Below are 57,671 nucleotides of genomic sequence, written 5' to 3'. Positions count from 1 at the left end.
CGGACGCTGGGCACAATCGCTGCTGGCGGCAACCCATCCTATATCGAAGGCTTTGGCCCGGCGGCTCCAGGCTTTGTCCATACCGCCCCCGGCGATCTCGATGCTGTGCGCGCACTCGTGGGCCCCGCAACGGCTGCTATTCTTATTGAGCCAGTACAGGGCGAAGGCGGCGTAACGGCCATGACTTCGGAGTTCCTGCAGGGGCTGCGTCAAATCTGTGACGAAAACGGCCTGATGCTGATCTTTGACGAGGTCCAGTGTGGCTTCGGCCGTACAGGTCGCTTCTTTGCGCATGAATGGGCTGGCATTTCGCCCGACATTGTGGCGGTTGCTAAGGCAATCGGTGGTGGTTTCCCACTGGGCGCATGTTTGGCAACCGAGAAGGCTGCGGCCTCGATGGTGCCGGGCACGCACGGCTCGACCTATGGTGGCAATCCTTTGGCTTGTGCCATCGGTAACGCCGTTTTGGACCGTGTGACGGCTCCGGGCTTTATGGAAAATGTTGCGCAGATGGGCCAGCGCCTCGCTTGGCACTTGCAGCAGTTGGCTCAGAAATACCCAGAGTATGTTCTGGAACTGCGCGGCAAGGGCCTACTTGCTGGTATCAAAATTACCCCGCCAGTCCGTGACTTCGTGGCGCGTCTGCGTGACGACCATCAGATGCTGACCATTGGTGCGGGTGATAATGTTTTGCGCTTGTTGCCACCATTGATCCTCACCGAAGAGGATATTGTGGAAGCTATCGGCAAGCTGAGCGCGGCATTTGATGCCATTGAAGCAGAGAATGCTGCCAACGTAGCATCTGGGTCATGAATTATCTGACTTTCTATCATTTTGGGCGACGGCGAGGACGCTGACAAGCATCTGTTAGCTGCCATGACTTATCATGGCAGCGCTTCGCTCACGTACGCCTATAAGTGATATAAAGGACTCCGGCCTCATGACGACCGGCACCCAGAACCATTTTCTCTCGATCGATGATTTCGAATACTCCGAGCTGCGCAACATGCTCGATCAGGCGCATGCTCTTAAGGCGCGCATGAAAGATGGCGATCGCCCGCAATTGCTCAAGGACAAAGTCCTGGCAATGATCTTTGAACGCCAGTCGACCCGCACGCGCGTCAGCTTTGACGTTGGCATGCGCCAGCTTGGCGGCGAGACACTCATGCTGTCTGGCCAGGAAATGCAGCTTTCGCGGGAAGAAACCTTGGCCGACACGGCACGCGTGATGAGCCGCTATGTCGACGCGATCATGATCCGCATCCTCTCGCATGCTGATCTGCTCGAACTTGCCGAAAATGCTACCGTTCCGGTGATCAACGGTCTGACGCGTCGCGCGCATCCATGCCAGATCATGGCTGATTTGATGACCTTTGAAGAACATCGCGGTGACATCAGTGGCGCGAAAGTGGCTTGGGTTGGTGACAGCAACAACGTGCTTCACTCGTGGGTGAACGCGGCTGAAGTGTTTGGCTGCGAGTTGACCATTGCCGTTCCGGATGAATACAGCCCGGAAAAGGACCTGATGCACGACATTAAGCGTGCCGGGAGCAAGGTGCGCTTGATCGAAGATCCGCGCGAAGCTGTTGAAGGCGCTGACCTGATCATCACCGACACATGGGTGTCGATGGGCGATACCGATGCCGCCGAGCGTCGCCGGGTCTTGAAACCTTACCAGGTGAACACCAATCTAATGTCACTGGCGAATAAAGACGCCTTGTTCATGCACTGTCTTCCGGCTCACCGCGGCGATGAAGTTACCGATGAGGTAATCGATGGCCCGCAGTCGGTGGTGTTTGATGAGGCCGAAAACCGTCTCCATGCTCAGAAGGCAGTGCTTTGCTGGGCATTCGGTGTGACAACCAACTAATCTGACGCAAGTCTGAAAAGCCAATTATTGTCCCCCGCGCGGTGCGGGCTTATCGCGATGTTTCGCGAGGGCTCAGCAGTGCGCGGGGCGATTGTTTCAAGGGCCGTCGGGACGAAAATCCTAAAAGTCCTAGCCTTAGGAAAGACCAAGATCATGACGAACGACCCCAAGCAGAACGAGAACCTTCTGGCCGCCATGGGCCTGGATCGCCCTGAAACTGGCGATGATGCTGTTGTGCCGTTCACTCTGGAAAATCTGGATACGCGCGGCCGTGTCGTGCGTCTGGGCGAGGCGATCGATATGATCTTGTCGCGCCATAACTATCCGCTGCCAGTGGCGCGCCTTCTCGGCGAAGCGGTGGTTTTGTCCGCCCTCATCGGCTCGTCTTTGAAGTTTGAAGGTCGCTTTATTTTGCAGACCCAGACCGATGGCCCGGTCAATCTGATCGTCGTCGACTTTGATGCGCCTGATGGCATGCGTGGCTATGCGCGCTTTGACCAGGAGATGCTGGTGAAGGCGGCTGAAGAAGGCAAGACCAGCGCCGCGGAGCTTTTGGGCAAGGGTCATTTGGCGATGACTATTGATCAGGGGCAGCACACCGAGCGCTATCAGGGCATTGTTGCCCTCGACGGCAGCTCGCTCGAAGAGGTGGCGCACACCTATTTCATGCAGTCCGAACAGATCCCGACCCGCGTTCGTTTGGCGGTTTCCCAGATCACCACTAAGGGCGATGTGCGCACGCGTTGGCGCGCTGGTGGCATGCTGATCCAGCACCTTCCCGAGCATGGCCTTGGCGTCAAGGATCTGCCCGGCGACGGCGCATTCGACGAAGTTGAAATCGAACGCGAAGCCGGTGATGGCTGGAATGAAGCGCAGGTTATGCTCAAGAGCGTCAGCGATCTGGAGTTGACGGATCCTGACGTATCGCCAGAACGTCTGCTGTTCCGTCTCTATCACGAGACCGGCGTGCGTGTATTTCCGGCGATGCCACTGGTAGAGCGCTGCTCATGCTCGGTGGAGCGGATCGAGGATATGTTGACGACCTCGTTTACCAACGAAGATCGTGAGGAAATGGCGGTCGACGGCGAGATCGAAGTTGTTTGCGAGTTCTGCTCGACGGCCTATCGATTTAACCCTCACCAATTTCAGAACTAAATAAATTTACGGCGTACACAATATTACATCTGTCGTGTACGCCGTGATACTATTGCAAAGCGCTAAAAATACTGACTAAGTGGGTGTGTGTTCAACGGCGGGGGCTGCCGTAGATGACTAAACACGTCTTGGTATCTATAGACGATCTAAAACAGAAAGAGACACTTGAAGAGCTTTCTCTTTCTGTTTCTCAGGCGATAGAACGATTTGAACTGACCAGCTTCATGTTTGCAGGAGTGCCTGCACCCGGACATGATTTTCAGCCGTATGTTCTGATCAGCAACTGGCCCGAGACATGGCTGAGCCGATATGTGTCGGAACGCTATGTTCATATCGATCCTGTGGTCCAACACTGTTTCTCGACAAACCTGCCGTTTGATTGGCGCGAAGCCCCGTTAGACCGTTCGCCTGAGAGCGGACAGGTTCTCTATGATTTCAAGGTGCATGGCATCGCCTACGGCTATTGTGTTCCTATCCAATTGGCCAATGGTGTGCAGGGCTTTGCCAGCTTTGGCGGGCCGAAGGATAGCGTCGATAGCGCCGGGCAGATCCAGCTGCATCTTTTAGCGCTTCATGTTTACGCGCAAATCCGCAAGCTAAATGTGTCGCGTCACCAACTGCCCAAGCGTCGGGCTATCACCCAGCGCGAAGCCGAGGTGCTCAAATGGGCGGCCTTAGGGAAAACAGCGGCAGAAATTGCTGATATTACTGCGCTTTCGGTGCGCACGGTGAACCAGCATTGCGAGAATGCGCAGCGGCGCTTGGGGACGCATAACCGCATTCACACTGTGGTCGAGGCGATACGCCACAAGCTCATTACACTTTAGTCTACTATTTTTGTTGCATTTTGGGAGTTCTCCCAATACCCCAACGGACGCAACGTGATTCACTGAGACCTTCGCGGAGACGGGGGCGTTTTCAGTGGATAGTCACGTTCTAGCCCGAACCACACGCGGCACATGTCGGACCTCAAGTGCGCAGTACTGCCTTGAAGCTTGGCACCAGAATAACGACGACGGACTAGAGGCGCGCTCACTCGGCGCCGACCAAATAGAAATTACAGCGTGGGGCAGCGATGCCCATGCGCATAACGCGAATTCCGTTGGGATCGTTGAGGGCAGCTTTTTGAGCCCGGGCGAGACCAGCACACAGAACTTGCTGCAGACTGGTTTTTACGGTCTGGCTTTGGGAGCAATCCTGATGCGAACCTCGCTTGGGGCCGATTGGGCGCGATTTATCGTGTTTCTGAATCGATGCGAGGGGCTGTATCGCCTGACCGAGTCTGCAGTCCTTTTATTCTTCCCCTTTTGGCGCCGCCGTAGAGGCCGGGCACAAGGGGAGGCGCATGGCGATAGTGGGCTGAGGCAGCGCATGCGGTGCTTTTTGTCCCCATCGCCCCTCGGGCGCAGATCGAGGCTTTCTCGTAGCCTGTGCTCCTCTCTCTACATAGCTAGAGTGTGAACGAGCGCCATGAGTGCAGCACTTGAGCTCATGGCTGCGCTGATCGGAACCAAGCAAACGCATTACACACCCAAAGCGGCACTCGAGGCGGCTCTGATGACAGAGGTCGACCCGATGCATTGGTGCGCGGTCTATCTCGATATTGCGCCAGCGGAAATCATGAGCCGCGCTGCGCAATGGGTTGGCTTAGCCTTCTTTGATGTTGTGCCGCGTGTCGCCCATGTCGTTCACGACCAGCCGCGCGTTGAGATGTTCGCGAACCTGCGCATGGTGAGGTTCACCATGCTCGACAGGGAGATTGCGGTCGCAGCCCCGGACTTTTTCGCCTTTCTTCATCTGGCCCGGGTGGTGGAGGCTGACCCGGGCTTAAGGGGGCAGCTGCTTATTGTCCCCAGTGCAGCCCTAAGGGATGCGCTGGTGGGGATTCATGAAGAGCACTTGCTTGATGACGCGCGGCAAAGGCTGACGCGGAAGTGGCCATATGCGGCGGCGCAACTCGATCTCACCCGGATGGTTCGGGAAGGGGTTGTGATCACGGTCGCAGTGCTCGTGTTGGCGCTGACTATTGCGCCCTGGACAGGGATCGTTTGGGCCCTGCCGGTCTGGCTGTGGTTGATCATCCTGCCCAGTTGCATTCGGCTCGCAGCGATTTTTACGCCAATCCCCCGTGGGGTTACGGCTGAGCCCATTTTGGGGCCGGATGACTTGCCGATCTATACGGTGATGGTGCCGCTGCGCGACGAGGCGGGCATGGTGGATCAACTGTGCGCAAATCTGCTGCGGCTCGATTACCCGCGCGAGAAACTGCAGATCATGTTTCTCGTTGAAAGCCGCTCTCCCGAGACGGTGGATGCGGTGCGCAAATATCTCGGTGATGCGCGGTTTTCGCTGATTGTCGTGCCCGACGCAGCACCGCGCACAAAACCTAAGGCCTTGGATTTCGGATTGCCCTTTTGCACGGGCGAATATGTGGTGGTCTATGATGCCGAGGATCGTCCCGATCCTGACCAATTGCGTCGCGTCGTGGCCCAGTTTCGACGGCAAACGGACGTTGTGTGCATTCAGGCTCGGCTGGTCATCAGCAATGGCAATGGACGGTTTTTGCCGAGCCTCTTTGCGGGGGATTACGCCGGGCTATTTGCCGTGCTTCTGCCGGCATTTGCCAAGTGGAATATGGTGATGCCCTTAGGCGGCACCTCGAACCATTTCCGCATGAAGGAGCTGCGCGAGATTGGCGGGTGGGACCCCTATAATGTCACCGAGGACGCCGATCTGGGCGTGCGGTTGGCACGGCGGGGCTTGCTCACAGCAACCAGCAATAGCCGGACTTTTGAGGATGCGCCAACCAGTTTCAGGCCGTGGCTAGGACAGCGTACGCGTTGGCTCAAAGGCTGGATACAGACCTTTGTGGTGCACAATCGGCGTCCCAACTTGCTCCTGCGCGACTTGGGGCTGGTCCGCATGCTGATCTTTGAAGCCGTGTTGCTCGGCATGCTGATTTCGCCGCTGCTGCATCTCACTTTTGTGGTGGTGGTCATCGCGCTGTTGATTTCAGGACAGGGTGCAGCGCCGCTAGGGGAAGGGTGGTTTTTCGCGTGTGTTGTCGTCTTGGTGCTGGGGCAGGCTGTGGCCGTCGGTACCAATATTTTGGGGCTCTGGCGGACTGGCCAAATGCAGCTCATGCTGCCGCAACTGCTTTTGCCGTTCTATTGGCTGCTGGTTGGGCTCGCGACGATCTTCGCTTTTCTGGAGTTCGCTCAAAAACCATTTCACTGGTTTAAAACACCGCATTTGGCGAGCAAGCGCAGACCGAAGCGCTCGCGTTAGGAGGAGGGGCCAGTATAGGTCCGGCCCCTCAAGCCTAACTCTTAGTTCAAAGCGACCTGACGAGTTTCGCTGTCGATGAGGGAGCCGGCGATCGCGGCCAGCAACAGCAGCGCGGCGAACAGTCCGATGGCAACGCCAAAGCCTTGCGCGATGACAAGCGCGACCGCAGAGGGTGCCAAGAGCCCGCCGAGGCGAGCCATTGCACCAGCTGCACCCATGCCGGTCGCGCGCGAGGCTGTCGGATAAAGCTCGGGGGTGAAGGCGTAAAGCGCACCCCATGTTCCCAAGAGGGAAAAGCTCATGAGCAAAATGGACGCGCCAATAAGCCAAGCTTCTCCGGCAACAACAAACAGCAGACAGCCAAAAGCGGAGAGCAGCAGGAAGCTGATCAGCGTCGGTTTGCGACCATGCGCTTCGACGCCCCATGCGGCCAGTGCGTAGCCAGGAATTTGCGCCAAGGCGACGAGAACAAGGAAGCCATAGCCGCGGACATAGCCAAAGCCTTCTTCAGCAAGGCGCGCTGGCATCCACGTAAAGACGCCGTAATAGGAGACTGAGACCAAGAACCAACAGACGAGGATCATGACGGTGCGGCGGCGGAACTCGGGAGAGAAGAGCCCCGGCGCCTTGGTCTGGGGCGGAAGATGAAGCTGCTCCTCGGCAGCCATGACCGGTTTCCCATTGGCGGTAAGGACTTGGTTCAGAACAGTTTTCGCGCTCTCGCGATCGCCGCTGTTCAGCAAATACATCGGCGAATCCGGAAGCCAGAACCGCAAGCCCAGCCCAACAAGGGCGGGAAGAGCGGTGACGGCGAAAATCCAGCGCCAGGCGTCTTGTGGGAAGTAGATGCTGGTGATCCAGGCGGCGAGGGCAACGACGACAGTGCCGACCGCCCAAAAGCCTTCGAGCATGACAAGCCAACGCCCACGATTTTTAGCCGGCAGAAACTCGGCCATCATTGCGTAGTCGACCGGTAGCGTGCCGCCGACGGCGATGCCGGTGAGAAAGCGCAGGCCCAGCAAGATCGCAAAGTTCGGTGCGAAAACCGACAAGAGCCCGAAGATCGCGTCGCAGGCGACGGTGATGATGAGGATGCGGCGGCGGCCATAGCGGTCCGCAAGCTTACCAAAGACGGCTGCACCAATCAGCATGCCGAGGAAGAACAGCGTGCCGGTTTGCAGGGCTTCTGGAACGGATAGTCCGAAGGTGGCTGCGATGGAGGCAGCGGTGAAGCCCACGGCCATCACTTGCATGGCATCTGCGGCCCAGACGAGCCCGAAAATGCCCAAAAGCTTACGTTGGAAAGGCCCGGTACCAGCCCGGCTCAAAATGTCTTCGACAGTGCGTTCCATGGTGGACCCTCCAAGCGTGCAGATGCGGCCTATTGAACAGCTACTGATCGATAGACAAGCGTGGAAACACAAAATCCGTCCAGTTCTGTCGCCGGTCGGCTGAGGCACGTTCAGCCGAACGGAAATAGAATTCCAATCGTCCGATCCTTGCAACAAATCAGAAAGCATTCCGAGAGTTTTTTATTATTTTCGTGACGCTCGGAGCGCTTTTGGGGCGCAGAGTGTTGGTGCCCGTCGTTCCTTCTTGAGTCTAACCAATGATCAATTGTTGCAACGGCAGATGGTTATGCCGATTGATCTGCGCGTTTGGAAAATCTTTCGAATGCTTGAGCGCTAGAGGCGGGAATAGAGATTGATGCCGCGGTCGGTCGCACTGGGCGTCACTCTGTGATCTGCCGGTGGGTGGGCGCGCTGACCGCAATCCATACGCGGACAAATTCTGCAGCCGGTGCCGACGGGGACCGCCTTGCTCTCATCATGCAGATCCATGCCGTCGGCATAAACCATTTCCTTGGCGTGATGGATTGAGCAGCCAAGGCCAATGGAGAGATAGCTGCGCGGCGCATTATAGCGGAACCCGCCTTTGGCGACGGAGCGTGCAATGCAGAAATAGCGCGCTCCGTCGGGCATTTGGCTGATCTGAACATTGATCCGGTCAGGCGCTAGGAAGGCCGCGTAAATGTTCCAGCGGGGACAGGCGCCAGAGTGGCGTGGAATGTGGATGCCCGAAAGCGAGAAGCGCTTCGAGATATTGCCAGCAATGTCAGTACGGACAAGGTGAAGTGGAATGCCACTTGCGCCACGGCGTTGCAGGCTGGTCATGCGCTGACACACCTGCTCGAAGCTGGCGGAAAACCGGCGGGCGATCCGGTCCACGTCGTAGCGATACATTTTGCAGGCGGCTAGAAAAGGTTCGTACGGCATGATGAGCGCGGCAGCGAAATAGGCCGCAAGGACGTTCCGCGCCAGAGTGGGGGCGTCGCCTTCCGGTAAGTTCGCGCGGGCGATAATGCTTTCGATTTCCGGCGCACCAACGTCTTCGCCCAAGTGATGGGCCGTCAGAAACAGCGACGTTTCAGCGGGAAGGAGGTCGGATAGGAACAGTGTCCGTCCGTCAAAACGGCGTGCCACCCCCGCAGGAAGCGATGAGAGGCGCGTCTCCCGGCCCATAACGTTAAAGAGATAGGCCTTCAATCCGGCGGCGAAATCGTCGTCCATCGCATCAATGTCAGCGCGAACGCGTTCAGCAGCATCCTCCAAATCAGGGAAGTGATTGGCGGCCTCTTGGAGGAAATCTGAGATGGCCTCCGTTGCGGCGTGGAAGGGGATGCCCTCCGCCTGAGGCATGGGGGAGGGATGTTGCCTGAGATCGCGGAAACGGTCGTAGAGCTGCAGCATGGCTCGCGCGGCCGCGGGGTTGGATTGGGCGAAGTCGCGGATTTCGAGATTGGTGACATCACTATCGGCGAAAAACTCGTCGCCAAAGGCCTCCATCAGGTCGCCGACCAAGCGGCCCTCGTCATTGTCGACCAGCTCACCAGGTTCAATGCCAAGATGCCCGGCAATCGAGAACAGCAGCGGGACGGTAATTTTACGGCGATTGTGCTCGATGAGGTTGAGATAGCTTGAGGAAATGCCCAGCGTGTCGGCCAGATCGCTCTGGCTAATTTTCTTGCTGCGCCGGAGGCGTTTTATCCGAGCGCCGACTTGTTGGCCTATATCCATATTCTGCTCCTCGATTTACAGAATTTACAAAACAGACGCCCGGATTTGACAAGGTTTTACAGCTTAACAGCGCTGAATTGCTATATTTCTTGCATACTGATCGATGTTGTCAAATATTTACATCAACACGAGGAGAGATAAATGCAGCCGCAGCAAAATGACCGCGATGAGTATGTCACCATCTTCGCTAACAGCGCCGCAGATGCCATGGCCCAATATTGGGCGCGGGGGATGGACCGGCAGGGATATCTCATCGCCGGACGGATAGGCCCCCACGAAATCCGCTCGTCGGATGGGTGTGAGGTGTTCTCAAGCCAGGGCCTCGTCGCCGCCACTTTTAGCCGGCGCGTCGCCAGCTAACGCCAACCACACCCAACATATGAAATCGGCCGCACCGTTGCTTGAGCAACGCTCGCCCCGTCACGTCTTGAGGAGGACAAACCATGCTCGATAAGCCCCATAAGCCCGAACAATTCCCAGCCCCAGATTATGCGCCAAACCGGTGGGATAATATTGCGCGCAGCTACACTCGTGCCGATGTTGCCCGATTGTCTGGCTCGCTGCCGATCCGGCATACGCTGGCAGAAAATGGGGCCAAGCGCCTTTGGGAACTGCTGCAGAAGGAAGACTATGTGCCAACCCTGGGCACGTTCACCGGCAATCAGGCGGTGCAGCAGGTGAAGGCGGGGATCAAGGCGATCTACCTATCGGGCTGGCAGGTCGCGGCGGACGCCAATTCGTCGGGCAATATGTATCCGGACCAGAGCCTTTATCCCGTCGATAGCGTTCCGAGCGTCGTGCGCCGTATCAACAAGGCTTTGCAGCGCGCCGATCAGATCCAGACCATGGAGCAATCTGACGGCATCTCGACCACCGATTTGGACTTTTTCGTACCGATCATTGCGGACGCAGAAGCCGGGTTTGGCGGCCCACTCAATGTTTTCGAACTGATGAAGGCGATGATCGAGGCGGGTGCTGCAGCGGTTCATTTTGAGGACCAACTGGCCTCCGAAAAGAAGTGCGGGCACTTGGGGGGCAAAGTTTTGGTGCCGACCAGCCAATTTATTCGCACGCTCAACGCGGCGCGCCTCGCGGCTGACGTCATGGACGTGCCCACGCTCATCATGGCTCGCACGGACGCGGAAGCGGCGCGCCTGATCACATCCAACATCGATGACTATGACGCGCCATTCGTGACCGATGAGCGGACCGCAGAAGGCTTCTATGTGCTGAAGGGGGGCATCGACGCGGCGATTGCACGGGGTATCGCTTATGCGCCCTATGCAGATCTGATCTGGTGCGAAACCTCAACGCCGAGCCTTGATGAGGCACGCAAGTTTGCTGAGGCGGTGCGCAAAGTGCATCCCAACCAGATGCTGGCCTATAATTGTTCGCCGAGCTTTAACTGGGCCAAGCACATGGGTGAGAGTGCTATGGCGAGCTTCCAGCGGGAGATCGCGGCCATGGGGTATAAGTATCAATTCATCACGCTGGCCGGTTTCCACAACCTCAGCCTGACGACCTTCAATCTCACACGGGACTATTTGGCCGACGGCATGGCGGGATACTCGCGCTTGCAGCAGGCCGAATTTGCCGCCGAGAAGCATGGGTTTTCCGCCGTGCGGCATCAGCGCGAAGTGGGCACGGGTTACTTTGATGCCGTTTCAATGGCGGTGAGCGGCGGCAAGAGCGCAACCACGGCCATGTCCGCCTCCACAGAGACTGCGCAGTTCCATTAAAGTACTGGCGTCAGAAACACATATTCAAACGCACGGCGGCGACGCTGTGCGTTTTTGTTTGGTCATGCTGCTGGGGAGTTTGGAGCGGGTGAAGGGAATCGAACCCTCGTATTCAGCTTGGGAAGCTGCTGCTCTACCATTGAGCTACACCCGCATAACGGGACTAAATGCGGGAAAACGTGGGCCTCGTCAAGGCACGGATACAGACGATTAACTGAGTTCGTTGCTATTGCTCCCAAATGCATGTGGCATGAAGTATCCCGCACTTGCCCATGCGTTTTTAAGAGTGCAAGAACCCTAACACTGCTTCATGTCCGGCTAACTGCTGCGCAAAACCCTGCGTGGTTTCAGTCTCTTGTGTGTTTCTCGCACAAAGATACCAGTTTGCTTCGAATTGAGCTCCGATTTGTAATGGCGCATGCCTCGCTGCACTGTCTGCGAAGCGTCTGCCACTAGCCAAGGCCGGTCATATGGCAATTGTGGACTTCTTTTTCCATCAGCATGAGCCCGGACTGATCGTCCTAGCGGCCGTGGTATGCCTGATATCGGCCTATACCTGTATGGGGCTGCTCCGGCATGCCAAGCGTGCGGCCGATAAAAAACGTCCGATTTGGATCGCTATCGCTGCGCTCACAGTGGGCTTCGGCATTTGGACCACCCATTTCGTCGCTATGGTCGCGTTCAAGCCGGGCTTTGAGATCGTCTATGACATTGCGCTGACGCTGATCTCGCTGCTGATTGCGATCGTTGTGTGTGGGGCGGGAATTTACGTCACGACTCGTGGCAATACGCGGTGGGATCATGCTCTCGGCGGTGCTGTCGTGGGCTTGGCCATATCCGTCATGCATTACACCGGCATCAGTGCTTCTTTGATGGAAGGAAGCCTGCTCTGGGATCACCAACTGGTCGGATTGTCGATATTAGCGGGCCTCGTGCTGAGCGCGGTGGCGTTTGTGGTGGCAAGCTCCGGGGGCAGTTTATCGGTTCCGCTTGGGGCTATTGTGCTGACGCTGGCCATTTGCGCCGTGCATTTCACGGGCATGGCTGCGGCTGACTTTTCGCTCTGCGGGCCGGTCGAAGGCGCCGGCGAGCTTGATGGCTTTATGCTCTCGCTCATCATTGCCTTGATCTCGGCAGTGTTGGTCGGCGTGGCGGTGGCGAGCATGGTTTTGGAGAACGCTCATTTTCGACGGGTGGCCCGCGAGAACGAGAGGGAGCAGAGGGACGCTAACCGCATCGGCGAAGTGTCTAAGACGCTGCACTTGGCCATGACGAATATGGCGCAAGGTCTGGGTTTCTTTGACGCGAAGGGCGCCTTGCAGCTCTACAATGAGCGGCTCAAGGAAATGCTGATGATCGACCCGCGCTACGATTTGACCGGTGCCGATCTGCGTGAGTTGTGCCGCCTGTCCTTGGTGAGCAATAACGAGCCTGAAGAAAATATTGAGGCCCGGGTCGAGACGTTCCACGCTGAGCATAGCAGATTGGTCAAAGAAGGTGGCCAGATCGAACACCAGCTTGGGGCGGGTCGTGTGCTGCGGGTTTCTCATAGCCCAGTTGGAGATGGATCTTGGGTCAGCACCATTGACGACGTGACCGAGCGCTATAATTCCGAGCGGGCGATAGCACATATGGCCCGTCATGACGTGCTCACGGGTCTGCCCAATCGAAGCCGTTTCGACGAGCAGTTCGAAGCCATGATGGCGACTGCCGACGAGAAGAAAACCAAGCTTGCCGTTGTCGCCATCGATCTCGACCGCTTCAAGGAGGTCAACGATATTCATGGCCATGCCGCGGGCGATATGGTGCTCGAGCAACTGGCCAAGCGGCTGAACGACGTGCTCCGCGACGGAGAAGTGGTCGCCAGAATTGGTGGCGATGAATTCTCGGCCCTCAAACTCTTTAGCACGATGGAAGGGTTGCGCGAGTTCCTCGGGCGTCTGGACGGGGCATTGCATACGCGTATTGAGGCGGATGATCTCAACCTGAGCACAGGCGCGAGTATTGGTGTCGCAATTTACCCCGATGACGGTGAGGATCGCTCAAAACTGCTGAGCAATGCCGATCTTGCCATGTATCGCGCCAAGGGCGAGTTCGATCACCACATTTGCTATTATGAACGTGAGATGGATGAGCTGGCGCGCGAGCGACGCGAGATGGGCCGCGACATCTGGACAGCGCTCGAAACCAACGGTTTTTACCTGGCCTATCAGGTGCAAAAGTCTGTGTTGACGGGCGACGTCACCGGCTATGAGGTTTTGCTGCGTTGGGTTCGACCCGGCTATGGACAGGTGGCGCCAGCCGATTTCATTCCTGTTGCCGAGGAATGCGGCGCCATCAATGGGATCGGGGCGTGGGTGCTGCGCGCTGCCTGCGCTGACGCTGCAGCTTGGCCGCAGCCGCACAAAATTGCCGTCAACGTCTCAGCCATTCAGCTGGGCAGTTTTGATCTCATCGACACGGTAAAACAAGTTCTGGACGACACTGGCCTCGACCCCAAGCGCTTGGAGTTGGAAGTGACCGAAACGGCAATTATCGCCGACAAGTCTCGCGCCCTCCACATCCTGACCGCGATCCGTGCTATGGGCGTTTCGATTGCAATCGATGATTTTGGGACCGGCTATTCGTCCTTGGATACGCTGCGCTCGTTCCCGTTCGATAAGATCAAACTCGATCGGTCGTTCATGAATGAGGTCGAGCAGAACGAGCAGTCCAAGGCAATCGTACGGGCCATTCTCGCATTGGGCCGCAGCCTTTCCGTGCCGGTTTTGGCTGAAGGCGTGGAGACCCCGGCGCAGCTTGAGGTGCTGCGCCTCGAAGGGTGCAATGAAGCGCAAGGCTTCTTCCTTGGCCGCCCCGGCTTTATCGCCTGGGAAGACGCGGTCGGAACGGCAGCTCAATAGTCAGACGTCAGGATAAGGCCGGAAGTGTTTTGACAGTTTGAGGGTCTGGGCTTGGTAATTCGAGCCCAGATCACGGCCATAAAGGCGCTCGGGCTTTTCGGCCAGTTCCTCATAAATCAACCGGCCAATGATTTGGCCGTGGTTGAGAAGGAACGGCACTTCGCGGCTCCGGACTTCCAGAACAGCGCGGCTGCCTGTGCCGCCGGCAATGGAATTGCCAAAGCCGGGATCAAAAAAGCCTGCGTAATGGACGCGGAATTCGCCAACCAGCGGGTCAAACGGCACCATTTCGGCCGCGTGCGTGGGCGGGACATGCACCGCCTCGTGACTGACGAGGATGTAGAACTCTTCAGGATCGAGAATGAGCTCGTCGCGCTGGCGCGAATACAGCGGCTCCCAGAAATCGAGCACGTCGAGCGCGCCCTTCTTATCCACGTCGATCACCGCGGTGTGACGCTTGGAGCGGAAGCCAATCAGCCCGTTTCGGCCTTCACCGAGCAGGTCAATGGACAACGCCACGCCGTCGCCTACTGGCAATTGCTCGTCGATCACCAAAGTGTGCTCGGCGTGTAGTTTGCGGTGTTGTTCTACGTTGAGGCGGCTGTCCCCACAGCGGAACCGCATTTGGCTCAGGCGCGAGCCACTGCGGACCAATACCGGGAAGGTGCGCGGACTGATTTCGAGATAAAGCGGGCCGGTATAGCCAGCGGGCACTTGATCAAAGCCTTGAGCATAATTGGCGATGACGCGTGTGAAGATGTCGAGCCGACCAGTCGAGCTTTTCGGATTGGCCGAGGCGCTGACGGTGTCGGGTAAATCAAGCGTTTCATCGAGCGGCACGAGATAGACGCAGCCGCGCTCCAGCACAGCGCCCTCACTCAAGTCGATCTGGTGAAGTTTTAGCGCTTCGATACGCTCGGCCACAGTGTGCAGCGGACCCGGCAAGAAGCTCGATCGCACGCGATAGGCTGTTTTGCCTAAGCGCAGATCGAGGCTGGCGGGCTGAACCTGATCGGCGTCAAATGGGCTCGAAACACTAATCGCACCTTCGGCGTGCAGCTTTTCGATCAGTCGGGCCGGAAAGACCCCGGTGGGCCAAGGTTCGCTCATTCGCACGCTCATTTTGTTTTCTGTGTTCTCCTAGCAAACCCGAGGAATTGACGCCACAGCGCTGATGCCGTTTAATCTCGGCTGTGGTGATTTGGCCGGTCGCTTGCAGCCACATGAAACAAATCGCTAAGGACCGTTTGGGATCCGGCCGCCCTATGCGAGCCGGTTTTTCTGTTTAAAGGCGCTGAAATGTCTAGAGACCACAATCCCCTCCTCGATCCAAGCAAGCAGTCGGCAGCGACGCGGCTGGTCCATGGTGGCGGTAAGCGCACAGATTTCAATGAAACCAGTGAAGCGCTGTTTCTGAACTCCGGCTATTCCTACCCCAACTCCCAGCACGCCGAAGATTTGTTCCTCAACAAATTCCCTGGCCATAATTACTCGCGTTTCGCTAACCCGACCGTCGACATGTTCCAAGAGCGTATGGCGCTTCTGGAAGGCGCGGAAGCGGGCCGCGCTTTTGCGTCGGGCATGGCCGCTGTGACCAATGCGGTGATGAGCCAAGTACGCGCTGGCGATCATATCGTTGCCGCGCAAGCTCTTTTTGGCGGCTGCCGTTTCGTTGTTGAAGACTACGCCCCACGTTTTGGCGTGGAATCGACGCTGGTCGATGGTCGCGATCCGGAAAACTTTGCGCGTGCGATGCGCCCGAACACCAAGGTGGTGTTTATCGAAACGCCAACCAATCCAACTTTGGAACTGGTTGATATCAAGGCTGTCGCTGAAATCGCTCACGCGCATGGCGCTAAGCTGATTGTGGACAATGTGTTCGCCACAGCGCTTTACCAGAACCCGCTGACCCTTGGCGCAGATCTCGTCACCTATTCGGCGACCAAGCACATCGATGGGCAGGGCCGCGTTCTGGGTGGCATCGTGTTGGGCAGCAAGGAAATCATTGAAGGTGACGTGCACACCTTCTTACGCCAGACAGGCGCAACGCTGAGCGCGTTCAACGCTTGGGTTATGCTCAAAGGTCTTGAAACTTATGCGTTGCGTGTCGAACGCATGACCGACAGTGCGGAAAAGATTGCGGCAGCGCTTGCAGACCATCCTAAGGTCAATCACGTGATCTATCCGCATCACCCAAGCCACCCGCAATATGAGCTGGGCAAGAGCCAGATGAAGCGCGGGTCTTCGCTGCTTGCGATCGACGTCAAGAACGGTCAGGACGGCGCATTTGCCTTCTGCGATAGTCTCGCTGTGGCGCTGATTTCCAACAATCTGGGCGACGCCAAATCGCTCATTACCCACCCGCGCACGACCACCCATGCGCGACTGACCGAAGAGGTTCGCCTCTCGACTGGTGTGACGCCGGGTCTGGTGCGGTTGTCGGTTGGCCTTGAAGATCCTGATGATCTGATTGCCGACCTTATGTATGGCCTCGACCAGGTTTAAGTGATCATGCCGAGGCGGGGGATGCGCAGCAGAGCAGGGCAATGGGTTGGGTGTTTCGCGCTCGGCCTGTTCGCCGCTTTCTTGGTAAGCCCCGCCTCGGCGCAATTATTGCCAAATCACGCCGATGCCGATGCGCGTGAAATCTTGCCCGATTTGCAGCCGGTTCCGGCTATACGGTTTCTAACAACGACAGATTTTCCCCCCTTCAACTTCCGCGACAGCGCGGGGGAGGTCGTTGGGTACAATATTGATCTGGCGCGACGGATCTGTACCGAGATCGACATCGCCTGCACCATACAGGCGTGGCCGTGGGATCAGGTCGTGTCGGCCTTGGAGGACAATCAGGGTGATGCTGTTATCGCTGGTGTCGCGATGACGCCAGAGACCGCGGGCGCGATTGATTTTTCAGCGATCTATCTGGCTTTGCCGGGACGGTTCGTCACGCGTGCCGAAGACGTCGACGGCTTTGACCAAAATGCTTTGGCAGCGCTCAAAGTTGGTGTGCGCGACGGTAGCGCCCATGACGCGTTTTTGAATCAGTATTTTCCAACAGCCGCACGCGTCGCTTTTGCCTCGGAAGGGGAGGCGCTTGCAGCGCTCGCGGCAAGCGAGGTCAAAGCCTATTTCGGCGACGCCATGCGCGCGGCCTTCTGGCTCAACGATAACCCCGCCTGCTGTAATTTTGCCAGCGAGCCGTATTTCCGTCCCAACCAGTTTGGCGAAGGTCTGGCCGTGGGTGTGCGCGCCGGACAGGACAAAATCCGACATGCCATTGATTGGGCGTTGGTGCGCCTCAAGGACAATGGCACGCTTGATGAGCTCTATCTGCGTTGGTTCCCTGTTGGGTTCTACTAATCAGGCAGTCTGCGGTGCCGGGCGCGGGCGGCCACTTCGATTGCGGCGGTGGTGAGGCGATCTAGCGTCAGGCGATCGCGCAGCATTTCCAAGAACCGCAGCTCTTCCTGTTCCAACTGAAGATCGACAGCGGTGACCTCAACGGCGAGTGCGTAAGCCGTGTCCTGCAGTTTTGTCGGGATAGCCAAGAGCGCCTTGTCGAGCGCGAGGTCCAGTCCATCGTCGCTATTGAGCACATCAGCACAGTCATTGGCGACGTCGGTGAGGCGGGTGCGATCAAACCCGGCAAAAACCGGCAAGCGACCGACAAGGGCTTCGATCCGGTTCAATTCCCGCTCAGTGATTGTGGCATCCGAGGATGCAGCAATGATCATAATGTGAATAAGCGCATCCTGAATGGGCGACGGCATAAATGGCCTCCTGAGATCGTTGCGCACAAAACTAGGTGCGGTTCGGTCGATCTGCAACCACCTGCGTCATTGACGCGGCGCAGATAGAGTGCAACACACCAAGCCTTATCGTTCCCCGTGTTTTCGAAAGGCCACAATCCCTGTGTCGCCCGCCGCTTTACCTCCACTTGACCCCGATTTCTTCGAGCCCGCACAGACGGCTCGCGCTTGGCCCTTCGAAGAGGCCCGTAAACTGGTCAAACGGTTGGAAAAATCGGGCAAAGGGGAAGCCCTTTTTGAGACCGGTTATGGCCCCTCGGGCCTGCCGCATATCGGCACCTTTGGCGAAGTCGCGCGTACCACCATGGTGCGTACTGCGTTCCGCCTGCTGACCCGTGACCAAATCCCAACCCGTCTGCTGTGCTTCTCCGACGACATGGACGGCATGCGCAAGATTCCGGACACCGTGCCTTCCAAGGAAGCCATGGAGCCGCATCTGCAAAAGCCGCTGACGGCGGTGCCTGATCCGTGGACCAACGAATACAACAGCTTTGGCGAGCACAATAACGCCATGCTGCGTCGTTTCCTCGACACCTTCGGGTTCGACTACGAATTCGCCAGCGCCACCGACTATTACAAGTCCGGCAAGTTTGACGAAGTGCTGCTGCGCGCGGCTGAACGCTATGATGATATCATGGGCGTTATGCTGCCGAGCCTTGGCGCGGAACGCCAGGCAACCTATTCGCCATTCCTACCGATCTCGCCAATTTCGGGCCGCGTGCTTTACGTGCCGATGAAGGAAGTCGATGCCCAGAATGGCACCGTGACCTTCACCGATGAAGATGGTCGTGACACGACCGTCTCGATCAAGGGCGGTAACGTTAAGCTCCAGTGGAAGCCGGACTTCGGTATGCGCTGGGCCGCCCTCGGCGTCGACTTTGAAATGTTCGGCAAGGACCACCAGACCAATCAGCACATCTACGACAAGATCTGCGCGATCCTCGGTGGCACGCCTCCAGAACACTATGTGTACGAGCTGTTCCTGGATTCCGAAGGCCAGAAAATCTCGAAGTCAAAGGGCAATGGCCTGACCATCGACGAATGGCTGACCTATGCGCCGACCGAGAGCCTCGGGCTCTACATGTTCCAGAAGCCGCGCGTCGCTAAGCGTCTGCACTTTGATGTCATCCCGCGCGCCGTGGATGAATATGCGCAGTTCGTTGCTGCCTTCGAAAAGCAGGATGCGGCCGCACGCGTTGAAAACCCGGCGTTCCATGTCCACTACGGCGATGTGCCGAAGATCGACATGCCGATCACTTTCGCACTGCTGCTCAATCTGGCAACGGCTTCCAATCCGGAAACGCCAGAAGTCATGTGGGGCTATATCTCGGCCTATGCACCGGGCGTTTCGGCGGCAACCCATCCGCATCTCGATGCGCTGGTTGGCTACGCCATGGCCTACTTCCGCGACTTCGTGAAGAAGAACTATCGCGCGCCAGACGATGTCGAACGCGCAGCGCTCGAAGCTGTTTCGGCAGCTTTCGCCGAACTTCCTGCGGACTCTTCCAACGAAGACATCCAGAACGCAGCTCTCGACGTTGCTCGCAACATCGAGCGCTATCAGGATCATACGAAGAAGGGGCCAACTGGCGGTCCCGGCGTATCGGGCGACTTCTTCCAGATGCTCTATCAGGTGCTGATCGGCCAGGAACGCGGTCCGCGCTTCGGCTCGTTTGCAGCGCTCTATGGCATTGAGAACACCCGCAAGCTGATCGGCCGCGCTCTCGCAGGCGAACTGCAGAGCTAGGCCCTCGACTTGCAACACCAATCAACGCGCTCGGGTCAAACGATCCGGGCGCGTTTTTTATTGGCTGGCCCAGATGATGCGGGCGATCCAATCGATGTCTTTGAGCTCGAACACGCGGGGCGGATAGTTTGGATTGGCTGAATGCAGCTCCAACTGCTTAGCGGATTGCCGGTGGAGGATTTTTGCCATGACCTCCCCATCATGGGTGCGCACGACAACGCGGTCCCCACGACGGACCTGCTCGGTCGGTGAGACGACAACCCGGTCTCCCTCACGATAGACGGGCTCCATGCTATCGCCATGAATTTCAAGGGCATAGATGCCGCGCTCGGTGGAGACAGGAAGCTCGACTTCGTCCCAGTTTCGGCCCGCAGGGAAACCAGCGCTATCGAAGAAACCGCCTGTTCCCGCTTGCGCTAGGCCGAGCAGGGGGATGACGGCTGGGGGCGGTTCGGCAAAACCGGCATGCTGGCTGTACGAGCCGGAGCCGTTCTCAAAACTGTCGAGCGTTTCGCCAGTCGCCTCAAGGATTTTGGCAATGCTTTCAGTGGATGGCCAGCGTTCGCGACCGTCTTTGCTGACCCGTTTCGAGACATTGAAAGCGGTCGCATCAAGTCCGGCCATTTTCGCGAGAGCGGACACCGAGAGACCATGACGCCGCGCCAGCGAGTCGATCCCATCCCAGATAGTGCGATGTGTGACCATCAGCGTGCCCTCACAGGACATTGGTCTTATGCCAAGAATTGTGTCCTAGGCTAATCCGGCTCTGAGGCCTTGTAAAGTGGGCGTTTCCCCGCTACCCCGGCACGAACTCCCCCGCGTACGAGCCCCCAAATGTCCCAAGTCAGTCCGAACCCCGAGTTCATTTATAAAGTCGCGACGGAGCAGTCTTATGCTCCTTCCAGAGCGACGGGTTCCTATGCCGGGATGCCGATTGATGCAAGCGATGGCTATATGCATTTTTCGACAATTGATCAGCTCAAAGAAACGCTTAGCCGTCACTTCCGTGGGCAATCAGGGCTCGTGCTTCTGGCCATTCGGACTGCCGATCTCGCCGGGTCGAACCTTGTTTGGGAGCCTTCTCGTGGGGGCGCTCTATTCCCCCATCTTTATAATCGCCCGCTGCCGCTCAGTGCCGTTGCTTGGGAAGCGACCATCAGCGTTGATAGCGAAGGCAATACCGAACTGCCGGAGGCTGCACAGTGATCCTTTCTGCTTTTTCTCCCTTGTTGCGCAGTAAGTTACTCTCAAATTTGACGCTTGATGCGCTGATGAAGATGGACCCGGAAACGGCCCATGGCGCGACGATCACTGCGCTGCGCATGGGACTTTCGCCCCAGCAGCAGGGCCCTGACGCGCCAGAATTGGCGACGGATTTGTGTGGCCTTAAGCTCACGAACCCGATCGGCATGGCCGCTGGTTTTGATAAGAATGCCGAGGTGCCACGGCAGTTGGCGCTTTTGGGTTTTGGAATGACCGAAATCGGTACGGTGACGCCGCGCCCACAGGCGGGCAACCCAAAGCCACGCCTTTTCCGCGTGACCGAAGCGCAGGGTGTGATCAACCGTATGGGCTTTAATAACGAGGGGCACGATGTGGCCTTTGAGAGGCTCAGGAGTGTCCAAGTGCCGGCATCTTTGGGCGTCAACATTGGCGCGAACAAGGATAGCGAGGACTTCGTGGCCGATTACGTGCTCGGGGTGAACCGCTTCGCCGAACTGGCTGACTATCTCACCGTCAATATCTCCTCGCCCAACACACCGGGTCTGAGAAACTTGCAAACGGACGAAGCGCTGACCCGTCTTTTAGGTGAAGTGCTCGATGCGCGCGCCAAGGCGAAAAAGCGCGTGCCAGTCTTGCTCAAAATTGCCCCCGATCTGGATGAGACGGCGATGGACGCGATTGCCCGGGTTATTCTGGCGACCGATCTCGATGGCGTTATTGTCTCCAATACAACCATCGGTCGTGATCCTGTGGCGGGCATGAGCAATGCCACAGAGATGGGTGGGCTTTCGGGCAAGCCGCTCTTCCCACTGGCAACGCAGCGCCTTGCGCAGATGCGTCAGCGTGTTGGCGATCTGCCTCTGGTGGGTGTTGGCGGGATCCATGACGCGCAGACCGCGCTGGCCAAGTTTGAAGCTGGTGCCAATGCGATCCAGCTCTATTCGGCGATGGTCTTTGGCGGGCTTGATCTGCTCGACCGGATCAAGGCGGGCTTGGTGAGCGAAGTCCGGAAAGCTGGAAAGAAGAACATTTCCGAGTTCGTCGGCACTAAGACGAGTGATTGGGCGGCTGGTCGCCTTTAAGCGACCAGCTCCAGATTTGCGATTTTACGAGGCGGGGCTGAAAAGCTCCGCCTTTCGCTTTTCGATGGCGAAGAAATAGATGAGGCCACGGGCAACGAACCAGAGGTGCAAAGCGCCCCATAGGCCCCAGTTGCCGATGAGCGGCTGCAAGATCACGGCGGCAGCGCCAAAGACCACCAGAGAGGCCAGCATGCCGTTGCGCATGACGACGTTCTGGGTCGTGCCCACCAGAATGCCGTCATAAACGAAGGCGGGCATAAAGGTGATGGTGCAAGCAGCGGCTATCGGTAGATAGTGCAGCGCATAGGCCTGAACATCGGGGTTGGTGGTCATAAAGCCGATGACCCATGGCCCCGATAGGTACCACGCCAGGCCCAGCACCAGAGAAATGCTAAAACCCCAGAGCATGGAGAGCTTGTAGGCGCTGTCAAAAGCTGGACGCCAATTGGCCCCCACGGCTTTGCCTGCAAGCTGTTCGGCCGACTGGGCAATGCCATCGAGGAAATAGGCGATGACCATGAGCAGGTTGAGAAGGACCGCATTGGCCGCGAGGGGGATTTCGCCCATGCGAGTGCCTTGGGCCGCAAACCACCCATAAGCACTCATCAAGGCAACGGAGCGGATGGTGATGTCGCGGCTGAGGCCAAACATGCGTTTGACCGCAACGCCATCGCTCAACTCGCCCGGCGCAATGCGGCTAATGAGGGCACCGATCCCGCCATAATATTTGACCAGAATGGAGAGACCAACCGTGGCGGCAATCGCCTGACCGATAACCGTGCCAAAGGCCGCACCGGGCACGCCCCAGCCGAAGCCGTGAACGAAGAGGACGGAAAGCGTGATGTCGATCAGGTGCAGCAGCAGTTGCAACATCATGCCGGTCTTGGCTGAGGCGCGGCCATAGAACCAACCAAGAAGCGCGTAATTGATCAGCGAGAAGGGTGCAGACCAGATGCGCCAGTAGAAATAGTCAGACAGCGCTGCAGCGACCGGGGCCTCAGGCGCGAGGCTGGTCATCCCGACCCACAGAATGGCCGGTGATACAACGATCATGAAAAGGCCTATGCCGACGCCCAAAATGAGCGAACGCGACACATGCAAAAGCCCGTCTCGCGGGTCCTTGGCGCCGATGGACTGAGCGACCAGGCCAGCTGTGCCAATGCGCAGGAAATAGGCCAGGGAAAACAGGAAGTCGAAGAGCAGTGCGCCCAACACGAGACCGCCCAGCATGGCCGCATCGCCCAAGCGACCGATTACGGCAATGTCGACGAGACCTACGAGTGGTTCGGTGATGAAGGCAATACAGGCGGGCAGGGCAATCGCCCACACGTCGCGGTGGCGAACGGTGAACGGATGTTGGGGGCGGGCAGACATTGTAGAACTCAATAGTTGAGCGTCTGCCCTATCAGGCCGAAGTGGGCCCTGTCACCCTACTGCGACACGTTGAGTTCGATTACGAGATCCGCGCGGTCACGCGTCTTATCGACGAGGTCAAAGTTTGGCAGATCATTGCGCTCAATGTGGGCGCGATTGCGCTCTTCGGTGAAGAGCCCTTCTTCGCCGTGGCGTCTGAGGAGGCGCGCTTTAACCAGCTCGCGATCGACGTGGATGAAGACCGAATAATCGAGAAGATCGCGCACTGCCGACCACGGCGCATCGCCGAGCAGCAAATAATTGCCCTCGATGATGAGGGTGTGAACCTCCGGTGGCACTGTGAATGCCTTGTCCACCGTGTCTTCAATCTTGCGACTATAGCCGGGGACGTCGACACATTCCGTTGCCGTTTTGAGATCGGACAGGAATGAGACGAAGGCTGCGCCTTCGAATGTATGGGGTGCGCCTTTGCGGTCTTCTAGTCCCTGCGAAACGATCTTGGCGTGTTTCATATGGAAGCCATCCATAGGAACAAGCGCTGACGTGCCCGGTTGGGTCGCATTGAGCGCGGCTACGACTTGAGCCGCGATGGTTGATTTGCCTGCACCGGGACCGCCAACAAAGCCGACGGCGATCCGCTTGCCCTGGGCCTCACCCTGCATATTATGGATATGCTGAACCAACCGCTCTATTGTTAGCTGCGGCGTGAGGTGGAGCGTATCGACCATATTTAGCGCGCTTTCGTGAGCCTGATGATGAGCCAGATCGGGACGACGACCGCCGCACCGGTGATAATGTAGGCGACAACCTGTCGCACTAACCCGCCACTATCGCGCAGCGCATCTTCAATCAAGCCCACAATGCTGTTGAACAGATCGGCAGCGTTAAAACCGAACATGGTCATGAAGAAGCCAGCCAGCGCGGACAGGAGCACAAGCTTGATCGCAACAGATAGCGGCCGACCACCAAGCAAGCGCTCCAGACCGGAACGCGCGTAGGGGGAAGAGTCTTCTGTCATAATGCCACTCCGTTTGGCTTGGATGTCGGCATCATATAGGGTTTTCTTTGCTTTGCAGTAGGTGCTCTTTGCCAAGTTTTGCGACATTTGCCATGCAGTGGTCACAGTTCTGGGAATTCACCGGAACCCGTTTCGGGGGCGGAGAGGCTGATAGTGACTAAAACACAGCTCCCCTCGCTCATTGAAAATTGGTTCTCCACGCGAGGTTGGTCCCCGCGCCAGCACCAAATGGATGTGTTGGAAAGCTATCAATCCGGCGCGTCGCAATTGCTTATTGCGCCCACCGGTGCCGGTAAAACTTTAGCGGGTTTTTTGCCGAGCCTCGTCGAATTGGTCGATGGGCGGTTTGACGGGCTGCATACGCTCTACATTTCGCCACTCAAAGCGCTGGCTGTGGACGTGCAGCGCAACCTCTCGACGCCCATTGCCGAGATGGGGCTGCCCATCACAGTGGAAGCGCGCACCGGCGATACATCGGCCGCCAAACGCGCGCGGCAGAGGGCGAAACCGCCCCACATCATGCTCACGACACCCGAGCAATTGGCGCTGCTGATTTCTCATCCGCATGCGGACCTGATGTTTGGGGCCCTCAAGCGCGTGGTGCTCGATGAACTGCATGCTCTGGTGACGAGCAAGCGCGGGGAGCTTTTATCCCTCGGCCTATCGCGGCTGGCCATGCTCTCGCCCGATCTGCGCATCACGGCACTCAGCGCGACGGTGGCGCGCCCTGATTTGCTGCGTGATTGGATTGCGCAACCAACGCAGGGGCGGCGGACGGACCTTTTGCATATGAAAGGCGGAGCCGCACCCGAGCTTAGAATTTTGGAGACCGAAGAGCGCCTGCCGTGGGCGGGACACTCGGCGGCCTATGCGCGAGGTGAGCTTTACGAGATCATCAAGCGGCACAAGACGACGCTTCTCTTCGTCAATACGCGCTCGCAAGCCGAAATGCTGTTTCAAGGCATGTGGGACATTAACGAGGAGATGTTGCCCATTGCCCTGCACCACGGGTCGCTGTCGGTCGAGCAGCGCCGCAAGGTGGAAGCGGCTATGGCCGAAGGCAAGCTCAAGGCGGTGGTGTGTACCTCAACGCTCGATCTGGGCATCGACTGGGGCGACGTCGATCTGGTGGTGCAAGTGGGGGCGCCAAAGGGGTCTTCGCGTATGCTGCAGCGGATTGGCCGCGCCAATCATAGGCTCGATGATCCGTCGAAAGCCTTGCTGGTGCCGTCCAACCGTTTTGAAGTGTTGGAATGCGAGGCGGCGGTGGAGGCCGTCAGTGAAGGGCAGCAAGACAGCGAGGACCCGCATCCCGGTGGCTATGATGTGTTGGCCCAGCATGTGTTGGGCATGGCATGTGCAGAGCCGTTTTTGGCGGATGATCTTTATGCAGAAATACTGACCGCTTGGCCCTATCGCGAGCTGACGCGTGTTCTGTTTGATCGCATTCTCGATTTCGTCGCGACGGGTGGCTATGCCCTGCGCGCCTATGAGCGCTATGCGCGGCTGCGGCAAGCAGAGGATGGGCGCTGGCGCATTTCTCATCCTCAGATCGCGCAACAATACCGCCTCAACATCGGCACCATCATTGAAGAGCCGATGGTGCGCGTCAGGCTCATTCGCGCGCGCGGATTGAAAAAGGGAAAATCTACCGGGCCAATTGGGGCAGGGGGGCGCGTGCTGGGGGAAATGGAGGAATATTTCTTCGGCACGCTGCTGCCGGGGGACACGTTCATCTTCTCGGGCGAAGTGCTGGCCTTTGAGGGCATGAAGGACAATGAGGCTTTCGTCTCTCGGTCCTTCGATAAAGACCCCAAGGTGCCAAGCTATAATGGGGGACGGTTTCCGCTGACGACCTATCTGGCGTCGCGTGTCCGCCGCATCATGGATAGTCCGGATGAGTGGCATAAGCTGCCCGCGCAAGTGGGCGAGTGGCTGACCCTGCAGAAGGAGGTGTCGGTCCTGCCCAAACGAGACAGCCTGCTGGTGGAGACGTTTCCGCGCGGGGCGCAGAACTATCTGGTGTGTTATCCCTTTGAGGGACGATTGGCCCATCAAACCTTGGGCATGCTCCTAACCCGACGCCTCGAACGCATGCGGGCGCGGCCTTTGGGGTTTGTGGCGTCAGAATATTCGTTGGCGATTTGGGGACTGGGTGATCTTTCGGCGTTGATCCGCACGGGACGGCTTTCGCTTGATGAGCTGTTCGACGAGGACATGCTGGGGGATGACCTCGAATCCTGGCTCGATGAAAGCGCGCTGATGAAGCGGACGTTCCGCAACTGCGCCATTATCGCGGGGCTGATCGAGCGGCGGCATCCGGGCAAGGAAAAGACCGGCCGGCAGATCACCATGAGCGCGGATCTGATTTACGACGTGCTCTATCAGCACGAGCCGGACCACATTCTTATTCAAGCGACGCGCCACGACGCAGCGCGGGGGCTTTTGGACATTGAGCGTCTGGGGCAGATGCTGACGCGTGTACGCTCGCACATCGTGCATAAGCCGCTTGAGCGGGTTTCGCCGCTGGCAGTGCCGATCCTTTTGGACATTGGCAAGGAGCCAATTTTTGGGGAGGGGCGTGAAAGTGCTATGGCGGAGGCGGCCAACGAGCTGCTCGAGGAGGCGCTGGGCGTAATCAAAGATTAGGGCGAGGGAACTTTGTTCTCCCTCGCCCTTGGTGTTTAGGCGCCGAGATCGGCCAGAATGGTTTGGGCAGCGCGTAGGCTCAGTGCGGCGATGGTCAGCGTTGGATTGGCCGTTGCAGAGGTTGGGAAGACTGCAGAACCGGCAATGAAGAGGTTCTTGTGGTCGTGGCTGCGCAGGTGCTGGTCGACGACTGAGGTCTTTGGATCGGTCCCCATGCGGCAGGTGCCGATGATGTGGCCTGAGCCATTAAAATCGTCGGCGTGATGCACTTCCGTGGTGCCCAAAGCATCGAAGATGTCTTGGTGCGCCTTGGCGGCAGCTTCGAGCCCGGCCTTCACATAGCTATCAACCGAATAGGTGATTTGCGGCAGCGGCACGCCGTATTTGTCTTTTTCGGTCGGGTGCAGCGTAATGCGGTTTTCGGGATCGGGCAGTTGCTCGACCAGCGAGGCGAGGCGCACATGGCGCGAGGCTTCGGCCTTGAGAGCCTTATCGAGTTCGGCGCCGCGAAGGCCTTTTTCGACGAGCGCTGAAACCGTGCTGATCGGCGCGCCTGTGGGCCAGGAGTGGCCGTCATTGCCAATTTCGATGCGGAAGGCACCACGATCGGACCGGAATTCGCCAACGCCGACGTTCTCAATGCCGGAGGTGGAGAGCGGTCCGCGGTAAGGCCAGACGGGATCATTGGAGCGGGCCCAGCTCAATTGGCTGGGGTGATCCATGAGGTTGCGGCCAACCTGATCGGAGCTATTAGCAACGCCGTTCGGCGTGTGAGCGCTGACCGAATTAAGCAGAAGACGCGGGGTTTCCATGGCGTGAGCGGCGATAACATAGAGCTTGCCAGTGGCTTTGCCAGTATTGCCATCGCGCAGCATAAAGTGAACGGCGACAACATTGCCATCCGCATCGGTTTCAACCGAGGTTGCGGTGGTCGCCGGGTGAAGGGTCGCGCCTTTGGCGACGGCTTTTTGCACATGGACCGTGGCATCATATTTCGCCTGTACCGGGCAGACGGGAATGCAGCTGGCCGATCCGCAGCAACCGGGGCGATCATCACGATCAACCGAATTGCGGGCCTGTGGCGTGGGCGTTACGTCGTAGATTGAGCCTGCGAGCTTTTCCTTGAAGACCTTGTCGAGATAGGTCGGGGGAATGGCGGGCATGGGGAAGTCGGTGGAGCGGTGTGCCGATGGCGGGGAACCTGCCGCGCCGGACACGCCAAGCTCATCTTCAGCGCGGGCATAGTAGCTTTCGAGCTCGTCATAGCTGACGGGCCAATCAACGCCCTTGCCGTGCTTGCTGGCGAGCTGGAAGTCATCTGGGGCCATGCGAATGGCAGTGCCGAGCCAATGCCACGTCGTGCCGCCCACGGCCTTGATATAGGTGCTCTTGAACTTATCTGCGCCGTTCTGGCGGTAGTAATAGTCCATGTTCCACGAGAGGGGATGATCGGCATCGGGGCCGACCGGATAGGCGGACTCTGGAGTTTTAATGGCGGCTGCCTGGAAGGTGTCGACGGCGGTGGCGCGATCAACCTCGTCGCCCGCTTCGAGGATAGCAACGCTCACGCCCTTGCCAGCAAGCTGATCGGCGATGAGGGCCCCAGCAACGCCCGAACCAACGATGATGACGTCTGCGGAAATATCGGCCATGGCTTATGCCTCCCCTTCTGGCACTTGCGACCAATACCCAGTTTCCCCGCCGCACCAGCCCATTGGCTTGGTGAAGTCGAGGGCTTCCCACATCAGTGCGTCGGTATAGGCGACAACCGCTTCGCCATCGGCGGTTTGGTGGACGCCGGAATACCAGCCGGTGATGATGCGGTTTTCGAGGGTATTGTCGACGGTTCCGGAGATCAGCTGCGCAAGCGCTGTGTCCTGACCATCGGCCACGAGGGCATCGAGATAGCTTTGCCCATAATCGCCGACGAGGCTTGCTCCATCACGATCCAGAAGCTTACCCGACAGGGTCAGGAACTGATCGAGCGTAATGGGTTCTGCTGCCAAGATTGCTTGGCTGAAGAGGAGGGCGAGCGCTGTCCCACCAGTCCAAGCAAGCATTTGCCGGCGGGTGATCCCACCGGGTGTAATTGTCTTAGTCATGGCGCACCTCAACTGGCCAAAATTTACAAATCATATGCACGTCAATGTGTTAACCGAGGACTGAGACCTCACGTCAATTTGCATAGATAGCAGCGGGGCGCGACATTTGCCGAACTTCGGTGACGCCATCGAATCTGCTACATTGAGACAACGCTTAGACATCGAACAATTTCCCTTGGTCTGTTGAATTACGCTGCCCCCACGATTGCGATGACGGAGACGCCGATTTTGCGTTTCGCTGGCCACACTTTTGAGCCGCTTCCTTCGGGTGGGCTCTATTGGCATGCGCGCAAGACTTTGCTGGTGGCGGACCTGCATTTCGAGAAAATGGCGAGCTTTGCGCGGCGCGGGCAGATGCTGCCGCCCTATGATACCGGCATGACGCTCACCCGGTTAGAGGCCGATATTGCGCATGTGGGGGCGCAGCGGCTGGTGTCGCTTGGCGATAGTTTCCATCGTGCCGACTCGGCGCAGTTGCTGTTGGGCGCTGACCGGGCGCGGCTCGACGCTATTGGCCAGACCGTTGAGTGTTTCTGGCTCTCCGGCAATCACGATCCTGAGCCGCACGGGATCGGCGGGGTGTCGCTTGAGGAGTTGGAAATGGATGGTTTGGTGTTCACCCACCATCCGCGCAAGGGGCGGCCCGGAATGATCGCTGGGCACTTGCATCCGGCGGCACGGGTGGCGATGGCCGGACGGACACAACGAAAACCCTGTTTCGTGCATGATAATCGTCTGATGATCCTGCCTGCCTATGGCAGTTCAACCGGGGCAATCAATATTTTATCGGCGGCCTTTGAGGGTCTGTTTGATTGGCCCTCGGTAGAAGTGACCATGCTTGGACGCGACCGTACTTATCCGGTGCCGACAAAGCGTCTTGTCGCCGGTTAACGGCGGAACAGTACGCCACCCAGCCAGCCGGTAAAGAGGGCGAGGAAGACGCAGGCGATGCCGTAGAGCAGTGGGTATTGCACGGCCGATAGCGCGACGAACCGTTCAAAGTCGATCTTGCGGACGGCAAAGCCTTCTGACTTGCGGGCGACCACTTGGCCGTCCTTGAACACATAGGTCTGGGCGATATAGGGGCCGGGCGGGGCGCTGCTGGGCAGCTGGAGCTGGGCCGAATAGAAATTATCCGACATGAAGACGACGCCGTTCTCCTGCACGCCGAAGAGCCCTTCTTCGGACATGAGCCGGATCAATTCGCGACCGAAATTGAGGGTTTTTAGAAAACCCGCGCGGTTCGGCACCAGAGCGTAGGACTCAGGCAGAATGGCATTTTGGTTGAGGGTGACGATGTCGGTAATATCGAGCAAGCGCTTGCTGGAGAGCACGTGGAAATAGCTCGGGAAGTTTTTGAACTCGACCTGTTCGGTGTTGATCCAGAACCCAAAATTATTGGTCATCTTGCGCGAGACGCGATCCTGAGTTGGCCCCAGAATAACGATGGCGACTTGATAGGAGCCACTCACAGTGTTGGTGGGCGCGCCAATGTCGGGAGCGATGGTCCCATAAAAGGTGAGACGTTCGCCCGAAAAGCTCGACGTGATCTGAATGGTGTCGTTGGAAATGCCCGAGATGAGGCGTTCAGCCTGCGCTGGGACAACCATCAACACCGCAAGGACAAGCGCGAGGAGCCTGATCATCGGATCGTGCTCGTTACGGCCATGGAATAGGGGTCGCCCGGCGTCAGGATGAGCGCCAGGCCAAAGCGGATCGCGACGGCGAGGATGAGGAGCGCGAGGAGCCCGCGCAATTGTTCTCCGCGCAGATGCTTGCCCGCTGCTGCGCCGAACTGTGCGCCAGCTGTGCCGCCGACCATGAGGCAAAAGGCGAGAAGGATATCAACGCTCTGACTTTGTACGGCATGCATGATGGTGGTTGCACCCATCATGGCCACAACCTGCGCCAGCGAGGTGCCGATGACAACATTGCCCGGAACGCGCAGCAGATAGACCAGCGCCGGAACCATAATGAAGCCGCCACCGATGCCCAGAAGCGAGCCAACAAAGCCAACGAAAACGCCGATGACAAGGACTGGGATGACGCTGATGTAGAGGCGGCTCTTCTTGAAGCGCACGCGCCAGGGCAGACCATGCATCCATGTGTGCTGGTGGGCCTGACGTTGCCCCACGACAACACCCTTTCGGCGCTTGAGAATGGCACGCACGCTTTCTTGCAGCATCAAAGTGCCGACAAAGCCCAAGAGGATTAAGAAGCCGAGAGAGATGACCAGATCAAGCTGGCCACTGGCCCGGAGCACGGAAAAGACCGCTACGCCACCAAAGGCCCCCAAGATACTCGAACAGATGAGGTAGAAGGCGAGATGCAGGTCGATACCGCCGCGTCGATAATGGCTGAGTGCGCCGGAAGTGGAGGCCGCGACCACCTGTCCGGTCACGGAAGCAACGGCGACTGCGGACGGAACACCGGAAAAGATCAGCAGGGGCGTGAGAAGGAAACCGCCGCCAACGCCGAACAATCCAGACAAAAAGCCAACGGCCCCTCCGATCCCGACAAGAAAGAAGAGGCTCACGGAAAGCTCTGCGATCGGCAGATAGATCTGCAAGATCTGGTCCCGTCATGTTGTGTTCGGGACTATCCTAAGGGGACGTCTGTCAACAGAAAGGTAAGAGCCAGTAAAATCGAGCATAAAAACTTACAGCCTCATCCGGTGAGGACGAGGCTGTGATCAAATCGACACAGGGTCGGCGTTGATTAAACGGGCTGGCTGCCCAAAACAGCGAGCAATCGTGGATTGACCTCGCCACTTTCGCTCATTCCGGTTGCCCGTTCGAACGCGCGGATCGCCTCGACGGTTTGTGGCCCAGACTTGCCGTCCGGCGTTCCCACATCAAAACCGAGCTTGGTCAAAGCGACTTGGACGCGTTTGACCGTTTCCTCCGCAGTGATTGCATCGCCAACTTCAAACGCGGTAGACCACGTGCCAATTGGCGCAAAGTTCGCTGCCAAAACCAGCGGTGCGGGCTTCCAGGTGAGCAGCTCAGCATCGACGCGCTGAACCGCATCTGCGGACAGGGAGCGCACGATGTCGGTCTTGGCTAGGCCTGCGTCCTTGTCGCCCGAGAGAGCGGCGAGGGAGAAGTATTTGTAGGACTGTTCGAAATTCTGTTCGACGCCCAAGCCGCGCGCATAGAGCATGCCGAGATTGAACTGGCTATCGACCATGCCGCGATTGGCGGCACGTTCGAACCATTCTGCAGCAAGCTCAAACTGCTGGCCGCCCATATGGCCGCCAGCATAGAGCGCGGCGAGGTTGTGCATCGCCATGCGGTGACCGCCATCGGCGGCGCGCTGATACCAGAGCTTGGCCTGTTCGAGGCTCTTTTCGACGCCAGTTCCCATCTCGTAGAGATTGCCGAGACGATACTGCGCGGGAACGAAGCCTTGGGCTGCCGAGCGTTCGTACCACTTGATGGCTTCAGCGGCATTCGTCGGTACACCGCGCCCTTCGCCGTAAATGGCAGCGACTTCGTATTGCGCTTGAGCATTGCCCGAGGCAGCGGCTTGGCGCAGCTCAAGTGGGCCAACGCCTTCGGCTGGTAGGGCGAAAGCATCGCGCATGGTTTCGGCAGGATTGAGAGCTGCCGTCAAAATCGGATCGGGTGCTGCGGTCGAAACCGGAGCTTCCGCCAGCGGCGGCGGCATGGTGATGTCTGGCAGGACGCTTGGGCGTGAGAAGCTCATGGGAGCGCCTGGATTGATCGAGCCGGTCGATGTCGGGTCGATCATCTCGCTCATATTCGGCGCCGTTAGCGTGTCGGAGAGACCTGCTGCAGGGGTCGGATCGGTGAGGACCGTGACCGGGGCCGCATTTTCAGGGGCAGTCACAGCGGGCGCTGGAGTTTGCGCAACCGAGGTCGGCTCGGCACGCTGCAAGACCAGATTGATCGCGAGCAATGATACGGCTGTCAAAGCTGTGGCCAGCAGAATTGGCCGGCGATAGCGCCGCAGAACATTCTGATGCGTGACGGTTTCGTCCGCGCTTTCGGCGTCGTCAAGCGCTACCGGTGCCTCTTCAGGTTTGTCCTTGAGACGGGCGCGGAAGATCGCGCGCTTTGGCGCTGCGGGTGCTGGTGCCGCTGTTTCAATAACAGTGGGGGGCACGACGCGATCTGGGAGCTCGGCTTCCCGACGCGGGAGCACAAAGGCCAGAGCTTTGCCGATGATGCTATCCGCATCCTCTGGCGTTTCGTCTTGACGGGCGCGCTGGGCGCGGCGTGCTGCCGCCACGAATGTGCTGGTGCTCGACACTGACGGAGCCGCTTCAAGCTCCTTAGTGACCGACGCGCGCGTCTCATCGGCAAAGCCGGGCTTTGGGTCACTGGCCAGACTTGACTGTGGGCGTGGTGGTGGGGTGACCGTCGACGGATCAAACTTAGGCGCTTCGGCGGCGACAGTTTCGGCGCGCATCCGCGATTGCGTCATCCGCTTCTGCGGGACTTCCGCCAGCTTTAGGCTCTGATCGACCAGTGGCGCGTCTTCCGCCGGATTGATCGGCATTGCGTCATTCTTGGTGGCGCCGAGGCTGCTGAGAATGGCTTCAAGCTTTGAGCTGGTGGCGTTAGCCTTGTCAGAAACAGCCTGCTCAAAGGCGTCGTCGGCGTCAAAATCCCTTGCGCTGGACGCAGGGGTTTTTACGAAGGCTACCGGAGCCGGAGCCGGAGCCGGAGCAGGAGCAACAGCTGGTGCAAACTGACGGTTTGACAGAGTGACTTCCAACCGCGCGAGGCGTTCGGCTGTTTCTTTGCCTGCGGTGTTGAGCAGCGCCGTCATGCGCTTTTCGAGCGCGGACAGATTGGCGTCCTGCGCAGCCGTCGCGGCAGGGCCAGCCTTTGCAATGGCCTGAGACGTCCGTTCGGCTACCATATCGGCCAGCGAGGTATAGTCGATTGAGACGTCCTGCTGCTCATACGCGCGGCTGAGCGCGTCAATCTGAGCGCTGGCCTCGTCCATGCGATCCATCAGGGCGCGCAGCTGGGTTTCGACAGCAGAGGTGTCGACCGGAGTGATGCGGCTATTGAGAGCGTCGATCTGGTCTTCGATGCGCGAGAAGCGTGGTTCAAGCCCGGATAGTACCGCATTGCGAAGGCCGACGATTTCAACCTTGAGGGCTTCGACCTCGCCGTTTGAGGTGTCAACGGCTTCCAAACGCTGAGCCAGAAGCTCCACACGCTCTACTAAAACCTGGGGCGAGCCTGCGCCGGTTTGAAGGGCATTGGTGAAGGACGCCATCTCGCTGGTGAGACGGTCAAAATCGGTCGATGAGAGCGCGACATTGCGCTCGATCGTATCAATCCGATCGTAGACGTTACGCACGCTCTGCTCGATGGCGTGCATGGACGGGAGCAGGCTTTCTGCGCCCAGCGTGGACTGTGCTTCCACAGCCCGGCGCTCTTCGCGGATCAGCTCGCGCTCCATCTGCTCGGCCTGCAACTCGGCGAGCTTGCCGACGGTGACCGACACATCATCCATGCGACGGCTCAAAACCGACATGTCCGCGCGCGGGCCACGTTCGATCATCACGCCGAGCGCTGCAATCTGCGCTTCTAGGCGTTTGACCTGACCGGTTTCGCCGACTGCGCCAGCGATCAACTCCACGACCTGGGTGAGTTGTTCAACTTGGCTGGCAACCTCGTTCACCTGCGCACCATTGTGGCGCTGGCTCTTGAGCTCGCTTTCGAGGCGTTCGAGACGTTGGCTCATACCGCCAACGAGCGAGCCCAACTCGCGCAGTTCGGGGAATTCGGGCGCGCGGCGCGCTTGCGGCGCTGCGGTCGTCGGACCCTGGCGATGGCGGATTTCGGCGATGGCTGCGGTCAGATCATCGTCAAATAGAGCGTTGGATTGGGTTTCGCGTTCGTTGAAACGTTCGACGGTGCGCTGTACGGAGCGCAAGGCTTCTTCGCGACGTGAGACGGGTTCGGGGCGCGAGACTTGGTCGTGCAGGTCCTGCACGCGGCGCGCCAGGCCCTGAAGTGTGGAGACTGCGGGCTCGGGTTCAGGCGGCACGTAGTGGCTCTCAACCTTGTCGAGCAGGGCGAGAAGCTCACCGCGAAGTGCTTGTAGGTCCCCTGCACCGGGGTCGTTCACCAGATTGGCGAAGTCCGAGTTTGTGTATGCACGGGGCATCGCAGGTCCTGTTACAACGAAACGCACATCGCGCGAGTCGCACGAAGGTATAAAGGCCACTCTTGAGAAAACATGGTAAAGAAGCCGTTAAGGATTCATGGAATAACCATCCCCGCAGATATGAAAACCGTGTACTTACGGGACATTGTCCAGCAGGGCAGGAGCTGACTATATGACTCGCCGTCGCATCATAATCGTCGATGATCACCCGCTATTTCGGGCCGCATTGCGGCAGACATTGGCTGGTGGCGACGCTACAGTGACCGTGGAAGAAGCCGGTGACCTCAATGGGTTAAGTTCGGCGCTCGATGCTGATCGCGATTGCGATCTGGTGCTGCTCGATCTCAATATGCCGGGCGTTCGGGGCTTTTCCGGGCTGCTGCTGCTGCGCGCACAATACCCAGATATTCCGGTGATGATCATTTCCGCTGTGGAAGATTCGACCGTGGTGCGTCGGGCCTTTGAGCTGGGCGCTTCGGGCTATTTGCACAAGTCTGTTGGCCCCACGGAAATTCGTCGGGCCATTGAAACCGTGCTGTCCGGCGAAGTGTTCGTCCCTGCCGGTACCGAACTTGGCGGCGACGACGATCACTCAGCTTTGATGAAGCGTCTCTCAACGCTCACCCCACAGCAGGTCCGCGTTCTGATGATGCTCAGCGATGGTTTGATGAACAAGCAAATCGCCTACGAGCTGACGATTTCTGAGGCGACGGTTAAGGCCCACGTTTCGGCCATTTTGCAAAAGCTCGACGTCGATAGCCGCACTCAGGCTGTTATCGCCGCAGCGCGGATTGAAGAGGGCCAGTTCGAGGCGCTCTTCACCATCACAGACAAGGCATAAGCCCTATGAAGCCTTCTATTTCGATCATCACCATTGGCGTTGATGATCTTGAGCGTGCCTTCGCCTTCTATCGCGCCCTGTTCGACCTGCCGGACGATCAGATTGGCGCTGGCGAAGACAATGTTGCGTTCTTCTTCGACGACAAGTTCACCTTCGCGCTCTATCCGCGCAAGGAGATCGCCGAGACTGCGGGCAAGGGTGACTATGTGGCGGGAACGCCGAGCTTTGTGCTCAGCCATCGTGCCGAAAACGCTGCTGAAATCGACACCATTCTCGACCGTGTTTTGGTCGCGGGCGGGACGATTATCGTCGGCAATACCGAGTCTGAATGGGGCAATTCGGCCTATTTCGAAGACACCGAAGGCAATGTGTGGGAGCTGATGGCAACGCCACCAGCCAACTAATCATAATGCCGGGGAGGCTAGAACCTGCCCCCGGTTTTAAATCCGCTGCTGGATTTGCGGTTGCCCGATGAGAGACCGCCGCCAGCGCTGCCGCCGCCACGAGGCCGCGAGAAACCGCCCCCAGCAGAGCCGCCGCCAAGGCCACCACCCCAAGCGCCACCAAAGCCACCGGGCGTGGGCTTTCGCGGGGCTGCGCCGCCACCAAAGCTGTTATCTGGCCAGCCACCGCCGTTGCCCCAGGGGCTTTTGTTGGTGCCAGCGCGGCGGGTGCTTTTGTAGCCCGAACCCCATTCGCTGCCCGGCGCCCAGTTTTGGCTTTTCTGCCATTGGTCCCAATAGGCCGCGGCCGAAATTCCGCCCTTGAGGAACTCGGTGAGCATGTCCCCGACAAGTCGATCTTGGCTAAAGCTCGAGCCGGGATCGTCAAAATGCTGCTTTTTGAATTCCCACTGAATATCTTCAAGCTCGCGACGGCGCTCTGCTAAGGTCTTGAGCCGTGCGCGCTGTTCTTTGCTCTCGGTTTCTTCTTCGCCGAGGCGGGTGCGGGTTTCGTCGATCTGACCGACGATCGTGTCGTCTTGAGCGGTGCGAGTGCGACGCGCTTCGGCCAGGAGCGTGCGGATGTCTTCGCGCGCGAGAGCGGCGGCAAGATCGGTTGCTGCCCGGACGAACTCAGGGTCTTCCCCTTCAGCCAGACTGCGCAGGGCGTTGGCTGCAGCGTCGCGCTGATCTTCGAGGGCAACAATCTGCTCGTCGAGTTTGGTGATCTCGGCTTGCGTGGTTTCGACAGCATCGCGTAACGGCGCGCCGCCAGCCGCATCGATGGCTGCAATTTCAAGCGCGGCCAGTTCGGCCTCGGCGGCCCGCACATTTTCCTCTTGCAGTTCAGCGTGCTCACGCAAACGCAAGGGGAGTTCATTGAGCATGTGGTAGTTCGGGCGGGCCTTGGTAAAGCCGATGAGCCGAGCGACAAGCCCATCAAGATAGCGGATGAGGCCGCTGGCCTTATACGTGGAGGTGCCGTAGCCAGCGTCCCACAGATAGATGAACAGCGGGTCGTCGCGGTAAGGCTTGCCCTTGGCTTCGCGGTCCGCTTCAGCCTGTTCTGTCTTTTTGAGCGCCTCTTCGGCGATATGATCGAGCTCTTCGGTTTCCTGACGCTTGGCGATAAATTGCGGATCGCTGGCAATTTGCTGCGCGAGCTTGGCTGTGAGCGCAGTGAGGTTTTCTAGCTTGTCTTCAAGCAGGCGGAGTGCTGCTGAACGGTGTTCGAGCAGTTTGGAGCGATTGTCTTCTATGGCCTTGAGCGAGGTCTCTGCCTTGGTGACGTCGCGGGCATGGCCCTTGAGCACATCGCGCGCCTTGCGTTCGGCGGCGGTGATCTCGCCATCGAGTTCGGCCTGAATTTTGGGATCAAGGCGAAGCTTGGCGAGCTGGCGGAAATATTCTGCCTCGGCTTCGCGCAGTTTGGTGATGCGTTCAGACGTGCGGGCGACGCGCCGGGAGATCTCGTCTTCCTCGCGGCGAATGTCGCGCATTGCCTCTTCGAGGCTGGCCAGAGCTTGTGGGCCGCGAATGCTCATGCGCCTACCACCGAGTTACCGTGCCGCCCAGAACGGGCATTGTATATTCAACATCAAGAAAGCCGCTGGATTTGCGGCCAACGGTGTTGGCTTGGATGAGGCCGTCGTCGCGCTTATCGGCAACCACGGCAGAATAAACCGTTGAAGGCACGCGGACGCCCCACATCGAGACCTGTTCGATCTCGCCATTTTCTTCGTTCGCAATGGGTAGGGTCAGGGGATTGCCGTCGATGTCGATGGCTTCGACCACCACATACCAATTGGTCGCGTCGCTGGTATTGTTGGGCGTTGTCCAGAACCCAGAGTCCGCATCAGCGCGATTGACGATGCGCAAAGTGTAAGCTTGGCGCAGCTGATCACGCAGCGCAGTCAAGCGTTCAACAGCATCTTCGGCGCCTTCGCGATTGCCTTCCTCGGCAAACGCTTGACCCCGAGCGAGGAGGTCATCCGCGCGAACGACGGCTTGCTGAACCTTGGTTTCTTCAAAGATTGTCTGGCGCAGAGCTTCCATCTGCGCCGGCAAGCCTTGAGCGACCTCTAGGCGCGCTTGTTCGGCCTGGCCGTGCTGGAACGGCTGGTAGATGCCAAAATATCCAATAGCAGCAACGATCGCTGCAACGAGGAGGGCCGCCACGGGGCGACCCCATTTTTTGCGGGACACATAAAGCCGCGCCAGCGTGGTTTTAAAACTCGGCGCAGGTGGCTCGTAGGTGAAGCGGCTTTCAGCGAGGGCCGAAACGCCTTCCTTGAGAATGCGATCGGGAACTTCAATGCCCTGTGCATGATAGAGGGAACGCAAGCGCTCGATGAGCTGCCGTTCGCGGGCGGCTCCATCCAGTTCACGTGTCACCAAATCCTGCCGGTGACGGAGCGTGTCGACCACGTCCATCGCCAGCATGACTTCATCCAGTTGCACAGCCGATTTGGCCGTTCCCTCACTCATTGGCGAGCCTTGCCCGTTCTATCTTAGTTGCGGGTTTCCAAAAGCAATGCGTTGCCTTCGGTTGCCAAGGTGGCCAGACGACGCTTGCCATCTTCAACGGCGTCGCGAATTTCTGCCGAATTCTTGGTCGAAGCTACACGCATCTCATTGATAATGGTGCGGCTTTTTTCCTGGAAGTTTACGACAGAGTCGACGAGCTTCTGAACGGCATCGGCGCGGATGGTAGGACCGTAACCGGCGCGGACAGCTTCTTCCTGAACCTTGTCACCGATTTCCGAGAGCGCTTCGAGGCTCTTGGACATGCCTTCCTTCATCGCGTTCAGCGTTGCAGTGGATTCGTGCAGGCCGAACATGCCGGTGAACGAAGCCGAGAGCGCGGTGAGCACGGTTTCATTGGTCGAGAAGAACGAGATCGACTGCTGATAGACACGTTCCTTAGCGTTGGTCGTCTGCATGAGACGGGCCATCACCACTTCGGACGTGTTGTAAGAAATCGTCAGATTGTCCGAGAGGTCCTTGGCAATCTGATAGCGCTTTTCTTCGTTCTGCATTTCACGCAGACGCTCGTCGCGCGCCATTTCGAGGCGGGCGCGATCAGCAGGCGTTTCGCCGGCATAAGAGGCAAGCTCTTCAGCCGCCTTCTGCAGGATATTTTTCTTTTCTTCCAAGCGCTGTTCAGCGGTGTGCAGCACTTCGAGCGCCATAACTTCAGACTGTTTTAGCGCGCCGCGGAAATCGCGGTAGGCTTCCAAAATGGTCTGTTCGCGGTCGATCTGATCCTTGGTGTCCTTCGACACGGTCAGATAAGTGTCGCGGATCTTGTCAAAGCGGGAAGCGATGTCGCCGCGGCTAACCTTCATCCACACGTTGGAAGCGCGTTCGAGCAGGTCGATTTTATTGTCCTGCAACTGATCGACCATTTTCTTGGCGTCGTCGCGGATAGAATCGAAACCCTTGGTGATGTCTTCGTAGCGCTCACCGATCTGCATTGCTGCCACCTGCTGGCGGACAACTTCGTTGAATGCGGAGGCCTGGCTCAGGGTGCGGCCAATCAGAATGACGCGTGTTTCATCGAGCTCGGTAATCTGAGCGAGAAGCGAGGTGATCGGCTGTTCGCTTTGTTGCTCGGGCCAAATGCCCAGATCGCGGATCGCGTTCACTGCTTTATCAAGATACTGCAAAGGCTTCTCGGTGAGCGCAGTCATCGCATTCGCCTGGGTCGCAGTGGCAGTGGTGGCTGGGTCAGTCATATCTGGCATTCCTCGCTAAGCGGGCTCGTAGGCATACCGCCGTTCACTCCTGATGGGACTCTCATACGGCAACATCAAAGCAAGACAATTGCAACGTGTGCTGGTCCCAACTATTTACCCGATATTGGTGCGAAAAAGACGCACGTAAAGAGTGCGGTTGCGGACAATTTTATCCGTGCGCCTGCCAAGCCAACAAAAGGACGCGATTGAGATGGATTTTGGTGGTCGATATCGTATCGAAGCGTCGCGCTCGGCAGTGTGGACAGCGCTCAACAATCCAGAAGTGCTGAAGGCCGCGATTCCGGGGTGCAGCTTTATCGAATGGTCTGGTCCGTCCACGCTGGACATGGCCATCGCGGTCAATCTTGGCGTTATGAAGCCCAGCTTTAAAGGCGAGCTGTCGTTGTCTAACGTCGATGTGGCACGCAATTACACGCTCTCTGGCAAGGGTAAGGGCGGGTTCATGGGCCTAGCGGAAGGCGCAGCGGACATTTCGCTGGCCGATGATGGCGACGCCACGATCCTGCAATTTACCGCGCAGGGCGGCGCTTCAGGGCAGATTATGAAGCTTGGAAAGGCTTTGATCGGCAATTCCGCTCAAAAGATTATTGATGGATTTTTCGAGCGCTTCGCAACGGCGATGGGTGCCGAAATTACCGCCCTCACGCCGCCAACTGAAGCGCGTTAACGCGTTCTTAACCCTGCGGAAATCGAGCGGGTTTTGGACATGATTTCGCCCCGCGGTAGCAAGTAGGGGTAAAGCCCCGAGCTTCTATTGTAGATTCTGTCATGTCCACACACTCCCGCGATAGTCTCGCGCTCTATGCAATCGCCGCTTTGGCTGTGGTGGTAACGCTTTATGGCGACCTAGGACTAGGCGCGCTGTTCGAGGCAATATTGGCGCGCTGGTAATTGACGGTAGAGAATTTAAGCATTTTCAGCAATTTGCGTGAGCAAATGCCTTAAATTTGACCAGCTGGAAAAGATTCTACGAGTTTCCTATTGCTTGGAACTGGATTGCACGATTTTATCCCCTCTTAGCGCATCCATACCTGTGGCGAAGGGGCCCAGTTGGTATGCTGCACAGGGAGAAAGAACTCGATGAAAATCTCGACCCTCACCAAAGCTATCGCTGGCGGCGTTGCAATGAGCGCTCTGTTGGCCGGTGCAGCCTTCGCTGACGGCGCTCTCGTCTATGACGGCGGCGGTAAGTTCGATAAGTCGTTCAACGAAGCAGCCTATAACGGCGCTGAAAAGTTCAAGGCTGAAGGCGGCGCCTATCAGGACTTGGAAATTTCGGGCGACGCGCAGCGTGAGCAGGCCGTGCGCCAGTTCGCTTCGCGCGGCAACAACCCGATCGTGCTTCCGGGCTTCTCGTGGGAAACTGCACTGCGTGCGGTGGCTCCAGACTTCCCAGACACCAAGTTCACCATCATCGACACCGTCGTTGACCTGCCGAACGTTCAGTCTGTTGTCTTTGAAGAGCCACAGGGTTCGTACCTCGTCGGTATCTTGGCTGCGATGCAGTCCAAGAGCGGCAAGGTTGGCGTGATCCCAGCGTTCAACTTCGACCTGCTTGACGCATTTGCTTGCGGCTACGCACAGGGCGCCAAGTCGGTTAACCCAGACATCGAAGTCATCAAGACTTATGTCGGCACCGGCTTTGAAGCCTTCAACGATCCGGGCAAGGCAACCGAAGTTGCAAAGTCCCAGCTTGATCAGGGCGTAGACGTTGTCTTCCAGGTTGCTGGTGGCGCAGGCGCAGGCGTGCTGCAGGCAGCAGCTGACGCTGGCAAGTGGTCCATCGGCGTGGACAGCAACCAGAACCACCTGCATCCAGGTTCGGTTCTGACTTCGATGCTCAAGCGCGTTGACGTTGCTGCTTACAATGCCATGAAGGGCGTTGAAGACGGTACCTGGGCTCCAGGTCTGATCACTCTTGGTCTGGCTGAAGAAGGTGTTGGTGCAGCATTTGACGATAACAATGCTTCGCTGATCACTCCGGAAATGAAGGCAGCTGTCGAAAAGGCCACTGCTGACATCATCTCTGGCGCTGTTGTTGTTCACGACAGCCGTACCGACAAGACCTGCCCAGCCCTTTAAGACCTACAAGTGAGGTCAGGGCTGAGCCATGACTAATCTGAACTCTCATAATGCTCAGCGGCCCGAAAGGGCCGCTGACACCTCGCTCGCAATTGAGCTGAGCAAGATCAACAAACACTTCGGTGCGGTTCACGCGAACCGAGACATCGACCTGGCCATCAGGCGCGGTACGGTGCACGGCATCGTTGGCGAGAATGGCGCTGGCAAGTCGACACTGATGTCGATCCTATATGGCTTTTACACTGCTGACAGCGGAGAGATCCGCGTTAACGGCGTGGCCCATTCCATCACCGATAGTCGCCACGCTTTGGCGCTCGGCATTGGCATGGTGCACCAGCACTTCATGCTGGTGGATAATTTTACAGTTTTAGAGAACATCGTATTGGGGGCCGAGGACTCGGCATTCCTCAAACCTTCGCTCAACAAGGCGCGTGACCAGCTTAAGGCGCTTGCACGCGACTATGGGCTTGAAGTTGACCCCGATGCGATTGTCGAAAATCTCTCGGTTGGGCAGCAGCAGCGCGTCGAAATTTTGAAGGCGCTGTATCGCGGTGCCGAGACGCTCATTCTCGACGAGCCAACGGGCGTGTTGACGCCAGCCGAAGCGGACCATCTGTTCCGCATTCTCGAAAAGCTGCGTGCCGAAGGCAAAACCATCATTTTGATCACGCACAAGCTGCGTGAGATCATGGCCATTACCGACGAAGTCTCGGTTATGCGCCAAGGAGCGATGGTTCAAACCCTCAAGACCGCTGATACCTCGCCCGAACAGCTCGCCGAGCTGATGGTGGGGCGTCGCGTCTTGCTGCGCGTCGAGAAGGGCCCGGCCAATCCGGGCAAGGTAATGCTTGAGGTGCAGAACCTCATCGTCACCGACGATTTCAAGGTTCCACGCGTCAAGAACGTCTCCTTCCAAATCCGTGCGGGCGAAATCGTCGGCATCGCGGGTGTGGCGGGTAATGGGCAATCGGAATTGCTCGAATCTATCGCCGGCATGCGTGACCAACTCGGCGGTCAGGTGCTGGTCAACGGCAAGCCGCTCTCGCTTGAAGGCGATGACGGCGCAGCGCGGGCGCGTCTGGCGGGCCTAGCGCACGTTCCAGAAGACCGTCTGCGCATGGGGCTCGTGACCCAGTTCTCCGCCTGGGAAAACGCCATTTTGGGCTACCAGAACACCTATGGTTCTGGCCTCAGCCTCGACATCAAAAAAGCACGCGAGACCGCAGAAGCTTACGTCAAGAAATTCGACGTGCGCCCGGCCGATCTCGACCTCAAGACAGCCAATTTCTCCGGCGGCAATCAGCAGAAGATTGTCCTCGCCCGTGAAATGGAGCGCGATCCGGACGTGTTGATCGTTGGTCAGCCGACGCGCGGCGTCGACATCGGCGCGATCGAGTTTATCCATAACCAGATCATCAAAATGCGCGACGCGGGCAAGGCCATTCTGCTCGTCTCGGTGGAACTGGACGAAATCCGGTCGCTGGCCGACCGTATCCTCGTGATGTTCGACGGCCATATTGTTGGCGAAGCCGATCCCGCAACAGCGGATGAAACTGAGCTTGGCTTGCTGATGACCGGCTCGCACGCCGACCAAGTGGTTAGCGAAGCGGGTAGCTTGCCCGCGCATGAGACGCCGATCCAGCAGACGCTGGTGCAGATGTCGCCAAAGAATAATACCGGTAGGGAGACCAACTGATGAACGCCTTGCCACGTTGGGCAGACGTTATGCTGCTCCCTGTTCTCAACGTCGTACTCGCCTTCCTGGTGGGCGGGTTGATCGTGCTGGCTGTGGGGCAAAATCCGCTCGAAGCCGTGCGTATCATGCTCTACGGCGCTTTTGGCTACGGCTCGGGCTTTGGCTATACGCTCTACTACACGACTGACTTTATTTTTGCCGGGCTCGCGGTGTCGCTGGCCTATCACGCGGGTCTCTTTAACATCGGGCCTGAAGGGCAGGCCTATGTGGGTGGGCTCGGGGTTATCCTGATCGGTCTGGCGTTCAACGGAACGCACTGGGCGATCATGTTCCCGATGATGATTATCGCGGGCGCTATGTTTGGCGCGACCTGGGCCTTTGTGCCGGGGTATCTGCAAGCCAAGCGCGGCAGTCACATCGTTATCACGACCATACTCTTTAACTTCATTGCCACCTCGATGATGAGCTACATCATCTCCAAGCAATTGAAGCCTGAAGGTGTGAACTCGGACGAAAGCGCGCCGCTTGAAGCGATCACGCGCGTGCCGCAGCTGCGCACCTTCATCGAACTCTTTAAAAACTCGCCGGTGAACCTGACGTTCTTCCTCGCGCTGATCGCGCTGGTGTTCGTCTATTGGCTGATCTGGCGCACCAAGTTTGGTTATGCCGTGCGCTCGCTCGGTGCCAATCCGGTCGCTGCGTCCTATGCTGGGATTTCCAACCAGAAGCTGATCATGATCGTCATGGCCATGGCTGGCGCTTTGGCGGCAATGGTTGCGGTCAACAACGTTGGCGGTGTGCAGGGGCGTTTGATCCTCAACTTCGTCAACGGCGCTGGCTTTGTGGGTGTAGCGGTGGCCTTTATGGGGCGCGCGCATCCGATCGGGGTTGGGCTTTCGGCGCTGTTATTCGGCATTTTGTATCAGGGCGGCCAAGAGCTGGCGTTCACCATGCCGGGGATTACCCGCGAGATGATCGTCACCATTCAGGCACTCGTTATTCTGTTTACCGGCGCGATGGGCGATATGCTGCGCGCGCCACTGGCGCGATTGCTGACGCGATCAGCGGCTCCGGCGGGAGGTAAGTGATGGATCAGTTTATCGTCGATCTAACACTCGTCCTCGACTCCACCACCCGATTGGCCGTGCCACTGATCCTCGCCTGTTTGGCTGGGCTCTATTCAGAGCGTGCGGGCATTGTGGATATTGGCCTTGAAGGCAAGTTGCTGGCGGGCGCTTTTGCTGCGGCAGCCACAGCGGCGGTCACTGGCTCTGCTTGGCTCGGTCTGCTCGCCGGGATCGGCGCTGCGCTGGTGTTTTCGGGCATTCACGGCCTCGCCTCGATCAACTTTAAGGGCAATCAGGCGATTTCGGGCGTGGCTCTCAACTTCCTCGCTGCGGGCCTCACCACCTTCTTGGGCCAATCCTGGTTTAAGCGCGGTGGGTACACGCCTCAGCTTTCGGGCGATCAGCGTTTCAACCCCATCACCCTTCCGTTTGCGGAAGAGTTGAAGGGTGTCCCTGTTATCGGCCAGATCTACAATGAGCTGATCTCGGGCCATAACATCATCACCTATTTCGCCTTCATCGCCGTTCCGGTGACGGCGTGGGTGCTGTTCCGGACGCGATTTGGCCTGCGTCTTCGCGCCGTGGGCGAAAACCCCAAGGCGATTGATACGGCCGGGATTTCGGTGACGCGTCTGCGCTATCAGGCGCTGATCATCACGGCCGTTCTGGTGGGTATTGGCGGCGCTTATCTCTCGATTGCGCAGTCGGCTGGGTTCAACAACAATATGTCGGCGGGCCGAGGCTATATTGCTCTGGCAGCACTGATCTTTGCCAAATGGCGTCCGGGCCCAGCTCTGCTGGTGTGCTTGATGTTCGGCTTCCTTGATGCGGTACAGTTCCGTATTCAAGGGCAGGTCTTCCCGATCATTGGCGAGGTGCCGGTGCAGGCCATTCAGGCTCTGCCCTATATCCTTACCGTCATTCTGCTTGCCGGTTTTGTCGGTCGCGCCGTGGCTCCAAAAGCTTCGGGCATTCCCTACACCAAGGAGCGCTAGCCGTAAGGCTGGCGCAATTTGCCAATGTCTCTGTCTGAAAACGATAAGGCCCTGTTCGCGGCAGCCGAAGCGGTTCGCGGCAAGGCCTATGCGCCCTATTCCAACTTTCATGTTGGTGCGGCCATTCTGGCCGACGACGGCAAGATTTACTCTGGCTGCAATATCGAGAACGCTTCCTATCCAGTCGGCAATTGCGCAGAACCAAGCGCTATTGCGGCGATGATTGCGGGCGGCGGAAAACGTATTCAGCGCATCTATGTGACGGGTCCGGGCGTTACGCCCGTGACACCCTGCGGCGCGTGCCGCCAGCGTATTCGCGAGTTCGCCGATCTCGATGTGGAAGTGATTTCACACGGCGTTGACGGCGCGCCACTGGTGCAGACGCTGGAACAGCTGTTGCCGCATAGTTTTGGTCCGGAGTTTCTGGGCCGCTAACGCATACGGACGCGATTTGTCCGAACCAGTAGGGGGACTGCCCCTTAAGGAGGAGCTATGAGCCTCAAAGTTGTCGACGCTTCGACGTCGCATCCGGCCCACAAGCGCAACCCCGGCTTTGCTCTTGATCTCGATTGGGTCGAACGCGTTCGCATGAACCGTTCGGCACTCGAACGCCGCGCCAACTCCATCGGGGCGCGACGGACGGTGAAGAAGGATTATCAGCTCGCTTGGTTGCTCAAGGCGATCACCATGATCGACCTGACAACGCTCAACTCTGACGATACGCCAGCGCGCGTCGAGCGCCTCTGCGCTAAGGCCCGTAAGCCACTGCGCGCGGATATCGTCGAAAAGCTGGGCGTGCAAGATTTGCGTATTCTGCCCGGTGCAGTTTGCGTCTACCACACCTTTGTCAAAACGGCCTTCGATGCGCTGGAAGGCACGGGCATTCCTGTGGCGGCGGTGTCGACCGGCTTTCCGCATGGTCTGGCTCCGGTCCACACCAAGATTGCCGAGATTGAGGCGTCGGTTAAAGACGGTGCTGAGGAAATCGACATTGTCATCGAGCGCGGCATGGTTCTGCGCGGCGATTGGCAGGCGCTTTATGATCAGGTCCGCGCTTTCCGTAAGGCCTGTGGCGACGCGCATATAAAAACCATTTTGGGCACGGGCGAGCTGGCAACGCAGACCAATGTCGCTAAGGCCTCGCTCGTGTGTATGCTGGCAGGGGCCGATTTTATCAAAACCTCGACCGGCAAGGAAAAGGTCAATGCTGACCTTGTGACCTCCTTGTCGATGATCCGCATGATCCGCTGGTTTGCCGAAGAGACCGGTATTGAGATTGGCTATAAGCCAGCGGGTGGGATTTCGACCGCTGGCGACGCGCTCAAATATATGGCGTTGATGAAGGAGGAACTGGGCAATCAATGGTTGCAACCGCACCTCTTCCGCTTTGGCGCATCAAGCCTGCTCACCGACATTGAACGGCAGCTGGAGCATGGCCTCACCGGCCATTACGCCGCCGACTACCGCCAGCCTTTGGTTTGAGGATTTTTGCACCCATGAACAAGATCGCTCAAATCTTTGAAAGCCTTGAATATGGTCCCGCACCGGAAGGGGCGGATCAGGCCAATGCTTGGCTCGACGCCAAGGGGCGCAAATTTGGCCATTTCATCAATGGCGAATGGACTGCGCCGGGCAAAGTTTTTGCCTCGACCAATCCGGCCAATGGACAAAAGCTCGCCGATATCACTGACGGTACGGCTGAGGATGTTGATGGGGCGGTGAAGGCTGCACGCAAGGCGTTCGGCGGCTGGAGCAAGCTTTCGGGCTACAAGCGCGGCAAATATCTTTATGCCATCGCGCGCATGATCCAGAAGCACAGCCGCCTCTTTGCCGTGCTCGAAACCATGGACAATGGTAAGCCGATCCGTGAAAGCCGCGATGCGGACATTCCGCTGGTTGCGCGCCATTTCTATCACCACGCCGGTTGGGCCACTCACCTGGACCGCGAGTTCCCCGATCACGCGCCTTATGGTGTGTGTGGGCAGATCATTCCGTGGAATTTCCCGCTGCTGATGCTGGCGTGGAAAGTGGCTCCGGCGCTGGCGGCGGGAAATACGGTGGTCCTCAAACCAGCTGAGTTCACCTCGCTGACGGCGCTGCTCTTTGCCGATATTTGCGACCGCGTTGGCCTGCCCAAGGGTGTGGTCAATATCGTCACCGGCGAAGGCGACACGGGTGCCGCTATCGTCAATCACCCGGACGTTGATAAGATCGCCTTCACCGGCTCGACCGAAGTGGGCAAGATCATCCGCGAGGCAACGGCGGGTTCGGGCAAGGGCCTGTCGCTCGAGCTGGGCGGTAAATCGCCTTACATCGTTTTTGAAGATGCTGATCTCGACAGCGCAGTCGAGGGTCTGGTGGAAGCCATTTGGTTCAATCAGGGCCAAGTGTGTTGCGCGGGCTCGCGCCTCCTCGTGCAGGAGAGCATTGAAGAGCGCTTCATCGCCAAGGTGAAGGCGCGCATGGCAAAACTGCGGGTCGGCGATCCGCTGGATAAGTCCATCGACATTGGTGCGCTGGTTGCGCCTGTGCAGGTGGAGCGCATCCGCGATTTGATGAAGCGCGGCGTGGCTGAAGGCGCGGTCGTGTACGAAGCTGATGGGGCCCTGCCGGAAAAGGGCTGCTTCTTAAAGCCGGCTCTGGTGACGAATGTGTCGCCTGCTAACACACTTGTTGCCGAAGAAATCTTTGGCCCAGTGCTGGTGGCGATGAGCTTCCGCACGCCGGACGAGGCAATCGCGCTGGCGAACAACACGCGCTACGGGCTGGCGGCGACGGTGTGGACTGAGAACGTCAACCTCGCGCTCGATATTGCGCCGAAGATCAAGGCCGGTGTGGTCTGGATCAATGGCACCAACCAGTTCGATGCGGCGGTTGGTTTTGGCGGCTATAAGGAATCTGGCTTTGGCCGCGAAGGCGGACGCGAAGGCATGGGTGCCTACCTCAAGCCAAACTGGGAAAAAGACCTCAAGAAAGCTGAGGCCGTGCCAGCCATTGCGGCGACAGGCACGAAGAACCCGCTTGATGGCAGGATCGACCAGACGGCCAAAATGTATATCGGCGGCAAGCAGGCGCGGCCCGATAGCGCCTACAACCGTCCGGTGCTTGGGCCGAAGGGCGAGTTGATGGGTGAGGTCGGCGACGGCAATCGCAAGGATATTCGCAACGCTGTCGAAAAGGCCCGCAGTGCTCTGAGCTGGGGCACAACCGCGGCCCATACCCGCGCGCAAATCCTCTATTTCCTTGCTGAAAATCTCGAATACCGTCGCGATGAATTTGCGGCGCGGATCAAGGCGCAGACAGGCGTTGATGGTGGCGAAGAGGTCGATCTCTCGATCGAACGTCTTTTTGCCTTTGCAGGCTGGGCGGACAAATACGATGGGGCGGTGCACAATCCGCCGATGCGGGCTGTGGCTGCGGCCATGGTTGAGCCATTGGGCGTGATGGGCATTATCGCGCCGCCGTCGCGTCCACTGCTTGGCTCTATCGCGCTGATTGCGCCGGCGCTTGCCATGGGCAATAGCGTGGTTCTGGTTCCCTCGGAACGCTCGCCGCTTTCGATGACGGACTTCTATCAAGTTCTCGAAACCTCGGACGTGCCAGCAGGCGTCATCAACATCGTCACGGGCGATAGCGTTGCATTGGCCAAAACTTTGGCTGAGCACGACGGCGTTGATGGGGTGTGGTTCGCTGGCCCCGCCGAAGGCTCGGCCATGGTCGAAAAAGCCTCGGCGGGCAATGTGAAGCAAACTTGGACGACGCGGGGCTTTGATTTTGATCTGGCTCATCCTCGCTTCTCAGGCGAGTATTTCCTAGGCAAAGCCACCCAGATCAAAAACGTCTGGATCCCCTACGGAGCGTAACAAACATGGCCGACAAGATCGAAATCGAGAATGTCGGCCAACCCGGCAAGACCTATCGAGTGGATGCCACAAAGTTCGCAGCTGTGCGTGAGGTGGTCTTGGCTGTTTTGCCGAGCCAAGCGCCGGGCATATCGGTGAGCGAACTGATCGCGGCTGTTAAGCCAAAGCTGCCGCAAGACCTGTTTCCCGGTGGCGAAAAGGCCGGGTGGTGGGTCAAGGCCGTGCAGCTCGATCTTGAAGCAAAAGGGATTATCGCACGGGCAGCAAAACCGCCCGTGCGTTTGTATTTATTAGACTAGGCAGGGCGCAGCTCGGATGGCAGTTCTTCGTCCGGATCGAGCAAGAGTGCTTCGAGCAGAGCCAGTATCAGAATGGCCGCCAGCATCGCGCCGCCAGTCATAACGATACGCTGCAACACCGCTTCGAGCGCGTCGACACCACCGGTGGTCGACTGCAGGATCATCACTAGCGCTGCCGAGCAGGTGTACTGATAGATCAGCGGGCGCTGCTTACCGGTCGTCATCTTATCGACGAGGTAATAGGTGATGATTGTGCAGAGCAGCACGAGCACCGGCATTTCCGGGATCATGCTGTAAATCATCAGGACACCAGCGGCGATGCCTGCGCCAACCACAGTGCCACCACCACGGTCGATGACCTGGTTCATCTGCGTGCCGCGCCGGGGTTCGCCACAAACGAACAGCATCATAATGACGATGGTCATCATGGTCATATCGCCGGTCGAGAACAGCCAGATCATGGCCGGAACATAGATGATCGAGCGGATCAGCAGATGCTTGCCCGCCTGGGTGCTGGCCAGCGGGGCCACCATTTCTACGTGCACGGTTTTGGTCGTGGGCGGGAACAAAAGGTTCAATCCGACCACGGCGATGCCCAAGGCGAGGCCGCCCATAACCATGCTGTCGCGCATGACGACGAGCACATAGTCACTCATGATCGCTGACATGGCCATCATCAGCGGGAAGACGGTGAGCATCATGCCGCCACGCGAACCGCGCATGACCATCAAAGCCAAGCCGCCAACGGCAAGGATGATGTTGACGATGGTGAAAACCATCGGCTCGTTGACGGTGACAGCGGCGATCCAGCTGAACACGATGCCAACGATCGGCAGAACAATAGGCGTCGCAAAGGTGCGCGGGTTCAGCGCACCGCGCTGGTTGGACATAATGCTCATCGCCATCACTACCGGCAGCATGGGCATGGTAATGCCCAATGGCTCGGCGAGCAGCAAACAGATCATGACCGTCAGCGCAGTGCGCAGCGCCAAATAGGGATCGTCTAGCGCACTGACGCGGGGCAACTCTTCCATGGATCGAGGCTCTTAGTTGAGGCCAGAAATGAAGCCATTGATGGTCAGGAGAGCCTGCGAGATGGCGGGGATAAAGCCACCGTTAGGATCAATCAACACGCTGGCTTCCGAGCCGATACGGATATTGGCGGGGAGTTCGGAAAGATCGTCGAGCGCAATACGCACTGGGATCTTGCGGGCAGGAGGGAACCAACGAGTGTCGGTGGTCGGCTGCGCTAGGCCATTGGCGGTCGCGCGGCCCGAATTGATGCCCCAAGCGATGCTTTCCACCGTGGCAGAAAACTTCTTGCCCGGCGCCGCTTCAAAAACCACAGTCGCCTTATCGCCTGGCTCGACATTGATCAGCTGATTTTCGCGGAAGTCCGCGATAACCATCTGGGTCGCCGGGTTGATGAAGGTGAGGGCACCTGCGCCTGCGCCAACAAACTGGCCTTCGGTGAGGCTGACATTGGTCACATAGCCATGGGCTGGCGCGACAACCTTGGTATTGGCGAGAGCGAATTCAGCCTTTTCCAGATTTGCGCGGGCGGTACGGATATTGGGATTGGTCGCGTCAGCAGCGCCGCTCGCGGTCGTTGTGCGTTCCAAATCCGCACGTGCGGCCTGCACGGTCAGCTCAGCATTGGACTTTGCCAGTTCTGCCTGTGCCAGCTTGCTGGGCGATACCAGACCCTTAGCATGCAGCTGTTGCTGACGATCCAGCTCATCGACAGCATTGGCGAGCGCCAACTGTGCCTGATCAAGCTTTGCCTGCGAAGCGGGAATAGCGGCGGCGTTCGACGAGACCGAATTAAGCGCTTGTTCGAGCTGAGCCTTCGCCAGCTCGACATCCATGCGATAGGTGGTGTCGTCGATGGTGAAAAGCGTGTCGCCTGCGCTCACCGATGCATTGTCCCGAATGGTGACTTTGGTCACTGGACCCGCAACACGCGCCGCGATTTGGGTGACGTCTGCGGTGATCGAACCAGCGCTTGCAAACGGTGCGTGACGATCGCTCAGCGGATACCACGCAAAGATGCCGACGAGCACCAGCACCAAGACGAGCGCGATGCGTCCAGCCTTTTTGCGTTTCGCTTTGGCGGCAGCGACGAGTTCAGGAGAGGGTTCTTCCGTGGCGACGGCCGCAGTCTCATCGGTAGAGGCTGGCGTGATGACCGAGAGGTGCGCCTTGCTATCCGCAGCAGGGGTCGAGGACGATTTCGCGGTTTCGCTGGGTGTCACAGCCTGTGCCATGGTGTAGATGTCTCCTTAACAGAGCCCGTTACATAGTGAACCTGATTTAGCTTTGCAACAAAGATACTTTGGTGCATAGCTAGAATGATGAGCGCGCATATGACAGAACCCGTCCAACTACCGATCGATGATTTGATCCGCGAACTGTCGTCGGAAATCATGCAAATCCACCGTTGGATGGCCGAACAGGCGGGTCTGAACACCACAGATCTCATGGCGCTCTATTATATCCGTAATGCAGAAGGGCAGGCGGCTCCCAAGCAATTGGCGGAAAACCTGGGTCTGACATCAGGGGCGACGGCCATCCTTCTCAATCGATTGGAGCAGCGGGGCCTCATCCAGCGGTCACCGCATCCGAGTGATCGACGTGCTGTACTTTTGTCGCTCGGGCCAGCGGCGACAGCTGAGGGCATTTTGCACGTGCGCCAATATCTGCGTGAGGCGAATGCAGATGTTTTCGATACGCTAGGGGAACAAGAGCGGGGCATCGTTGTGAAATTTCTTGGCGATATGCTCGAGAACACCCGAAAAGCCTTGCACGACCTGCGGACAAGCTCCGCGTCAAAGTAGCGTCAGCACTTCGTATCCATCTGGAATACAAGAGTGCTTTGTCATAGGCTCGCCCCATGACTCTTATGCCGCAAGAAATCATTGCGCTGAAGCGCGATGGACATGAACTCGATAGTGTCGACATCGCCGCCTTCGTTTCCGGATTTACGGGCGGGTCGGTCTCACATGCACAAGCCGCAGCTTTTGCTATGGCGGTGTATTTCCAAGGCATGACCATGGCCGAACGTGTGGCCCTCACCGTAGCGATGCGCGACAGTGGCTCTGTGCTCGACTGGTCCGATCTTGATGGCCCAATTGCCGATAAGCATTCAACCGGCGGCGTCGGGGACAATGTTTCCCTCATGCTCGCACCCATTCTGGCGGCACTCGACATTTATGTACCGATGATCTCCGGCCGAGGCCTTGGGCATACGGGCGGTACCCTCGACAAGTTCGACGCCATTCCCGGCTATCAGACCAGCCCGGACAACGCCTTGTTTCGCAAGGTCGTGAAGAGCGTCGGTTGCGCCATTATCGGGCAGACGGCCGATCTCGCCCCTGCCGATAAGACGCTCTATTCTATTCGCGATGTGACCGGGACGGTGGAATCCATTCCCCTCATCACCGCGTCTATTCTTTCGAAAAAGCTCGCCGCAGGGCTCGGCGCCTTGGTGCTCGACGTGAAAACAGGGACGGGGGCATTTATGCCCACCCGTGAAAAATCACGCGAGCTCGCGGAAAGCCTTGTGGCAGTGGCCAATGGGGCAGGGCTGCGCACCAGTGCACTGATCACCGACATGAACGAGCCGCTGGCCAGTGCTGCCGGCAATGGGCTGGAAGTGCGCAACGCCGTCGAGTTTCTCACAAAGAGCCATGTTGATCCCCGTTTACGTGACGTGACACTGGCGCTCTGCGCTGAACTGGTGCTGATGAGCGGCAAGGCGGATACCCCTGATGCTGCAACGGCGGCCGTACACCGCGTTTGGGACAGTGGTGCCGCCGCCGAAAAGTTCGGGCAGATGGTGGCAGCCCTTGGTGGGCCGATCGATTTTATTGAGAATATGGACCAGCATTTGGCGGCGGCCCCCATTGTGCGCGACGTGTTCGCGGAGGGTGAGGGCGCTATCGCGGCCATCGATACCAAGGGCGTGGGCATGGCGGTGGTAGCGCTCAAGGGCGGACGCTCGACGCCAGCCGATGTGATTGATTATCGCGTTGGTTTTGATCGTCTTGCGGGCTTGGGGCAAAGTTTGGGGCCGTCAGCCCCGGTTGCCCGTATTCACGCTGCCGATGAGAAGAGCGCCGCCGAAGCCGAAGCTCGATTACGCGCAGCCTATCAGCTTGGGAACGCAAACACGGATCACCCCCTTATTGCAGAGCGGATCAATCCCTCTTAAAGCCAAGAAATTGGGTCGCCGTTGAGGAGCAGTTTATGCCCCGTGCCATAGTGTGTGTTCTGGATAGTGTTGGTATCGGTGGAGCGCCCGATGCGGCGGACTATGGTGACTTAGGAGCCAATACTCTGGGGCACATCGCGCAGTGGGCGGCGGAAGGACGAGCCGACCAGCAGGGTCTGCGTTCAGGGCCTCTGCACCTACCAAATCTTGAGGCGATGGGAATTGGCGCAGCGGTGTCTCTGTCCACCGGTGTCACCCCTCCCGGCCTATCCGCACAGCCTAAGGGCGGGCGATTTGGTGTGGGGCGCGAAACCTCAAAGGGCAAGGATACCCCGTCAGGTCACTGGGAAATCGCTGGCGTCCCTGTGTCCTTTGATTGGGGATACTTTCCCCAAACCATCCCAGCTTTCCCCGATGATCTCATTGCCGAGCTTTGCGCGCGGACTGACGTTCCCGGCATTCTGGGCAATAAGCACGCCTCTGGCACCGATGTGCTGATGGAATTGGGTGAAGAACACATCCGCACAGGCATGCCGATTTGTTACACCTCTGTCGACAGCGTCTTCCAGATCGCGGCGCACGAAAGCCATTTTGGTCTTAATCGGCTTTATGATTTCTGTAAGGTCGCGTTCGAACTGACGGAGCCTTTGCGCATAGGGCGCGTGATCGCTCGTCCATTTGTGGGCGAGAACGCTGCCGATTTCAAGCGCACGGGCAATCGTCGTGACTTTGCCTTGCAGCCCCCTGAGCCGACGCTTTTGGATCGTAATCAGGCGGCGGGCCATCACGTCTACGCTATCGGTAAGATCTCCGATATTTATGCAGGGTCTGGTGTAACCCATAAACTAAAAGGGACGGGCATCCCTGATCTCTTGAATAAAACGCTTGATGCCATGGAGATGGCGGCGGATCGGGCGTTGATCATGACCAATTTTGTCGATTTCGACAGCGAATATGGTCACCGGCGCGACGTTGCTGGATATGCTGGGGCATTAGAACTCTTTGATAGCCTGCTTCCGGAGATAATCTCTCGGATGCGGCAAGACGATCTCTTGGTCATTACTGCAGACCACGGTAATGATCCGACGTGGCCGGGCACAGATCACACGCGTGAACAGGTCCCCATCCTCGTTTTTTCCCCAATCCTGCCTCCAGGTGAGATTGGAATCCGCTCCAGCTTCGCCGATATTGGCGAAACCATCGCCGCGTGGCTCGGTTTATCACCGGGACCGCATGGCAAATCCTTTTTGTGACCGCAGAGGTGATCGATAATGAGTGAAGTCGTGGGCAATGTTACCGTGATTGATCACCCGATGATCCAGCATAAGCTGACGATCATGCGGAACAAGGAAACCTCTATTGCCGGCTTCCGCCGCCTCTTGCGCGAAATCGCGCATCTCATGTGCTATGAGGTGACCCGCGACCTGCAGCTGGAAATGGTGGATATCGAGACCCCGATGACCGCCATGCAATCGCCGATGATCAAGGGCAAGAAGCTGGTCTTCGCTTCGATCCTGCGCGCTGGCAACGGCCTACTCGACGGCATGCTCGACCTGGTGCCCGCGGCACGCGTCGCCCATATCGGCATGTACCGTGACCACGAGACCCTTGAGCCGGTCGAATATTACTTCAAGGCGCCATCCAACCTTGAAGATCGTCTGATCATCGTTGTTGACCCGATGCTGGCAACGGCCAACTCGGCCACGGTTGCGATCGATAAGCTCAAAGCCCTCGGCGCCAACAATATTCGCTTCCTCTGTCTCTTGGCCGCGCCAGAAGGCATTAAGCGCTTTACCGAGCACCACCCTGATGTTCCGGTCTATACCGCGTCCATCGACAGTCATCTTAACGAGCAGGGCTATATCATCCCCGGTCTCGGTGATGCGGGTGACCGCATGTACGGCACACGATAAGGACGACCACTTATGGCAAAGCTCGTTCACTCGATGATCCGTGTCGTCGAAGAAGCGCGTTCACTCGCGTTCTACGACAAGGCATTTGGTCTCAAGCTTATTGAGCGTATCGACTTCGCCGATTTCACGCTGGTTTATCTGGCGACGGCCACGGGCGAATTCGAACTGGAGCTGACCGTCAATAAGGGTCGGGCCGAACCCTATGAACTCGGCACTGGCTATGGCCACTTGGCTGTGGTTGTCGACAATCTGGACGCCGAATATGCGCGCTTCATTGCTGAAGGCCTGACAGTCGGTAAGCTTGTCGACTTTAAGAACGGCGACACCCCGGTTGGCCGCTTCTTCTTCGCCACCGACCCTGATGGGTATAAAATCGAAGTTATCGAAAAGGGCGGTCGCTTTAAGTAAGCGCTGCACGCATGAGATAAGAAAGCCCCGAACCACAGTTCGGGGCTTTTTGCGTTTTAGGGCCGACAGACGGTGCGGGAAATGAAGCGATTTCGGTCCCCACAAGACGATTTTCGACCAAGGGTCTTCCATACAATGGCGATCTCTCGCTGACTGTCCCATTCGGCTAAAAATCTTCCCCCAGGTGGATAACTCGGGACAGCATTGCAAACGCTACTGACTCAGTCGGCTTTTTCACACTGCGACGTACGCCAAAAACCTGAATCCCATCGATTTTTGTCGAGGGCTCTGGACAGCAAACAGGGCTGCCCCTATAACCCGGTCATCGCTGCAGAGCACAGCGCCTACCGGCACTGAGCGACGCGGCAAACGACTGAAATCAAATGTAAATTTGAAATTGGTTTAGTGGATTTCGAAAGATTTCGGAATTCACGAAAATGGGTGTTGACGAAGCAAAAGCTTCTGACTAAAACCCACGAACGCTAACGACGCCGAGCACTTGCTGCTCCCACTGTTTAGCAGTTTCTGACAGGGCAGACGATCTGCCGGGCAACCGGACAGATAGCTTTGTCTCTAAGAACTCCGGAAGTTTTGCTTCCAAAATGACGTGTCCGGTTTGTAGCCGATGGGTCAGCTCTTTGACATTGTGAAGATTGAAGAAAGAGAAACGTGGACGGCGAGGTTCTTGCGAACGGAAGCTGGGGTTTACTCCAGTGGAAGTTAACTAGACTTCGATGGGTGCACGTTTCTAGAGGTACACTCTTTTAGCGCTTTAATAGCGCAATTTGATGTGTGTCCTCGTCAAAACGCAAACGTGCATCTAGCGACAATAGTCATGATTAAACTTGAGAGTTTGATCCTGGCTCAGAACGAACGCTGGCGGCAGGCTTAACACATGCAAGT

49 protein-coding genes, 1 tRNA gene, 1 rRNA gene, 1 pseudogene and 1 riboswitch (1 of these 53 running past the window's edge) are annotated in these 57,671 nt (G+C 58.1%); of the genes and pseudogenes, 33 read left to right on the top strand and 19 right to left on the bottom strand.

Annotated features, from left to right (window positions below; genetic code table 11):
• From HKD40_RS12920 to HKD40_RS12900, 5 genes are all read left to right on the top strand, one after another.
• On the top strand, positions 1–813 hold the 3' portion of the coding sequence (locus HKD40_RS12920) for an aspartate aminotransferase family protein (RefSeq protein ID WP_169196228.1). It extends 399 nt beyond the left edge of the window; the window shows 813 of its 1,212 coding nt (coding positions 400–1,212); its start codon lies off the left edge, out of view; the stop codon is at positions 811–813.
• Between the two features lie 127 nt (positions 814–940).
• Positions 941–1,870 (top strand): ornithine carbamoyltransferase, encoded by a 930-nt coding sequence (gene argF, locus HKD40_RS12915; protein ID WP_169196186.1) that lies wholly within the window; start codon positions 941–943, stop codon positions 1,868–1,870.
• Positions 1,871–2,065: 195 nt separating this feature from the next.
• Entirely contained in the window at positions 2,066–3,025 is a 960-nt protein-coding gene (locus HKD40_RS12910; RefSeq protein ID WP_169196227.1) for an Hsp33 family molecular chaperone, read from the top strand.
• 113 nt (positions 3,026–3,138) lie between these two features.
• The gene (locus HKD40_RS12905) at positions 3,139–3,852 is read left to right on the top strand and encodes a LuxR family transcriptional regulator (RefSeq protein WP_169196185.1); all 714 of its coding nucleotides are present in this window, start codon (positions 3,139–3,141) and stop codon (positions 3,850–3,852) included.
• Between the two features lie 643 nt (positions 3,853–4,495).
• Positions 4,496–6,313 carry a glycosyltransferase family 2 protein gene (locus HKD40_RS12900; RefSeq protein WP_169196184.1) on the top strand — a complete coding sequence of 606 codons (1,818 nt, stop codon included), beginning with the start codon at positions 4,496–4,498 and terminating at the stop codon, positions 6,311–6,313.
• A gap of 41 nt (positions 6,314–6,354) precedes the next feature.
• Here HKD40_RS12900 and HKD40_RS12895 read toward each other — a convergent pair whose 3' ends face one another.
• A complete protein-coding gene (locus HKD40_RS12895) occupies positions 6,355–7,665 on the bottom strand; it encodes an MFS transporter (RefSeq protein WP_169196183.1) in 1,311 nt (436 codons plus the stop codon).
• 333 nt (positions 7,666–7,998) lie between these two features.
• Entirely contained in the window at positions 7,999–9,390 is a 1,392-nt protein-coding gene (locus tag HKD40_RS12890; RefSeq protein WP_169196182.1) for a helix-turn-helix transcriptional regulator, read from the bottom strand.
• Between the two features lie 141 nt (positions 9,391–9,531).
• Here HKD40_RS12890 and HKD40_RS12885 point away from each other — a divergent pair, with 141 nt between their 5' ends.
• Entirely contained in the window at positions 9,532–9,750 is a 219-nt protein-coding gene (locus HKD40_RS12885) for a hypothetical protein (protein ID WP_169196181.1), read from the top strand.
• 83 nt (positions 9,751–9,833) lie between these two features.
• On the top strand, positions 9,834–11,129 hold the full coding sequence (aceA, locus tag HKD40_RS12880) for an isocitrate lyase (RefSeq protein WP_169196180.1): 1,296 nt from the start codon (positions 9,834–9,836) through the stop codon (positions 11,127–11,129).
• Between the two features lie 80 nt (positions 11,130–11,209).
• Here the strand turns inward: aceA and HKD40_RS12875 are convergent.
• A tRNA-Gly gene (locus tag HKD40_RS12875) sits at positions 11,210–11,283 on the bottom strand.
• A 316-nt stretch (positions 11,284–11,599) separates the two neighbouring features.
• Here HKD40_RS12875 and HKD40_RS12870 point away from each other — a divergent pair.
• Positions 11,600–14,032 (top strand): EAL domain-containing protein, encoded by a 2,433-nt coding sequence (locus HKD40_RS12870; protein WP_169196179.1) that lies wholly within the window; start codon positions 11,600–11,602, stop codon positions 14,030–14,032.
• Here HKD40_RS12870 and HKD40_RS12865 read toward each other — a convergent pair whose 3' ends face one another.
• A complete protein-coding gene (locus HKD40_RS12865) occupies positions 14,033–15,142 on the bottom strand; it encodes a 2'-deoxycytidine 5'-triphosphate deaminase (protein ID WP_169196178.1) in 1,110 nt (369 codons plus the stop codon).
• Between the two features lie 73 nt (positions 15,143–15,215).
• Positions 15,216–15,290: riboswitch (SAM riboswitch) on the top strand.
• Between the two features lie 41 nt (positions 15,291–15,331).
• Between HKD40_RS12865 and metZ the strand changes: the two genes are divergently transcribed.
• Together metZ and HKD40_RS12855 are read left to right on the top strand one after the other, a co-directional pair.
• Positions 15,332–16,537, top strand: a complete 1,206-nt coding sequence (gene metZ / locus HKD40_RS12860; RefSeq protein ID WP_169196177.1) for an O-succinylhomoserine sulfhydrylase — start codon at positions 15,332–15,334, stop codon at positions 16,535–16,537.
• Positions 16,538–16,558: 21 nt separating this feature from the next.
• Entirely contained in the window at positions 16,559–17,392 is an 834-nt protein-coding gene (locus HKD40_RS12855; RefSeq protein WP_169196176.1) for a transporter substrate-binding domain-containing protein, read from the top strand.
• Here HKD40_RS12855 and HKD40_RS12850 read toward each other — a convergent pair.
• On the bottom strand, positions 17,389–17,802 hold the full coding sequence (locus HKD40_RS12850) for a tellurite resistance TerB family protein (protein WP_169196175.1): 414 nt from the start codon (positions 17,800–17,802) through the stop codon (positions 17,389–17,391). The genes HKD40_RS12855 and HKD40_RS12850 overlap by 4 nt on opposite strands.
• A gap of 142 nt (positions 17,803–17,944) precedes the next feature.
• Between HKD40_RS12850 and HKD40_RS12845 the strand changes: the two genes are divergently transcribed.
• Positions 17,945–19,588, top strand: coding sequence for a lysine--tRNA ligase (locus tag HKD40_RS12845; protein WP_169196174.1), 1,644 nt, complete (start codon positions 17,945–17,947; stop codon positions 19,586–19,588).
• A gap of 57 nt (positions 19,589–19,645) precedes the next feature.
• Here HKD40_RS12845 and HKD40_RS12840 read toward each other — a convergent pair whose 3' ends face one another.
• Complete coding sequence (locus HKD40_RS12840) at positions 19,646–20,293, bottom strand: helix-turn-helix transcriptional regulator (protein WP_169196173.1); 648 nt, start codon at positions 20,291–20,293, stop codon at positions 19,646–19,648.
• 129 nt (positions 20,294–20,422) lie between these two features.
• Here HKD40_RS12840 and HKD40_RS12835 point away from each other — a divergent pair, with 129 nt between their 5' ends.
• Complete coding sequence (locus HKD40_RS12835) at positions 20,423–20,794, top strand: DUF952 domain-containing protein (protein ID WP_169196172.1); 372 nt, start codon at positions 20,423–20,425, stop codon at positions 20,792–20,794.
• On the top strand, positions 20,791–21,894 hold the full coding sequence (locus HKD40_RS12830) for a quinone-dependent dihydroorotate dehydrogenase (RefSeq protein ID WP_349236812.1): 1,104 nt from the start codon (positions 20,791–20,793) through the stop codon (positions 21,892–21,894). The genes HKD40_RS12835 and HKD40_RS12830 overlap by 4 nt, the downstream gene beginning before the upstream one ends.
• Positions 21,895–21,918: 24 nt before the next feature.
• Here the strand turns inward: HKD40_RS12830 and HKD40_RS12825 are convergent, their stop codons facing one another.
• The 3 genes from HKD40_RS12825 to HKD40_RS12815 are packed head-to-tail and all read right to left on the bottom strand — an operon-like array spanning position 21,919 to position 24,286.
• Positions 21,919–23,268 (bottom strand): MATE family efflux transporter, encoded by a 1,350-nt coding sequence (locus tag HKD40_RS12825; protein ID WP_169196170.1) that lies wholly within the window; start codon positions 23,266–23,268, stop codon positions 21,919–21,921.
• 56 nt (positions 23,269–23,324) lie between these two features.
• Entirely contained in the window at positions 23,325–23,996 is a 672-nt protein-coding gene (locus tag HKD40_RS12820; protein ID WP_169196169.1) for a nucleoside/nucleotide kinase family protein, read from the bottom strand.
• 2 nt (positions 23,997–23,998) lie between these two features.
• Positions 23,999–24,286 (bottom strand): DUF6460 domain-containing protein, encoded by a 288-nt coding sequence (locus HKD40_RS12815; protein ID WP_169196168.1) that lies wholly within the window; start codon positions 24,284–24,286, stop codon positions 23,999–24,001.
• A gap of 153 nt (positions 24,287–24,439) precedes the next feature.
• On the opposite strand from HKD40_RS12815, the gene HKD40_RS12810 reads away from it, so the two are divergent.
• Positions 24,440–26,935 (top strand): ligase-associated DNA damage response DEXH box helicase, encoded by a 2,496-nt coding sequence (locus tag HKD40_RS12810; protein ID WP_349236811.1) that lies wholly within the window; start codon positions 24,440–24,442, stop codon positions 26,933–26,935.
• A 35-nt stretch (positions 26,936–26,970) separates the two neighbouring features.
• Here HKD40_RS12810 and HKD40_RS12805 read toward each other — a convergent pair whose 3' ends face one another.
• Positions 26,971–28,587, bottom strand: coding sequence for a GMC family oxidoreductase (locus tag HKD40_RS12805; protein ID WP_169196167.1), 1,617 nt, complete (start codon positions 28,585–28,587; stop codon positions 26,971–26,973).
• A 3-nt stretch (positions 28,588–28,590) separates the two neighbouring features.
• Positions 28,591–29,037, bottom strand: a complete 447-nt coding sequence (locus tag HKD40_RS12800; protein ID WP_169196166.1) for a sugar dehydrogenase complex small subunit — start codon at positions 29,035–29,037, stop codon at positions 28,591–28,593.
• A 210-nt stretch (positions 29,038–29,247) separates the two neighbouring features.
• Between HKD40_RS12800 and pdeM the strand changes: the two genes are divergently transcribed.
• Complete coding sequence (gene pdeM / locus HKD40_RS12795; protein WP_169196165.1) at positions 29,248–29,928, top strand: ligase-associated DNA damage response endonuclease PdeM; 681 nt, start codon at positions 29,248–29,250, stop codon at positions 29,926–29,928.
• On the opposite strand, the gene HKD40_RS12790 is transcribed toward pdeM, so the two are convergent.
• The 3 genes from HKD40_RS12790 to HKD40_RS12780 all read right to left on the bottom strand — a co-directional run bounded on the left by HKD40_RS12790 (position 29,925) and on the right by HKD40_RS12780 (position 35,190).
• A complete protein-coding gene (locus HKD40_RS12790) occupies positions 29,925–30,683 on the bottom strand; it encodes a TIGR02186 family protein (protein ID WP_169196164.1) in 759 nt (252 codons plus the stop codon). The genes pdeM and HKD40_RS12790 overlap by 4 nt on opposite strands.
• Positions 30,680–31,606, bottom strand: coding sequence for a sulfite exporter TauE/SafE family protein (locus HKD40_RS12785; RefSeq protein WP_169196163.1), 927 nt, complete (start codon positions 31,604–31,606; stop codon positions 30,680–30,682). The genes HKD40_RS12790 and HKD40_RS12785 overlap by 4 nt, the downstream gene beginning before the upstream one ends.
• A gap of 149 nt (positions 31,607–31,755) precedes the next feature.
• A complete protein-coding gene (locus tag HKD40_RS12780; RefSeq protein ID WP_169196162.1) occupies positions 31,756–35,190 on the bottom strand; it encodes a peptidoglycan-binding protein in 3,435 nt (1,144 codons plus the stop codon).
• A gap of 172 nt (positions 35,191–35,362) precedes the next feature.
• Between HKD40_RS12780 and HKD40_RS12775 the strand changes: the two genes are divergently transcribed.
• Positions 35,363–36,031 (top strand): response regulator transcription factor, encoded by a 669-nt coding sequence (locus HKD40_RS12775; RefSeq protein ID WP_169196161.1) that lies wholly within the window; start codon positions 35,363–35,365, stop codon positions 36,029–36,031.
• 5 nt (positions 36,032–36,036) lie between these two features.
• Positions 36,037–36,435, top strand: coding sequence for a VOC family protein (locus tag HKD40_RS12770; RefSeq protein ID WP_169196160.1), 399 nt, complete (start codon positions 36,037–36,039; stop codon positions 36,433–36,435).
• A 17-nt stretch (positions 36,436–36,452) separates the two neighbouring features.
• On the opposite strand, the gene HKD40_RS12765 is transcribed toward HKD40_RS12770, so the two are convergent.
• The 3 genes from HKD40_RS12765 to HKD40_RS12755 are packed head-to-tail and all read right to left on the bottom strand — an operon-like array spanning position 36,453 to position 40,166.
• Positions 36,453–38,018, bottom strand: coding sequence for a hypothetical protein (locus tag HKD40_RS12765; RefSeq protein ID WP_169196159.1), 1,566 nt, complete (start codon positions 38,016–38,018; stop codon positions 36,453–36,455).
• A gap of 4 nt (positions 38,019–38,022) precedes the next feature.
• The gene (locus HKD40_RS12760; protein WP_169196158.1) at positions 38,023–38,961 is read right to left on the bottom strand and encodes a DUF6384 family protein; all 939 of its coding nucleotides are present in this window, start codon (positions 38,959–38,961) and stop codon (positions 38,023–38,025) included.
• A 23-nt stretch (positions 38,962–38,984) separates the two neighbouring features.
• A complete protein-coding gene (locus HKD40_RS12755; RefSeq protein ID WP_169196225.1) occupies positions 38,985–40,166 on the bottom strand; it encodes a cell surface protein in 1,182 nt (393 codons plus the stop codon).
• Between the two features lie 220 nt (positions 40,167–40,386).
• Between HKD40_RS12755 and HKD40_RS12750 the strand changes: the two genes are divergently transcribed.
• The 10 genes and pseudogenes from HKD40_RS12750 to HKD40_RS12710 all read left to right on the top strand — a co-directional run bounded on the left by HKD40_RS12750 (position 40,387) and on the right by HKD40_RS12710 (position 50,234).
• Positions 40,387–40,899 carry a carbon monoxide dehydrogenase subunit G gene (locus HKD40_RS12750; RefSeq protein WP_169196157.1) on the top strand — a complete coding sequence of 171 codons (513 nt, stop codon included), beginning with the start codon at positions 40,387–40,389 and terminating at the stop codon, positions 40,897–40,899.
• A gap of 101 nt (positions 40,900–41,000) precedes the next feature.
• Positions 41,001–41,123 (top strand): hypothetical protein, encoded by a 123-nt coding sequence (locus HKD40_RS18070; protein ID WP_282567613.1) that lies wholly within the window; start codon positions 41,001–41,003, stop codon positions 41,121–41,123.
• A gap of 234 nt (positions 41,124–41,357) precedes the next feature.
• The gene (locus tag HKD40_RS12745; RefSeq protein ID WP_248306058.1) at positions 41,358–42,314 is read left to right on the top strand and encodes a BMP family ABC transporter substrate-binding protein; all 957 of its coding nucleotides are present in this window, start codon (positions 41,358–41,360) and stop codon (positions 42,312–42,314) included.
• Between the two features lie 28 nt (positions 42,315–42,342).
• Positions 42,343–43,893 (top strand): annotated as a pseudogene (locus tag HKD40_RS12740) (ABC transporter ATP-binding protein); the annotation flags it as partial.
• 116 nt (positions 43,894–44,009) lie between these two features.
• A complete protein-coding gene (locus tag HKD40_RS12735; protein WP_169196154.1) occupies positions 44,010–45,098 on the top strand; it encodes an ABC transporter permease in 1,089 nt (362 codons plus the stop codon).
• Positions 45,098–46,072, top strand: a complete 975-nt coding sequence (locus HKD40_RS12730) for an ABC transporter permease (protein WP_169196153.1) — start codon at positions 45,098–45,100, stop codon at positions 46,070–46,072. The genes HKD40_RS12735 and HKD40_RS12730 overlap by 1 nt, the downstream gene beginning before the upstream one ends.
• Before the next feature lie 30 nt (positions 46,073–46,102).
• Positions 46,103–46,507 carry a cytidine deaminase gene (locus HKD40_RS12725; protein WP_169196224.1) on the top strand — a complete coding sequence of 135 codons (405 nt, stop codon included), beginning with the start codon at positions 46,103–46,105 and terminating at the stop codon, positions 46,505–46,507.
• A gap of 57 nt (positions 46,508–46,564) precedes the next feature.
• Complete coding sequence (gene deoC / locus HKD40_RS12720; RefSeq protein ID WP_169196152.1) at positions 46,565–47,554, top strand: deoxyribose-phosphate aldolase; 990 nt, start codon at positions 46,565–46,567, stop codon at positions 47,552–47,554.
• Between the two features lie 14 nt (positions 47,555–47,568).
• Entirely contained in the window at positions 47,569–49,935 is a 2,367-nt protein-coding gene (locus tag HKD40_RS12715) for an aldehyde dehydrogenase family protein (protein WP_169196151.1), read from the top strand.
• Positions 49,936–49,940: 5 nt separating this feature from the next.
• On the top strand, positions 49,941–50,234 hold the full coding sequence (locus HKD40_RS12710; protein WP_169196150.1) for a hypothetical protein: 294 nt from the start codon (positions 49,941–49,943) through the stop codon (positions 50,232–50,234).
• Here the strand turns inward: HKD40_RS12710 and HKD40_RS12705 are convergent.
• On the bottom strand, positions 50,231–51,268 hold the full coding sequence (locus tag HKD40_RS12705) for an FUSC family protein (RefSeq protein ID WP_169196149.1): 1,038 nt from the start codon (positions 51,266–51,268) through the stop codon (positions 50,231–50,233). The two genes, HKD40_RS12710 and HKD40_RS12705, sit on opposite strands and share 4 nt — an antisense overlap.
• A gap of 12 nt (positions 51,269–51,280) precedes the next feature.
• Positions 51,281–52,501: an HlyD family secretion protein gene (locus HKD40_RS12700; protein ID WP_169196148.1), complete on the bottom strand. Its 1,221-nt coding sequence runs from the start codon at positions 52,499–52,501 to the stop codon at positions 51,281–51,283.
• A 99-nt stretch (positions 52,502–52,600) separates the two neighbouring features.
• On the opposite strand from HKD40_RS12700, the gene HKD40_RS12695 reads away from it, so the two are divergent.
• The 6 genes from HKD40_RS12695 to HKD40_RS12670 form a co-directional block, all read left to right on the top strand.
• Complete coding sequence (locus tag HKD40_RS12695; RefSeq protein ID WP_169196147.1) at positions 52,601–53,071, top strand: MarR family transcriptional regulator; 471 nt, start codon at positions 52,601–52,603, stop codon at positions 53,069–53,071.
• A gap of 56 nt (positions 53,072–53,127) precedes the next feature.
• Positions 53,128–54,447: a thymidine phosphorylase gene (deoA, locus tag HKD40_RS12690; RefSeq protein ID WP_169196146.1), complete on the top strand. Its 1,320-nt coding sequence runs from the start codon at positions 53,128–53,130 to the stop codon at positions 54,445–54,447.
• A 35-nt stretch (positions 54,448–54,482) separates the two neighbouring features.
• Positions 54,483–55,700, top strand: a complete 1,218-nt coding sequence (locus HKD40_RS12685) for a phosphopentomutase (protein ID WP_169196145.1) — start codon at positions 54,483–54,485, stop codon at positions 55,698–55,700.
• A 30-nt stretch (positions 55,701–55,730) separates the two neighbouring features.
• Positions 55,731–56,360, top strand: a complete 630-nt coding sequence (gene upp, locus HKD40_RS12680) for a uracil phosphoribosyltransferase (protein ID WP_169196223.1) — start codon at positions 55,731–55,733, stop codon at positions 56,358–56,360.
• Positions 56,361–56,372: 12 nt separating this feature from the next.
• Positions 56,373–56,768, top strand: a complete 396-nt coding sequence (locus HKD40_RS12675) for a VOC family protein (RefSeq protein ID WP_169196144.1) — start codon at positions 56,373–56,375, stop codon at positions 56,766–56,768.
• Positions 56,769–57,609: 841 nt separating this feature from the next.
• Positions 57,610–57,671: ribosomal RNA gene (locus tag HKD40_RS12670) — 16S ribosomal RNA — on the top strand; the annotation flags it as partial.

It is taken from the genome of Devosia sp. MC1541, assembly GCF_012847305.1.
Taxonomy (GTDB): Bacteria; Pseudomonadota; Alphaproteobacteria; order Rhizobiales; family Devosiaceae; genus Devosia.
This window is presented reverse-complemented; position numbering and strand designations above follow the sequence as displayed.

Coding starts and splice junctions, on each gene's coding strand:
- argF (WP_169196186.1), top strand. CDS start 941: ATGACGACCGGCACCCAGAACCATTTTCTCTCGATCGATGATTTCGAA.
- HKD40_RS12910 (WP_169196227.1), top strand. CDS start 2,066: ATGGGCCTGGATCGCCCTGAAACTGGCGATGATGCTGTTGTGCCGTTC.
- HKD40_RS12905 (WP_169196185.1), top strand. CDS start 3,139: ATGACTAAACACGTCTTGGTATCTATAGACGATCTAAAACAGAAAGAG.
- HKD40_RS12900 (WP_169196184.1), top strand. CDS start 4,496: ATGAGTGCAGCACTTGAGCTCATGGCTGCGCTGATCGGAACCAAGCAA.
- HKD40_RS12895 (WP_169196183.1), bottom strand. CDS start 7,665: ATGGAACGCACTGTCGAAGACATTTTGAGCCGGGCTGGTACCGGGCCT.
- HKD40_RS12890 (WP_169196182.1), bottom strand. CDS start 9,390: ATGGATATAGGCCAACAAGTCGGCGCTCGGATAAAACGCCTCCGGCGC.
- HKD40_RS12885 (WP_169196181.1), top strand. CDS start 9,532: ATGCAGCCGCAGCAAAATGACCGCGATGAGTATGTCACCATCTTCGCT.
- aceA (WP_169196180.1), top strand. CDS start 9,834: ATGCTCGATAAGCCCCATAAGCCCGAACAATTCCCAGCCCCAGATTAT.
- HKD40_RS12870 (WP_169196179.1), top strand. CDS start 11,600: ATGGCAATTGTGGACTTCTTTTTCCATCAGCATGAGCCCGGACTGATC.
- HKD40_RS12865 (WP_169196178.1), bottom strand. CDS start 15,142: ATGAGCGAACCTTGGCCCACCGGGGTCTTTCCGGCCCGACTGATCGAA.
- metZ (WP_169196177.1), top strand. CDS start 15,332: ATGTCTAGAGACCACAATCCCCTCCTCGATCCAAGCAAGCAGTCGGCA.
- HKD40_RS12855 (WP_169196176.1), top strand. CDS start 16,559: ATGCGCAGCAGAGCAGGGCAATGGGTTGGGTGTTTCGCGCTCGGCCTG.
- HKD40_RS12850 (WP_169196175.1), bottom strand. CDS start 17,802: ATGCCGTCGCCCATTCAGGATGCGCTTATTCACATTATGATCATTGCT.
- HKD40_RS12840 (WP_169196173.1), bottom strand. CDS start 20,293: ATGGTCACACATCGCACTATCTGGGATGGGATCGACTCGCTGGCGCGG.
- HKD40_RS12835 (WP_169196172.1), top strand. CDS start 20,423: ATGTCCCAAGTCAGTCCGAACCCCGAGTTCATTTATAAAGTCGCGACG.
- HKD40_RS12825 (WP_169196170.1), bottom strand. CDS start 23,268: ATGTCTGCCCGCCCCCAACATCCGTTCACCGTTCGCCACCGCGACGTG.
- HKD40_RS12820 (WP_169196169.1), bottom strand. CDS start 23,996: ATGGTCGATACGCTCCACCTCACGCCGCAGCTAACAATAGAGCGGTTG.
- HKD40_RS12815 (WP_169196168.1), bottom strand. CDS start 24,286: ATGACAGAAGACTCTTCCCCCTACGCGCGTTCCGGTCTGGAGCGCTTG.
- HKD40_RS12805 (WP_169196167.1), bottom strand. CDS start 28,587: ATGGCCGATATTTCCGCAGACGTCATCATCGTTGGTTCGGGCGTTGCT.
- HKD40_RS12800 (WP_169196166.1), bottom strand. CDS start 29,037: ATGACTAAGACAATTACACCCGGTGGGATCACCCGCCGGCAAATGCTT.
- pdeM (WP_169196165.1), top strand. CDS start 29,248: ATGACGGAGACGCCGATTTTGCGTTTCGCTGGCCACACTTTTGAGCCG.
- HKD40_RS12790 (WP_169196164.1), bottom strand. CDS start 30,683: ATGATCAGGCTCCTCGCGCTTGTCCTTGCGGTGTTGATGGTTGTCCCA.
- HKD40_RS12780 (WP_169196162.1), bottom strand. CDS start 35,190: ATGCCCCGTGCATACACAAACTCGGACTTCGCCAATCTGGTGAACGAC.
- HKD40_RS12775 (WP_169196161.1), top strand. CDS start 35,363: ATGACTCGCCGTCGCATCATAATCGTCGATGATCACCCGCTATTTCGG.
- HKD40_RS12770 (WP_169196160.1), top strand. CDS start 36,037: ATGAAGCCTTCTATTTCGATCATCACCATTGGCGTTGATGATCTTGAG.
- HKD40_RS12765 (WP_169196159.1), bottom strand. CDS start 38,018: ATGAGCATTCGCGGCCCACAAGCTCTGGCCAGCCTCGAAGAGGCAATG.
- HKD40_RS12760 (WP_169196158.1), bottom strand. CDS start 38,961: ATGAGTGAGGGAACGGCCAAATCGGCTGTGCAACTGGATGAAGTCATG.
- HKD40_RS12755 (WP_169196225.1), bottom strand. CDS start 40,166: ATGACTGCGCTCACCGAGAAGCCTTTGCAGTATCTTGATAAAGCAGTG.
- HKD40_RS18070 (WP_282567613.1), top strand. CDS start 41,001: ATGTCCACACACTCCCGCGATAGTCTCGCGCTCTATGCAATCGCCGCT.
- HKD40_RS12745 (WP_248306058.1), top strand. CDS start 41,358: ATGAGCGCTCTGTTGGCCGGTGCAGCCTTCGCTGACGGCGCTCTCGTC.
- HKD40_RS12735 (WP_169196154.1), top strand. CDS start 44,010: ATGAACGCCTTGCCACGTTGGGCAGACGTTATGCTGCTCCCTGTTCTC.
- HKD40_RS12730 (WP_169196153.1), top strand. CDS start 45,098: ATGGATCAGTTTATCGTCGATCTAACACTCGTCCTCGACTCCACCACC.
- deoC (WP_169196152.1), top strand. CDS start 46,565: ATGAGCCTCAAAGTTGTCGACGCTTCGACGTCGCATCCGGCCCACAAG.
- HKD40_RS12715 (WP_169196151.1), top strand. CDS start 47,569: ATGAACAAGATCGCTCAAATCTTTGAAAGCCTTGAATATGGTCCCGCA.
- HKD40_RS12710 (WP_169196150.1), top strand. CDS start 49,941: ATGGCCGACAAGATCGAAATCGAGAATGTCGGCCAACCCGGCAAGACC.
- HKD40_RS12705 (WP_169196149.1), bottom strand. CDS start 51,268: ATGGAAGAGTTGCCCCGCGTCAGTGCGCTAGACGATCCCTATTTGGCG.
- HKD40_RS12700 (WP_169196148.1), bottom strand. CDS start 52,501: ATGGCACAGGCTGTGACACCCAGCGAAACCGCGAAATCGTCCTCGACC.
- HKD40_RS12695 (WP_169196147.1), top strand. CDS start 52,601: ATGACAGAACCCGTCCAACTACCGATCGATGATTTGATCCGCGAACTG.
- deoA (WP_169196146.1), top strand. CDS start 53,128: ATGACTCTTATGCCGCAAGAAATCATTGCGCTGAAGCGCGATGGACAT.
- HKD40_RS12685 (WP_169196145.1), top strand. CDS start 54,483: ATGCCCCGTGCCATAGTGTGTGTTCTGGATAGTGTTGGTATCGGTGGA.
- HKD40_RS12675 (WP_169196144.1), top strand. CDS start 56,373: ATGGCAAAGCTCGTTCACTCGATGATCCGTGTCGTCGAAGAAGCGCGT.